Source organism: Leptotrichia massiliensis, assembly GCF_900104625.1.
Classification (GTDB): Bacteria; Fusobacteriota; Fusobacteriia; order Fusobacteriales; family Leptotrichiaceae; genus Leptotrichia; species Leptotrichia massiliensis.
The window spans coordinates 855950-913620 of the sequence record NZ_FNVZ01000005.1 but is presented as its reverse complement, the minus strand read 5'-3'; the positions used below and the strand labels follow the sequence as shown (position 1 = coordinate 913620).

At 28.3% G+C, this 57671-nt stretch carries 63 protein-coding genes (2 of these 63 running past the window's edge); 26 read left to right on the top strand and 37 right to left on the bottom strand.

The window, feature by feature from the left end:
* The 4 genes from hisH to hisF form a co-directional block, all read left to right on the top strand.
* Nucleotides 1-190, top strand: the final stretch of a protein-coding gene (hisH, locus tag BQ5344_RS08405) for an imidazole glycerol phosphate synthase subunit HisH (protein WP_071124953.1). It extends 440 nt beyond the left edge of the window; 190 of the gene's 630 nt are visible here — the last part of the coding sequence; its start codon lies beyond the left edge, outside the window; its stop codon occupies nucleotides 188-190.
* Between the two features lie 82 nt (nucleotides 191-272).
* On the top strand, nucleotides 273-1127 hold the full coding sequence (locus BQ5344_RS08400) for a hypothetical protein (protein WP_071124952.1): 855 nt from the start codon (nucleotides 273-275) through the stop codon (nucleotides 1125-1127).
* 180 nt (nucleotides 1128-1307) lie between these two features.
* Nucleotides 1308-2024, top strand: coding sequence for a 1-(5-phosphoribosyl)-5-[(5-phosphoribosylamino)methylideneamino]imidazole-4-carboxamide isomerase (gene hisA / locus BQ5344_RS08395; RefSeq protein WP_083378231.1), 717 nt, complete (start codon nucleotides 1308-1310; stop codon nucleotides 2022-2024).
* Nucleotides 2025-2094: 70 nt separating this feature from the next.
* Entirely contained in the window at nucleotides 2095-2850 is a 756-nt protein-coding gene (hisF, locus tag BQ5344_RS08390) for an imidazole glycerol phosphate synthase subunit HisF (protein WP_071124951.1), read from the top strand.
* Nucleotides 2851-2910: 60 nt separating this feature from the next.
* Here the strand turns inward: hisF and BQ5344_RS08385 are convergent, their stop codons facing one another.
* A complete protein-coding gene (locus BQ5344_RS08385; protein WP_071124950.1) occupies nucleotides 2911-3243 on the bottom strand; it encodes a type II toxin-antitoxin system RelE/ParE family toxin in 333 nt (110 codons plus the stop codon).
* The gene (locus BQ5344_RS08380; protein WP_015769455.1) at nucleotides 3233-3490 is read right to left on the bottom strand and encodes a type II toxin-antitoxin system Phd/YefM family antitoxin; all 258 of its coding nucleotides are present in this window, start codon (nucleotides 3488-3490) and stop codon (nucleotides 3233-3235) included. Before BQ5344_RS08380 ends, BQ5344_RS08385 begins: the two co-directional genes overlap by 11 nt.
* A 128-nt stretch (nucleotides 3491-3618) precedes the next feature.
* Between BQ5344_RS08380 and BQ5344_RS12475 the strand changes: the two genes are divergently transcribed.
* From BQ5344_RS12475 to BQ5344_RS08320, 13 genes are all read left to right on the top strand, one after another.
* On the top strand, nucleotides 3619-3774 hold the full coding sequence (locus BQ5344_RS12475) for a nucleotidyltransferase domain-containing protein (RefSeq protein ID WP_235846164.1): 156 nt from the start codon (nucleotides 3619-3621) through the stop codon (nucleotides 3772-3774).
* 230 nt (nucleotides 3775-4004) lie between these two features.
* Nucleotides 4005-4658: a bifunctional phosphoribosyl-AMP cyclohydrolase/phosphoribosyl-ATP diphosphatase HisIE gene (hisIE, locus tag BQ5344_RS08375; protein ID WP_071124949.1), complete on the top strand. Its 654-nt coding sequence runs from the start codon at nucleotides 4005-4007 to the stop codon at nucleotides 4656-4658.
* Nucleotides 4659-4688: 30 nt separating this feature from the next.
* A complete protein-coding gene (locus tag BQ5344_RS08370; RefSeq protein ID WP_071124948.1) occupies nucleotides 4689-5111 on the top strand; it encodes a hypothetical protein in 423 nt (140 codons plus the stop codon).
* 42 nt (nucleotides 5112-5153) lie between these two features.
* On the top strand, nucleotides 5154-6005 hold the full coding sequence (hisJ, locus tag BQ5344_RS08365) for a histidinol-phosphatase HisJ (RefSeq protein ID WP_071124947.1): 852 nt from the start codon (nucleotides 5154-5156) through the stop codon (nucleotides 6003-6005).
* Between the two features lie 59 nt (nucleotides 6006-6064).
* Nucleotides 6065-6379 (top strand): hypothetical protein, encoded by a 315-nt coding sequence (locus BQ5344_RS08360; RefSeq protein WP_071124946.1) that lies wholly within the window; start codon nucleotides 6065-6067, stop codon nucleotides 6377-6379.
* A gap of 11 nt (nucleotides 6380-6390) precedes the next feature.
* Nucleotides 6391-7026: a M15 family metallopeptidase gene (locus BQ5344_RS08355; RefSeq protein ID WP_071124945.1), complete on the top strand. Its 636-nt coding sequence runs from the start codon at nucleotides 6391-6393 to the stop codon at nucleotides 7024-7026.
* 24 nt (nucleotides 7027-7050) lie between these two features.
* Nucleotides 7051-8577 carry an NAD(P)H-hydrate dehydratase gene (locus BQ5344_RS08350; RefSeq protein WP_235846137.1) on the top strand — a complete coding sequence of 509 codons (1527 nt, stop codon included), beginning with the start codon at nucleotides 7051-7053 and terminating at the stop codon, nucleotides 8575-8577.
* 150 nt (nucleotides 8578-8727) lie between these two features.
* A complete protein-coding gene (locus BQ5344_RS08345) occupies nucleotides 8728-9225 on the top strand; it encodes a bactofilin family protein (RefSeq protein WP_071124943.1) in 498 nt (165 codons plus the stop codon).
* Between the two features lie 183 nt (nucleotides 9226-9408).
* Nucleotides 9409-10410 (top strand): bifunctional riboflavin kinase/FAD synthetase, encoded by a 1002-nt coding sequence (locus tag BQ5344_RS08340; RefSeq protein ID WP_071124942.1) that lies wholly within the window; start codon nucleotides 9409-9411, stop codon nucleotides 10408-10410.
* 7 nt (nucleotides 10411-10417) lie between these two features.
* Entirely contained in the window at nucleotides 10418-11134 is a 717-nt protein-coding gene (locus BQ5344_RS08335; protein WP_071124941.1) for a segregation and condensation protein A, read from the top strand.
* A 21-nt stretch (nucleotides 11135-11155) separates the two neighbouring features.
* Nucleotides 11156-12670, top strand: coding sequence for a murein biosynthesis integral membrane protein MurJ (gene murJ, locus BQ5344_RS08330; protein ID WP_071124940.1), 1515 nt, complete (start codon nucleotides 11156-11158; stop codon nucleotides 12668-12670).
* Between the two features lie 2 nt (nucleotides 12671-12672).
* Complete coding sequence (locus BQ5344_RS08325) at nucleotides 12673-13038, top strand: PBECR3 domain-containing polyvalent protein (RefSeq protein WP_071124939.1); 366 nt, start codon at nucleotides 12673-12675, stop codon at nucleotides 13036-13038.
* Nucleotides 13039-13620: 582 nt separating this feature from the next.
* Nucleotides 13621-13971 carry a hypothetical protein gene (locus BQ5344_RS08320; protein WP_071124938.1) on the top strand — a complete coding sequence of 117 codons (351 nt, stop codon included), beginning with the start codon at nucleotides 13621-13623 and terminating at the stop codon, nucleotides 13969-13971.
* A 200-nt stretch (nucleotides 13972-14171) separates the two neighbouring features.
* Here BQ5344_RS08320 and BQ5344_RS08315 read toward each other — a convergent pair whose 3' ends face one another.
* Nucleotides 14172-15356 carry a tyrosine-type recombinase/integrase gene (locus tag BQ5344_RS08315; protein WP_235846136.1) on the bottom strand — a complete coding sequence of 395 codons (1185 nt, stop codon included), beginning with the start codon at nucleotides 15354-15356 and terminating at the stop codon, nucleotides 14172-14174.
* Between the two features lie 97 nt (nucleotides 15357-15453).
* Here BQ5344_RS08315 and BQ5344_RS12470 point away from each other — a divergent pair, with 97 nt between their 5' ends.
* From BQ5344_RS12470 to BQ5344_RS12465, 3 genes are all read left to right on the top strand, one after another.
* Nucleotides 15454-15684, top strand: a complete 231-nt coding sequence (locus tag BQ5344_RS12470) for a hypothetical protein (protein ID WP_071124936.1) — start codon at nucleotides 15454-15456, stop codon at nucleotides 15682-15684.
* A 4-nt stretch (nucleotides 15685-15688) separates the two neighbouring features.
* Entirely contained in the window at nucleotides 15689-15814 is a 126-nt protein-coding gene (locus tag BQ5344_RS12530; RefSeq protein ID WP_268872976.1) for a hypothetical protein, read from the top strand.
* Nucleotides 15815-15891: 77 nt separating this feature from the next.
* The gene (locus tag BQ5344_RS12465; RefSeq protein ID WP_071124935.1) at nucleotides 15892-16236 is read left to right on the top strand and encodes a hypothetical protein; all 345 of its coding nucleotides are present in this window, start codon (nucleotides 15892-15894) and stop codon (nucleotides 16234-16236) included.
* Between the two features lie 389 nt (nucleotides 16237-16625).
* Here the strand turns inward: BQ5344_RS12465 and BQ5344_RS08300 are convergent, their stop codons facing one another.
* From BQ5344_RS08300 to vapD, 7 genes are all read right to left on the bottom strand, one after another.
* Complete coding sequence (locus BQ5344_RS08300; protein ID WP_071124934.1) at nucleotides 16626-19901, bottom strand: DUF3427 domain-containing protein; 3276 nt, start codon at nucleotides 19899-19901, stop codon at nucleotides 16626-16628.
* Between the two features lie 63 nt (nucleotides 19902-19964).
* Nucleotides 19965-20603 carry a 3'-5' exonuclease gene (locus tag BQ5344_RS08295; RefSeq protein WP_021744950.1) on the bottom strand — a complete coding sequence of 213 codons (639 nt, stop codon included), beginning with the start codon at nucleotides 20601-20603 and terminating at the stop codon, nucleotides 19965-19967.
* 42 nt (nucleotides 20604-20645) lie between these two features.
* Entirely contained in the window at nucleotides 20646-22442 is a 1797-nt protein-coding gene (gene lepA, locus BQ5344_RS08290; RefSeq protein WP_021768582.1) for a translation elongation factor 4, read from the bottom strand.
* Nucleotides 22443-22792: 350 nt separating this feature from the next.
* On the bottom strand, nucleotides 22793-23458 hold the full coding sequence (locus BQ5344_RS08285; RefSeq protein WP_071124933.1) for a YdcF family protein: 666 nt from the start codon (nucleotides 23456-23458) through the stop codon (nucleotides 22793-22795).
* Between the two features lie 18 nt (nucleotides 23459-23476).
* Nucleotides 23477-24028, bottom strand: a complete 552-nt coding sequence (locus BQ5344_RS08280; protein WP_071124932.1) for a hypothetical protein — start codon at nucleotides 24026-24028, stop codon at nucleotides 23477-23479.
* Nucleotides 24028-24939 (bottom strand): MFS transporter, encoded by a 912-nt coding sequence (locus BQ5344_RS08275; protein WP_071124931.1) that lies wholly within the window; start codon nucleotides 24937-24939, stop codon nucleotides 24028-24030. The genes BQ5344_RS08280 and BQ5344_RS08275 overlap by 1 nt, the downstream gene beginning before the upstream one ends.
* 22 nt (nucleotides 24940-24961) lie before the next feature.
* Nucleotides 24962-25246 (bottom strand): endoribonuclease VapD, encoded by a 285-nt coding sequence (vapD, locus tag BQ5344_RS08270; protein WP_071124930.1) that lies wholly within the window; start codon nucleotides 25244-25246, stop codon nucleotides 24962-24964.
* Between the two features lie 147 nt (nucleotides 25247-25393).
* Here vapD and BQ5344_RS08265 point away from each other — a divergent pair, with 147 nt between their 5' ends.
* Both BQ5344_RS08265 and BQ5344_RS08260 read left to right on the top strand, forming a co-directional pair.
* Entirely contained in the window at nucleotides 25394-25648 is a 255-nt protein-coding gene (locus BQ5344_RS08265) for a type II toxin-antitoxin system Phd/YefM family antitoxin (protein WP_071124929.1), read from the top strand.
* Nucleotides 25638-25895, top strand: a complete 258-nt coding sequence (locus BQ5344_RS08260; protein WP_328586175.1) for a Txe/YoeB family addiction module toxin — start codon at nucleotides 25638-25640, stop codon at nucleotides 25893-25895. The genes BQ5344_RS08265 and BQ5344_RS08260 overlap by 11 nt, the downstream gene beginning before the upstream one ends.
* Nucleotides 25896-26013: 118 nt before the next feature.
* Here the strand turns inward: BQ5344_RS08260 and BQ5344_RS08255 are convergent, their stop codons facing one another.
* The 4 genes from BQ5344_RS08255 to BQ5344_RS08240 all read right to left on the bottom strand — a co-directional run bounded on the left by BQ5344_RS08255 (nucleotide 26014) and on the right by BQ5344_RS08240 (nucleotide 31748).
* Entirely contained in the window at nucleotides 26014-27909 is a 1896-nt protein-coding gene (locus BQ5344_RS08255) for an ABC transporter ATP-binding protein (RefSeq protein ID WP_071124927.1), read from the bottom strand.
* Nucleotides 27909-29648: an ABC transporter ATP-binding protein gene (locus BQ5344_RS08250; RefSeq protein WP_071124926.1), complete on the bottom strand. Its 1740-nt coding sequence runs from the start codon at nucleotides 29646-29648 to the stop codon at nucleotides 27909-27911. Before BQ5344_RS08250 ends, BQ5344_RS08255 begins: the two co-directional genes overlap by 1 nt.
* Nucleotides 29649-29777: 129 nt before the next feature.
* Nucleotides 29778-30515, bottom strand: a complete 738-nt coding sequence (locus BQ5344_RS08245; protein WP_071124925.1) for an esterase family protein — start codon at nucleotides 30513-30515, stop codon at nucleotides 29778-29780.
* Nucleotides 30516-30542: 27 nt separating this feature from the next.
* Nucleotides 30543-31748, bottom strand: a complete 1206-nt coding sequence (locus BQ5344_RS08240) for an ATP-grasp domain-containing protein (protein ID WP_071124924.1) — start codon at nucleotides 31746-31748, stop codon at nucleotides 30543-30545.
* A gap of 248 nt (nucleotides 31749-31996) precedes the next feature.
* On the opposite strand from BQ5344_RS08240, the gene BQ5344_RS08235 reads away from it, so the two are divergent.
* On the top strand, nucleotides 31997-32575 hold the full coding sequence (locus BQ5344_RS08235; protein WP_071124923.1) for a DUF5362 family protein: 579 nt from the start codon (nucleotides 31997-31999) through the stop codon (nucleotides 32573-32575).
* Between the two features lie 98 nt (nucleotides 32576-32673).
* Here the strand turns inward: BQ5344_RS08235 and BQ5344_RS08230 are convergent, their stop codons facing one another.
* From BQ5344_RS08230 to BQ5344_RS08220, 3 genes are all read right to left on the bottom strand, one after another.
* Nucleotides 32674-33591 (bottom strand): cell division protein FtsZ, encoded by a 918-nt coding sequence (locus BQ5344_RS08230; RefSeq protein ID WP_071124922.1) that lies wholly within the window; start codon nucleotides 33589-33591, stop codon nucleotides 32674-32676.
* Between the two features lie 347 nt (nucleotides 33592-33938).
* Complete coding sequence (locus BQ5344_RS08225; protein WP_071124921.1) at nucleotides 33939-34895, bottom strand: hypothetical protein; 957 nt, start codon at nucleotides 34893-34895, stop codon at nucleotides 33939-33941.
* 146 nt (nucleotides 34896-35041) lie between these two features.
* On the bottom strand, nucleotides 35042-35800 hold the full coding sequence (locus BQ5344_RS08220; RefSeq protein WP_071124920.1) for a tRNA threonylcarbamoyladenosine dehydratase: 759 nt from the start codon (nucleotides 35798-35800) through the stop codon (nucleotides 35042-35044).
* A gap of 269 nt (nucleotides 35801-36069) precedes the next feature.
* On the opposite strand from BQ5344_RS08220, the gene htpX reads away from it, so the two are divergent.
* Together htpX and BQ5344_RS08210 are read left to right on the top strand one after the other, a co-directional pair.
* Entirely contained in the window at nucleotides 36070-36942 is an 873-nt protein-coding gene (gene htpX / locus BQ5344_RS08215) for a zinc metalloprotease HtpX (protein WP_071124919.1), read from the top strand.
* 103 nt (nucleotides 36943-37045) lie between these two features.
* On the top strand, nucleotides 37046-37432 hold the full coding sequence (locus BQ5344_RS08210; protein ID WP_071124918.1) for a hypothetical protein: 387 nt from the start codon (nucleotides 37046-37048) through the stop codon (nucleotides 37430-37432).
* 157 nt (nucleotides 37433-37589) lie between these two features.
* Here the strand turns inward: BQ5344_RS08210 and BQ5344_RS08205 are convergent, their stop codons facing one another.
* The 4 genes from BQ5344_RS08205 to BQ5344_RS08190 form a co-directional block, all read right to left on the bottom strand.
* Nucleotides 37590-37802, bottom strand: coding sequence for a DUF1858 domain-containing protein (locus tag BQ5344_RS08205; RefSeq protein WP_006804197.1), 213 nt, complete (start codon nucleotides 37800-37802; stop codon nucleotides 37590-37592).
* Between the two features lie 232 nt (nucleotides 37803-38034).
* The gene (locus BQ5344_RS08200) at nucleotides 38035-38670 is read right to left on the bottom strand and encodes a superoxide dismutase (protein ID WP_021769587.1); all 636 of its coding nucleotides are present in this window, start codon (nucleotides 38668-38670) and stop codon (nucleotides 38035-38037) included.
* 144 nt (nucleotides 38671-38814) lie between these two features.
* The gene (locus BQ5344_RS08195; RefSeq protein ID WP_021769808.1) at nucleotides 38815-39492 is read right to left on the bottom strand and encodes a response regulator transcription factor; all 678 of its coding nucleotides are present in this window, start codon (nucleotides 39490-39492) and stop codon (nucleotides 38815-38817) included.
* A gap of 64 nt (nucleotides 39493-39556) precedes the next feature.
* Nucleotides 39557-40372 carry an Mrp/NBP35 family ATP-binding protein gene (locus BQ5344_RS08190; protein ID WP_071124917.1) on the bottom strand — a complete coding sequence of 272 codons (816 nt, stop codon included), beginning with the start codon at nucleotides 40370-40372 and terminating at the stop codon, nucleotides 39557-39559.
* A gap of 320 nt (nucleotides 40373-40692) precedes the next feature.
* Here BQ5344_RS08190 and BQ5344_RS08185 point away from each other — a divergent pair, with 320 nt between their 5' ends.
* Complete coding sequence (locus tag BQ5344_RS08185) at nucleotides 40693-41265, top strand: YiiX/YebB-like N1pC/P60 family cysteine hydrolase (RefSeq protein WP_071124916.1); 573 nt, start codon at nucleotides 40693-40695, stop codon at nucleotides 41263-41265.
* A gap of 59 nt (nucleotides 41266-41324) precedes the next feature.
* Here the strand turns inward: BQ5344_RS08185 and metA are convergent, their stop codons facing one another.
* From metA to BQ5344_RS08105, 16 genes are all read right to left on the bottom strand, one after another.
* Nucleotides 41325-42263 carry a homoserine O-acetyltransferase MetA gene (gene metA / locus BQ5344_RS08180; protein ID WP_071124915.1) on the bottom strand — a complete coding sequence of 313 codons (939 nt, stop codon included), beginning with the start codon at nucleotides 42261-42263 and terminating at the stop codon, nucleotides 41325-41327.
* Between the two features lie 53 nt (nucleotides 42264-42316).
* Nucleotides 42317-42667 carry a hypothetical protein gene (locus tag BQ5344_RS08175; protein WP_071124914.1) on the bottom strand — a complete coding sequence of 117 codons (351 nt, stop codon included), beginning with the start codon at nucleotides 42665-42667 and terminating at the stop codon, nucleotides 42317-42319.
* A 28-nt stretch (nucleotides 42668-42695) separates the two neighbouring features.
* Entirely contained in the window at nucleotides 42696-43823 is a 1128-nt protein-coding gene (dnaN, locus tag BQ5344_RS08170) for a DNA polymerase III subunit beta (RefSeq protein WP_021768551.1), read from the bottom strand.
* A 15-nt stretch (nucleotides 43824-43838) separates the two neighbouring features.
* The gene (locus tag BQ5344_RS08165; protein WP_071124913.1) at nucleotides 43839-44660 is read right to left on the bottom strand and encodes a sigma-70 family RNA polymerase sigma factor; all 822 of its coding nucleotides are present in this window, start codon (nucleotides 44658-44660) and stop codon (nucleotides 43839-43841) included.
* Between the two features lie 45 nt (nucleotides 44661-44705).
* On the bottom strand, nucleotides 44706-45728 hold the full coding sequence (locus BQ5344_RS08160) for an NAD(P)H-dependent glycerol-3-phosphate dehydrogenase (protein ID WP_071124912.1): 1023 nt from the start codon (nucleotides 45726-45728) through the stop codon (nucleotides 44706-44708).
* A 17-nt stretch (nucleotides 45729-45745) separates the two neighbouring features.
* Nucleotides 45746-46369 (bottom strand): glycerol-3-phosphate 1-O-acyltransferase PlsY, encoded by a 624-nt coding sequence (gene plsY / locus BQ5344_RS08155; protein ID WP_071124911.1) that lies wholly within the window; start codon nucleotides 46367-46369, stop codon nucleotides 45746-45748.
* Nucleotides 46370-46405: 36 nt separating this feature from the next.
* On the bottom strand, nucleotides 46406-47851 hold the full coding sequence (locus BQ5344_RS08150) for an MATE family efflux transporter (protein WP_071124910.1): 1446 nt from the start codon (nucleotides 47849-47851) through the stop codon (nucleotides 46406-46408).
* A 20-nt stretch (nucleotides 47852-47871) separates the two neighbouring features.
* Nucleotides 47872-49080: a lipid-A-disaccharide synthase gene (locus BQ5344_RS08145; protein ID WP_083378230.1), complete on the bottom strand. Its 1209-nt coding sequence runs from the start codon at nucleotides 49078-49080 to the stop codon at nucleotides 47872-47874.
* Nucleotides 49081-49276: 196 nt separating this feature from the next.
* Nucleotides 49277-50086, bottom strand: a complete 810-nt coding sequence (locus BQ5344_RS08140) for an LpxI family protein (protein WP_083378229.1) — start codon at nucleotides 50084-50086, stop codon at nucleotides 49277-49279.
* 92 nt (nucleotides 50087-50178) lie between these two features.
* Entirely contained in the window at nucleotides 50179-50955 is a 777-nt protein-coding gene (gene lpxA / locus BQ5344_RS08135; protein ID WP_021768544.1) for an acyl-ACP--UDP-N-acetylglucosamine O-acyltransferase, read from the bottom strand.
* Between the two features lie 163 nt (nucleotides 50956-51118).
* Nucleotides 51119-51553 (bottom strand): 3-hydroxyacyl-ACP dehydratase FabZ, encoded by a 435-nt coding sequence (fabZ, locus tag BQ5344_RS08130; RefSeq protein ID WP_071124909.1) that lies wholly within the window; start codon nucleotides 51551-51553, stop codon nucleotides 51119-51121.
* Nucleotides 51554-51663: 110 nt separating this feature from the next.
* Nucleotides 51664-52512 carry a UDP-3-O-acyl-N-acetylglucosamine deacetylase gene (lpxC, locus tag BQ5344_RS08125; protein WP_071124908.1) on the bottom strand — a complete coding sequence of 283 codons (849 nt, stop codon included), beginning with the start codon at nucleotides 52510-52512 and terminating at the stop codon, nucleotides 51664-51666.
* A gap of 461 nt (nucleotides 52513-52973) precedes the next feature.
* Nucleotides 52974-55115, bottom strand: coding sequence for a M13 family metallopeptidase (locus tag BQ5344_RS08120; protein ID WP_071124907.1), 2142 nt, complete (start codon nucleotides 55113-55115; stop codon nucleotides 52974-52976).
* A gap of 315 nt (nucleotides 55116-55430) precedes the next feature.
* A complete protein-coding gene (locus BQ5344_RS08115) occupies nucleotides 55431-56258 on the bottom strand; it encodes a MetQ/NlpA family ABC transporter substrate-binding protein (RefSeq protein ID WP_021768096.1) in 828 nt (275 codons plus the stop codon).
* Nucleotides 56259-56307: 49 nt separating this feature from the next.
* A complete protein-coding gene (locus tag BQ5344_RS08110; protein ID WP_021768097.1) occupies nucleotides 56308-56991 on the bottom strand; it encodes a methionine ABC transporter permease in 684 nt (227 codons plus the stop codon).
* On the bottom strand, nucleotides 56991-57671 hold the 3' portion of the coding sequence (locus tag BQ5344_RS08105; RefSeq protein ID WP_071124906.1) for a methionine ABC transporter ATP-binding protein. Its footprint extends 393 nt past the window's final position; only the last 681 of its 1074 coding nucleotides appear in the window; its start codon lies beyond the right edge, outside the window; it ends in the stop codon at nucleotides 56991-56993. Before BQ5344_RS08105 ends, BQ5344_RS08110 begins: the two co-directional genes overlap by 1 nt.

The following is a 57671-nucleotide window of genomic DNA, read 5'->3' as shown; positions in this document are numbered from 1 at the left end:
ATATGTTTATTATGTTCATTCATATTTTGCAAAAACAGATATGAAAAATATTGTCGCATATTCAGAGTATGGGACAAAAATACCTGGAATTGTAAAAAATGAAAATATCTATGGAATGCAGTTTCATCCTGAAAAAAGCGGTGATACTGGATTGAAGTTATTAAAAAACTGGGGAGAATTGATAAAATAAAAGTAACATTACGATTATTTTACTTAGTTTATTGATTTTTTGGGTTTTGATAACTTATTTTTTAATTGAGAAAGAGGTATTTATGAAAAAAATGATATTATTGATAAGTCTTCTTGCAGCAGTGAATATGAATGCTAAAAGCCGAAGTGAAATGATAAGACAGGATTTGTCAAAATTAGGAGTTTCTCAGGAAACAATAGTAAAAACAATAGAACTGGATAAAGAAATACCTAATGTAGTAAGTGAACCTGATAGGGAAAAAGTAAAAAAACTAGCATTAGAAATTGAAGAATTGCTGAAAAAGAATGAGAAGAATTTTGTATTATCAGAAAATTTGATAAATATTTATAATGCACTTGGAAAAAATGAGGCTGAAAAATTAAATAATTTGAAGCGGTATGAAAAATATAATCCTTATGAAGTGTCAAAATTATTTTTTTCAAACATGTATTATTCTAACAAAGGAGATACAGTAGCGTTTGATAAAAATTATGAAAAACTTAAAAGGGAATACCCTGATTATTTAATCACTAGAATTGCTGTAACATATACGATAGGAAGAGATGCAATCTGGAATGTTATGAAAAACGATGAAAAAGCCGCACTTACAAGTTTAAATTCCATTATGAAGATGTGCGATGATAAAACAAAAACGGAAGAATCACATATTTCTGATGAGCAGGCGTGGGCATACAAATTGACGATGGGATGGTTTGCGATAAGTTTTTATTTAAATGAGAATCGTACGCAAGATGCAATTGATTTTTATTATGAAAATTTTGAAGGAAAAAATAAGCCAAGTGAAGAAATATTGTATTACAATAGGTATCAAAACTGGTATATAAAATCGGAGCTGGCAAAGGCGAATAAAACTGATTTTTACAATAATAAGAAAATATTTCAAAAAAATCTGGATAAAATAAGAATGCTTGATTAACATTTTGAGAGTTTTTATCAAAGTTAGAATTTGAGTATGGTTGTTGGAGCAGATATTCCAAACATGTGGATTTTTACTTTGTATTTTGTAATGACCTAACTTTTTTGAAAAATTTTGCAGTACATAAAAAAATAGAGTTATAAAATAAAAAAGTATATAATATTTGAAGGAGATTAAATTATGATAGAGATTTTTCCAGCGATAGATTTACATAACGGACAAGCAGTAAGATTGAAACAGGGAGATTATAATCAAGTGGAAGTGTTTTTTAAAAATCCTGTTGAAGTTTTGGATTTTTTTAATAAAAATAATTCAAAAAATCTTCATATTGTAGATTTGGATGGGGCAAAAGATGGAAATACTAAAAACTATGAAGTTATAAAAGAACTGGTTGAAAAAAGTGATTTTTTTGTTCAAGTTGGCGGTGGAATCCGTGATGAAGAGAGAATAAAAAAATACATTGAGTTAGGTGTAAATAGAGTTATTTTGGGAACAATTGCTGTTGAAAATGAAGAGTTTTTAAGAGAAATGGTAAAAAAATATGGAGATAAAATTGCAGTTTCTGTGGATGCGAAAAATGAAAAAGTAGCTGTAAAGGGATGGACAGAAACCGTTGAATTAAATTCAGTTGAGTTTTGCAAAAAGTTATCGGACATTGGAGTAAAAACAATAATTTATACTGACATTTCAAAAGATGGAATGTTAAATGGCACAAATCTTGAAATTTATAAAAAATTGTCCAAAATAGTAAAATCAGATATTATAGCTTCTGGTGGAATTACATTTTTAGATGAAATAAAAGAACTTAATGAAAATGGAGTTTATGGAGCTATTGTTGGAAAGGCGATTTATTCTGGAAATCTTGATTTAAAAGAAGTATTGGAAGTTAGCAAATAATATTTTAAAAATTGTTTAAATGAAATTGAAAATGTAAATATTGCATATTAAAAGAAAGTGGGTGGTAAAAATGCTTGCAAAGAGAATTGTTCCCTGTTTGGACGTAAGAAATGGGAAAGTAGTAAAAGGAGTTAATTTTACTGGGATAAAAGAAGTTGATAATCCCGTTGAGTTAGCAAAGTTTTATAATAAATCTGGTGCAGATGAACTTGTTTTTTATGATATTACGGCAACTGTTGAGGAAAGAGGGCTTTTTACTGATATTTTAAAGGAAGTGGCAAGTCAGATATTTATTCCGCTTACTGTTGGCGGTGGGATAAACACACTAGATGATTTTGACAGAGTACTAAAAGCGGGAGCAGATAAAGTAAGTGTCAATTCAGGTGCGATAAAAAATCCAAAATTAATTGAAGAAGCTGCAAAAAAATATGGAGATCAGTGTGTAGTTTTGTCTGTCGATGTAAAAAGAGTAGACGGCAAATTTAAAGTTTTTGCAAAAGGCGGCAGAGAAAATACTGGAATCGATGCAATTGAATGGTTTGCGCAGGGGCAGGAAAATGGAGCTGGAGAAGTTGTTGTGAACAGTATCGATACGGATGGCGTTAAAACTGGCTTTGATTTGGAATTATTGTCAATTTTGGCTGAAAAATTGTCAATTCCAATAATTGCGTCAGGTGGAGCTGGTAATATGGAACATTTTAAGGAATTATTTAAAATACCAGGAATTGATGCGGGACTCGCAGCTTCGATTTTTCATTTTAAGGAAGTGGAAATTATGGAGCTGAAAAGGTATCTGAGGGATAATGGAGTGGAAATGAGGATTTGACGTAATTGATATTTAATTTTAAAATAAAAAAGAGAGATAAGATAATCTCTTAATCTCTCATTAGTTTTCATTTTTTAAAATAGAATCTATATCTCTATGGCTAAAAACAATACGTAAAATAATTATACTTTTTAAATTATCATTTACAGAATAATATAAAACGTAGTTGCTAATCAATTTTTTTCTAATAATAATAGATTCAGATAAAAATTTATTTATAACTTTTGGACAACTGTTTGGAAATAATTGAATATTACTAACATCTTCTTGAAATTTATTAATAAAAGAAAATGCAGCTGTTGGATTGCCTAAATCTATTTTGATGCAATAAAGAATTTGTTCTAAATCATTTTTAGCACTTTTAGTAAATTGATAAGAATATTTAGATTCCATATTTACCTCTTAATTCATTAATAGTATTTTTGCCGTCTAAAATATTGTTATTTTGAACATCTTTTATTCCATCAAGCAGAAGTTTTGCTTCTTCAATTTCACGCATAGTTCGTTCATAATATTCAATATCCATTACTACTAGGCGTCCATAACCATTTTTAGTTATAAATACAGGTCCTTGTTCTTCGGAACAGTATTTTTCAATTTCAACAGTATTTTTTAAATCACGAATAGGGATAATTTTCATAAGTAAACACACTCCTTTATGTATTATTTATATCTATATTATACCATAAATTATGTCACAATAAAACTAAATCTTGAATTTTTAGAAAGTGAATATAAGAAAAGAAGAGATTTAAAAAAAAATATTCGATTTTAAAATTAGGTCTTTTTGGAAGTTTTTCAAAAAATATTAATACAAATGATAGCGATATTGATATTCTTGTAAAAATGGAATTTAAGAAGGGGATGTATCAGAATTTTTGTAGTTTACATAAAAAATTAGAAGAAATTTTTCAAAAAAAGTAGATTTAGTTGATGAAAGTATGTTTCAATATAAATTTAAAAATCCGAAAGTTCAGAAATACAAAGTTGATATAAAGGAAGAAATTTTGGGGAGTGTAATTTATGTATAAAAAAAGAAGAAACTTCAGTGGGGAACAAGTTTAGAAATGCTTTATGAAGTTTCTGTTTTTGAAATGGAAAATTTGTTAAAGTATATTTACATATTAAGAGAAAAATTAGAAAAGAGGTAAAAAATGAATATAGAACAAATAAAATTTGACGAAAAAGGGCTTGTTCCAGCAATAATACAAGATTATTATACAAAAGAAGTCCTGACTCTTGCGTATATGAATAAAGAAAGTCTAGAAATAACTTTGAGAGATAAAAAAACTTGTTTTTATAGCAGAAGCAGACAGGAATTATGGTTAAAAGGAGAAACTTCGGGAAATTATCAGAATGTTGTTTCGGTAAAATATGATTGTGATTCCGATTCTTTGCTTCTGGAAGTAAAAAAGGAAGGCCCTGCTTGCCATACTGGCTCTGAAAGCTGTTTTTTCAATTCCTTATTTGAAGCAGAAAATAACAGTAATTTTAGTCCTGAGAAACTTTATAATTTAATAAAAGATAGAAAGGTCAATCCTGAGGAAAAATCATATACAAGTTATCTTTTTGAAAAAGGGCTTGATAAAATTCTGAAAAAAGTTGGCGAGGAATGTACAGAAGTTATTATTGGTGCTAAAAATAATGATAATGATGAACTAAAATATGAAATTGCAGATTTGTATTATCACACTTTGGTTTTAATGATTGAACAAGGGCTTACTATTCAAGACGTGAAAAATGAACTTGCTAAAAGACATGTTGTCGATTATAAAGTTAAACAGGAAAAAATGGGTGGAGAAAAGTAAAAAAATATTTGTTTAAAAAGGATATTTAATATGGAAAATAAAAATCATTTAAAAGAAATCATAGATTTTGACAAAAGTGAAAAAAAAACTGAAAAAAGTTTAATTTTTAATGATGAATTTTTTAAAGAGTGTGGAATAGTGAAGTATCATTTTCTTTTTGAAGAATATGATATTTTATATTTTAAATTTGGAACATGTTGTAAAAATTGGAGGGGTGATATTTTCTTTATTGAAAAATTAAATTTTTCCGATAAATATCAGTATCAGTGGCATTCAGCTTTCAAATTTGTATTAAATGATATAGACGGATATGAAAATATGCTAACACTTTCAAAATACGACAAAAAAATTCGTTTAGTATTTGATACTCATACAAGAGCAGAGTTTCAATATATTACAATTGCGTATAGTTTTGATGAATTAATAGATGGACTTTATTTAAGTGATAATTAAGTCACTTAATACAGAACATCACAATATAAGGAGCTGATAAAAATGCAAACTAAAAAAACAATTTTCCCATCAAATCTTCATGCTCACACGTTCTACTGCGACGGTAAAAACAATGCTGAAGATTATATATTAACAGCAATAGAGAAAGGATTTACAAGTGTTGGGCTTTCAGGACATTCTTTTACAGCATTTGATACAGAACCGTGCATGACCGAACAAGGAACGCAGGAATATTTGAAGGAATTAAAAGAACTAAAAGAAAAATACAAAAATAAAATGCAGGTTTATATTGGAATCGAAGCTGATTTTTATACTGGGTATAACAAGGAAACTGATAAGGAAATGGGACTTGATTTTAGGATTGGATCTGTTCATTATGTGAAAGATAGAGAAAAAGATGAGTATTATTGTGTTGACAATACGCCTGAAGTTTTGGAATATGGGATAAAAAATTATGCGGATGGAGATGAAAGAGCGGTTATTGAAGCATATTTTGATAATATTGTGGAAATGATACATACTCAAAAGCCTGATATTATTGGGCATTTGGATTTAGTACGAAAATTTAACAAAGATTTGAAATATTTTGATGAAAATGCTGACTGGTACAAAAAGAAAGTAGAATATGTACTGGATGAAATAGCAAAAACTGATGCGATTATTGAAATTAATACTGGTGGAATGTCAAGAGGATGGACACAAACTCCTTATCCGAGTGTTCCAATACTGGAAAGAATATTAGCCAAAAATATTCCAATTACAATTTCTTCTGATGCACACGAAACTAAAAATATTGATTTTTATTTTGAAGAAAGTCTTGAAATTGCCAGAAAAGTTGGGTTTAAGAGTGTGAAGATTTTGGATGGTGGAGAGTTTAAGGATTTTGAGATTTAATGAAAATATAGAGTGAAATATTGTCAATAAATTTTAAAATACTTATGGAGAAAAGTAAGATGAAAGAAACTTATTTTATTTACCGAGATAAAAAAGCATTAGAAAGACAAAGTGACGGAGTTGAATTTTGTAAAATACCTGAATTTTATGATAATAAAATTTATTTTTATTGTGCAGAATATATGATCTTTTGGACTTCGGTTGAAGATATTGGAGATTTGAGTAGAGCAAAAGAGTTTAAATTAAAGAATAAAATAATTCCAGCCACTTTGAAAGAAATTTGTAGTAATGGATTAGTTGATTATATTAATTTTATTAAGCAATATGATATTCAAAATAAAAAAATTTTAGGTGTTACGTATATTAATTTATAAGGAGGTTATATATGATAATTTTGAAAAAATTAAGGAATAAAACAAACTATTTAGCTATTCTAGCTATTTCAATATGTATTGCAGCAACTTTAAGTACAGCAAATGATATTTATGAAAATCTATATTCTTTTAGATCTAAACGAAAGGTTGAGAATCCTGATCCAGATTCTGAATTGAAACAAAAGGTTAAGGATAGAATAAGAGACGTTTCCACAAGATCAGAAGCTGAATCAAGACTGGTTTGGATCGAACTGCCTGTCTGGCGGCTAAAGGATGGAAAAAAGGTTTCTGACACAGAGAAAATTCAAGTTTTGGATGTTTTGGCAGATGAGGTAAAGGAGATTTTTCATGAGATACATAAAGGCAAGGAAAAATTTCCGATAAAAAGGTTAATTGGATATTCATGGCGTGGAAGTTTTAAAAGCCTTCACAGTACAGGGCGGGCAATAGACTTGAATCCCGAAGAAAATCCACAGGTAAACAGTAACGGAAAAGCTATTGTCGGAAAAAGCTGGGAACCAAACAGCAATCCATATTCTATAAAACCTGACGGAGATGTAGTGAGAGCCTTTACAAAAAGAGGATGGGTCTGGGGAGCAAACTTTAGAACACGAGATTATATGCACTTCGGCTTTGATGAAATGTAAAAAGTTTAAATAAAAAAAGAGGCGATGAAAATGTTGTTAGGTGGAAATGAAACTACGAAAAAAATTGACAGTTTTGCGATAAATGAATTAAAAATACCGAGTATTGTGCTTATGGAAAATGCCGCGATTTCGTTTGTGAAACATATTGATGGAAATGAGAATAATTTTCTTATTATTTGTGGAAAGGGCAATAATGGTGGAGATGGTTATGCGATTGCACGCCAGTTATTTTCAAAGGGGAAAAATGTCAAAATTTTTTGTATTAGTAATGAAGATATGAGTAATGATTGCATGATAAATTATAAAATTTGCAAGAATATGGGAATTAAAATATTTTATGAAATAGAAGAATTGGATAAGTTGCTTTTGGACTGTAATGTTGTTATTGAAGGGATTTTTGGAACAGGATTAAATTCAGAAATAAAAGGAATCTATCGGGAAATTATCGAAAAAATCAATACAGCAAGTAACAATAAGGCTATTTATTCAATTGATATTCCCTCTGGGATTAATGGCGATACTGGTGAAATTATGCGAATTTCAGTCAAAGCTGATATTACAATTTCATTTGTTACTTACAAAAAAGGATTTTTAAATTCAAAAATAAAAGATTACTTAGGAAAAGTTATTATTGAAAATATTGGATTGAATGAAACTAATATCAATCATTTGGTCAAAGAATATTATTTAACACCTGACATGGTAAAAAGTTTTCATATAAAAAGAAATCAGGATTCACATAAGGGCGATTTTGGAAAAGTATTGATTTTTGCTGGAAGCAGTGGATTTTATGGTGCAGGAAATATAGTTGCAAAATCATGTGTGAGAACTGGAGCAGGACTTACTACTGTAATTACTGATAAAAATAACTTTTCATTAAATATGTTTGTACCTGAAGCAATGAGCTTTCCTATAAATTTTGAAAATGTAGAAGAAAATTTTGAAAAACTGGAAAATGAAATTTTAAACTCCGATGTAATTACAATTGGGCCAGGAATTGGAAAAAGTCAACAAGCATTTTCAATTTTTGAAAAATTAATCAACATTGAGAAAAACAATAAAGGAAATACAATAAAACTGATATTAGACGCAGATGCCTTAAATTTGCTGGCAGAAAACAGGGAACTTTTTGAAAAAATAAGAAATAGAAGCGTTTTGACACCACATTTGGTTGAATTTTCACGACTGATAGGATTTTCGCCAGAAGTAATTAATAAAAATAAATTTGAAATAGCAAAAGAGTTTTCAAAAAAATACGGCATAATTTTGTTATTAAAAGGTAAAAATACCATTATTACAAATGGAGAAGAACTTTTTGCAAACAGTACAGGAAATTCACACATGGCAAACGGTGGAATGGGAGATTGCCTAACAGGAATAATATGTTCACTTGTAGGACAAAAATATGATTTAATGAAATCTGCTAGTATTGGAGCGTATTTGCATGGTAAAATTGCAGATGAATTGGTAAGAAGGCAGTATACTGTGAATGCAACAGATGTGATTGATAATATTTCTAAATATATGAATGAAATTTTTTTATTTAGATAATTAAATTTTAGAATTTTTTTAATTAACAACAAAATATTAAAAAAATATTTGAAAAAACAAAGAAAATGTAGTACAATATTATTATGATAATTTATTTATAATTTTACAATAAAAAAAATAATAAAATAAAAAAGGAAGAAAGGAATAAAAATGGCAATATTTTCTAGTAATAAATCAAAAGATAAAAGAGAAGGTGTGGATCTTAGCAGTCAATTTTCTGCAAACAACGAAGAAAACGTGCATGGAGTAAGTACAATTTCAATGGAAACAACAATAACAGGAACTATTGAATCAAACTCTCTATTTAAGATGGACGGTGTCTTAAACGGAGATATTAAAGGGAACAAACTTGTTCATATTGGAAAAACAGGAATAGTAAAAGGAAATGTTACAGCTGAAAATGTAATTGTAGACGGAGAAGTCTCAGGAGAAATTGCAGCTACTAAAGTTGAAATAGGAAGTACCGGAAAGGCTTATGCTACAATAACTTCAGCTTTATTTGTAATTCAGGAAGGCGGTGTATTTGAAGGAAGAAAGAAAATGAAAGTTGCTCTTATAAAGGAAGAATCTAAAAATACATCTACATCAAGTTCTCCAGCTTCAATAGAAAAAAAAGAAGAAAAATCAGAAGAAAAGAAAGAAAAATAGAAAAATTAATAAATGAACAAAGTTATAGCCATTAACTCAAAATTGATATATGAGTTTTTGGCTTTTTTTAATTTTTTACTTATATAATACATAAATTTAAAAATTATAGGTTGAGTATAAAGTGAAATTGTGATAAAATCTAGTAAGTAAGATGATAAAATAAAAAAGGAACGAGATTTAATAATGAAATTTATTACAGAAAATTTATCTGATATAAAGGATATTGTGGAATATAATGATGATTTAGAGTCTATTGATTATGATAAAAATCTTAAAGAAATAAAACGGAATAAAAATATTCTGATTTTGGGGAATTTCGATGGCGTTCACATCGGACATCAGATAATTTTACAAAAAGCTGTGAAGCAAGCTAAAGAAAAAAATTTAAAGACAATAGTTTACACTTTTCGTGAATATCCCAAAAATCAGCAGACTAAAATAACGACTTGCTCGGAAAAGGCGTATTTGTTAAATGAAAATGGAATTGATTATCTCTATTTGGAGCAGTTTGAAAAAGTTAGGAATTATACACCTGAAGAGTTTGTAGAAAAAGTCCTTGTGGATATTTTAAATGCGACTGAAGTTTACTGTGGTTTTAATTTTACTTTTGGAAAAGAAAAATCTGGTAATATTAATACACTTGAAAAACTTTTAACAGAAAAAAATATAAAATTGAATGTACAAGAACCAGTTTTGGATGAAAATGGAGAAATTATAAGCAGTACAAGAGTTAGAAATTATATTAAAGAAGGAAATTTTGAGAAAGTTAGAAAACTTCTTGGGCATAATTTTATTATTCTTGGGGAAGTAATTTATGGAAAACAGCTTGGACGTGTGATTGGTTTTCCTACGGCAAATTTACGATTTGAAAATAAAATTTATCCTGAATTCGGAGTTTATGGTGTAAAAATATGCATCCAAGATGATGAAAAAGTTTATAATGGAGTTATGAACATTGGCAGAAATCCTACGGTTGATGTGGGTGTACTAAGTGTTGAAACTAATATTTTTGATTTTAATGAAGATATTTACGGAAAAGTTATTTTTATTGAAATTTTAGAAAATATACGGCACGAAAAAAAATTTGAATCAGTGGATGAGTTGAAAGAGCAGATAAGTAAGGACGTAAATTACTGGAAAAATAAAATTTCATACTGGCGTAAGAAATATCAAAAAGAAAAATAGGTAAAATATGGAAAATACAATACAAGTAAAAATTGAAAATTTTGAAGGACCTCTTGATTTACTTATTCATTTAATCGAAAAAAAGAAAATGGATGTAAACGCAATAAATATTTCACAAATAATAGATGATTATTTGAGTTACATTCACGCACAAAAAGAGCTAAACTTAAAAATAAAAATCGAATTTTTAGTAATGGCAACAGATCTCATCGAGATTAAAGCCTATTCAGTGTTAAATAGAGGTAAAAAACTTGAAAAAATTGAAAATTTAGAGAAAAAAATAATAGAATACCAACTATTTAAGGAAATTTCAGAATTATTTTCAAAACATGAAAATGAATATAATATTCCATACGCAAGAACAGGGACGGAAAGTATGGGATCAGAAATGATAGAATACGATATTTCCAGTCTGAGTTTGGATAATCTATTTAAAAGTCTAAAAAATTTAATTACTTCTAAATTAAATGATAGAAATAAATTTGAAGAAAAAATGATTGTAAATTTGGAGGAAGATGATTATTCAGCTGAAGATGCTTATACTGAAGTTTCTCAGATTATCCAAATTAATAATCAGATAGAATTTAATCATCTGCTAAAAAATAAATTTTCTAAATCTAGAATAGTAACTTTATTTCTCTGCATTTTAGATATGTTTAAAAATGGAGAAATTGATCTAATTGTTGAAGAGAACAATTTTTTTATTAAATCTATGAAAAATTAAGAAAGGAAATTAATTAAATTAATGTTTAAATCTAGTTTTATAGTAATGATTATAAATATGCTAAGCCGTATTTTAGGACTTGTTCGTGAAATGATTATTGGAAGTGTATTTGGCGCAACAGGAATGACAGACGCATATTTTAGTGCCACAAAAATCCCAAACTTCTTTACAACATTATTTGGGGAAGGATCTCTGGGTACAGTTTTTATCCCAATTTATAATCGTGGAATCGAAGAACAAGGAAAAGAGAGGACGGATGAATTTGTCTTTTCAGTATTGAATTTAATAGTTGCATTTACATCAACAATGTCAATATTAATGATTTTGTTTTCAAGACAAATTTTAAAAATAACAACAAAGTTTACAGATTCAGAAAGGTTTGAAACAGCCAACATTCTTCTAAAAATAGTTGCTTTTTATTTTTTGTTTATTGCACTTTCTGGAGTAGTATCGTCATTATTGAATAATTATAAAAAGTTTGCAGTTGCAGCTTCAATGGGAATTGTGTTTAATTTGACAATTATCATTGGAACGCTTTTTTTGAAAAATAAAATGGGTATTTACGGCTTAGGAGTTGCATATTTACTATCTGGTGTTTTCCAACTGACTATGATGTTACCACAATTTTTTCAGATAGTAAGAACATACAAATTTACTTTTAATTTAAAAGACGAGTATGTAGTAGAAATGTTTAAATTAATGATTCCAACACTAATTGGCATTTTTGGCTATCAAATAAACGAAATTATAGACAACCGTTATGCAACAATGTTACCAAAAGGAACTGTTAGTGCTTTAAATTATGCCAGCCGTCTATACTTGTTACCAATTGGAGTTTTTGCCATCTCATTATCAGTAGTAATATTTCCTACATTGTCAAAAGCTGTGATAAAGAACAATATGAAAACAGTACGAAGAGTAGTTCATCAAGGTTTATACATGTTAGCATTTTTAATAGTTCCATCTTCAGTTGTATTATTTGGTTATGCACAGGAAATTGTAGCATTGATTTACAAAAGAGGACATTTTACAACAAAAAGTGTAGTTATAACATCCGAAACATTACAATTTTACGCAATTGGGCTATTATTTTTCTCAACAATACATCTTTTAACAAGAAGTCATTATGTATTTAAAGATAGAACTTTGCCTGTAATTTCTTCATTTACAGCAATTGGTATTAATATTATTTTAGATGAGTTATTATATAAACAGTACCTGCACGTTGGACTGACATTCGCAACATCATTTGCTGCAATGGTAAATTTCTTAATCCTATATACTTCGCTTGCAAAAAGATACGTAAAATTACAAACTTTCAAGTATCTTGTAATACTTATTGTTACATTTGCAATTTCAGGATTTTCTTTTTATATTTCCAAAATGGTAAAATTAAATTTGCTTGGAAAATTTGACATCGCAATAAATTTAATTGCATTTGCTGTAATTTACCTGTTAATCTGGCTCATTTTAATTTCAATTTTCAGAAAAGATTTGATTGAAAAAATGCTAAAAAGATTTTTAAACAGAGGTTAAATATGATACAGGAAAAAACTAGATACACAAAGACAGGTAAACGAATAGAAGTCTACGAATTTAAAGCTAAACTGCATCAAAAAGTAGTAATGAGCAAAAATCAGTTTGAAGAACATATTTTTCCAAAACATCCTGAAATCTCGCTGGAAATAATAAAAGAAGTATTAGAAAATCCAGATTTTGTAACAAAGCAGTCAAAATCTCGAAAAGAGCATTTTTATCAAAAAAAATTTGGAAAATTCAATTATTTTGTAGTAATTTCCCAACATAAAAATGTAAAAAATTTAAGATTTGTATTAACGGCCTTCATGGCAAAAGATACAAAGTTTTTGAAAGAAAAAAATATACATTACAGATATAAAAAATAAAAGCCAAATTCAAAATTATTATTTTACTAAATAGGTAAATAATAACAATAATAATTTATAACTTTATATTAAGATTATTAATTAAAAAATTGAATACAATGTAAAAAAAAAATCATCGCAATAGAAAGCGTATAAGAGCCTAAAATTAAGTTAGCCATACTTTTATTGTCGATGATTTTTTATTGCTTAAAATCGTTTATTTTGATTTTTTATATTTTCTATTTATGTAGAACATAAATCAAATTTTTGTAATTATATATTATAAAATAATTATTATACATGATTTTGAAATTTTAAAAAGTTCTATAAAAGTTCTATTTTATTATTAATTTTTTAAAATATTTTTACTATAAAATACTATATTTTATTTTATATTTATAGTATAGCACCTAAATTTTAATAATTCAACTATTAATTAAAATTTTAAAATTTTTATAAAAATGAAATACAAATATATTATTATATCTAATTTTTCATTTATTCTATTCTTTTTTCAAAATATAAGTGTTCTAATTATATTAGACAAAAAGCACTACTGAAAGCATAAAAAATAATAAATTATATAGAAAGGAAAAATTTAAAATGAAGAGGACAATATTTCTATTATTAATTTTATTTTGCTCATTTAATATAGTAGGAACAGAACGAGTTATATCAGGATATTGTGAAGGAAGAGGAAAAATTTTGAAAAAAGACTATGATTCTGACTCTTTAACAATTTTAGCGACATATAAATCATGCCGTATTAATAGCACAAAATACAATAATATCAAAGTTCACAGAACTTATTACAAATATAATAAAAATACTAAAATTCCTACAAAAGAAGTTTTTTCAAGTAAAAATAATTACTGTGCAGATGTAAATCATGATACAGGCAATTTATTAATTTATAATACTAATGTTGAAGGCGAATGTGAAATGCTACATTAAATTAGCTATTAGCTGAGCAGACAGGATAGGAGGAATTTTAGAAAAGTCTTTTTTATCATAGTGATGCTCTGAAGGTGAATAAAATAAAAAAATCTTTATGTAAAAATAGGAGTTATATTAAATATCTTTTAGATAACTAATTTATTAAAATAGATTAATAAATATAACTCCTAATTTTTATTATTTATAATTTGAAAAAATTATTTATTTAATTTTTCCATTAATTGAGTATTTGCATCCTTATACAAATGAGAATATGTATTTATCGTAGTTTGCAAATTATCGTGTCCCAGTCGCTTGCTGATAGCAGTAATGTCGGCTTGGATAAATAATAAGTACGAAGCGTGAGAATGCCTAAAGTCGTGAAGGCGTATTTTTGACAAATTTGCTTGTAAACTGTATTTCTCTAGAATGTATCTAAGCTGAGAACTTTTTAAATTAAAAATTCTAGCACTATTTATATTTTTTTTATTTTGATTAATTTTTGAAGTTTCAGAAAAATATAATTGTAAATCCGAAATAAGAGTTTCTGGTAATAAAACTTTTCTTATCGACCCCAAAGTTTTCGGAGTAGTGATATAATCCTTTTTATTTATATGCGAAAGGGTTTTATTTATGTCAATAATTTTTTTTTGCAAATTAATATCATTTTCAGAAAGAGCCAAAAGTTCACCAATCCTAAGCCCAGTCCAAAACAAAATCTTAAACACAATAATAGAATCAGAATATTTCCCATTTTTCTCTTTATTTTTCAGTTCTAAAACTTCAATAAACTTTTCAAAATCGTTCACTGACCAAATTTTCATTTCCGAACGATTTTTCTTACTTCCAAAAGTCCCCATATTTTTGCAAGGATTTTCATTTAGGTTTTGATATTTTGTAGCCCAGTTAAACATACTCTTTAATGCCGCATAAATAGTAGACTTAGAATTTTCACTAAACAGTTGCCCATTTCCGTGTTCTTTTTCCAGCATTTCATTTTGCCATTCCCGAATCATAAAAGGAGTAATTTTATTCACTTCAATTTCACCAAAAAACGGTAAAATATGCAAACGAAAAAACGTTTTTACAGTATTAACCGCAGTAGGCTTATGTCTTTTACTATAATCTTCAAAATAAAGTTCATATAATGATTGAAAGGACATATTCATAGACTTGGCAATCTTTTTCTTAAATTCGTATTCGTATTCCTGAGCCTCTTTTTTCTTCTTAAATCCAGTCTTTTTATACTTCTTATTTTCCCCCTTATAATCCTTAGCATAAAACATCGCATACCAAGTCTTTCTATCCGCATTGTAATAAACTGGCACTTCAAAGTTCTCCTTACTTTTATGATTTTCAATATAATTATACCATATTTTTAAAATAAAAACAGTAAGTTTCATCTGTTTGTCGTTAAAATAATCTGTTATATTTTGATTTTTTTATTTATTATGGTATAATTAATTTAAAGCTAACGCTAAAATGAAAGCGAGTGTAACAATGAAATTACTAAAAATATTTAAGGATTCTAAAAAACAGAAAACATCTAAAAATGTAATTGATGATGAGCAATTAAAAATAAATTTTATTTATCCTGAAGATGAAGAAATAGCAAAAATTGTTGAAAATGAAGTTTTGGCACATAAAAATCTTAAACAAATTCTGAAAATAAAAAAGGAGTTAGAAGAATATTTTAAACGAAAACATAAAACCAGGTCCTTTCGAATATGATTTGGTGGGACATGACTGCACTGGAACATATTACTATGAAAATATCTGGTTTATAGATTTGCTTGCAACAATTTATGAATATACAGATTATGAATATACAGACGAAAAGAGATCTAGAAGAAGTAAATAATAAAAAAATACAAGAATTTATAAATTTTGAAATTTCAAGACATAAAAACGAATATGAAAAAGAAGAAATTGTAGAACTTGAAAACATACTATAATATAGACAACGAATCCGAAGAAGAAGATACAAACATTATTAAAAACAAAATCATTAATTTTATTGGAAATAGCAAAACATTTTCATACCAAAGCAAAAATATTTGGATTATAGAACTGATAATAAAAATTTTAGAAAATTATTCCCAAGATTTGGCCAAATATAGAGCATTATTTTGTATGGAACTTTTAAATCAATTATATCTTTTTGAAATTGAAGATTTAAACGAGTTAAATAAAACTGAGTTTGAAATGATACGAAAAAAATTATATCAGTATTACAGATTTTATGATAAATTAAGGATGGAACGAAAGAAAAAGTTTTTGTAAGGATATTGAAAATTTTTTAAAAAAGCCCTAGTTTCTACAACAGGAAGTGTTATTGGTAATCAGCTAACATAATCAAAAGTAATATGAAATATAAATGAGAAGAGCAGAAGCGTTTCGTATAAGCTTACAAATGAAAGAAACGACAACATCTCAAAAACACATAGCATTTACTATAATAGTACATTAATTTTACCAAAAAATATACATAACATACATTATCGGACTAATATATTTATTTTAAAATTTAAAATAAAATAATATTTTAATAATTAAATTAATACGTCCGATAAAATACTTTATATTAATTATTGTGATTATTGTCCAATTCCAATCATTATCATTTCATTTAATATCATCATCATAATATATATATCATACGTATCTTCTTTTTAACTTAAATTATACAATTCATAAATTAACTCTTGTGGTATTTTCTCATCTAACTTCCATAAAATTCTCATTGGTTTATCTCCATAGCTTTTATAATAATTGGCTTTTCCTAGATAAATAAATGGGTTTGTTTTATTATTATTCATGAATGCATATTTCCTTATAAATATGTGGACATTATACCCTAATTCACTATGATTAGTAAACATTTTACCAACACTTGAGTTATGGGCTGTTTTAGGTTGACTTATCCATTGAATTAAGTTGTCTGCAAATAAAGAATTATCGTATTTTAAGTTTTCTTGTAAAATATGAGTTTTGTCAATTGTTGCAAAAAGGCAAATATCCTTGTCTGTATTTGCATAGCCTGCTCTCCAGCTTCCTTTTGGTACTTTGGAATCCAACAAAATTTGGAGTTCTATTCTTTTATATTTTTTATATGGAATCAGAATATTCTCATTGAATATCGATAAATTATTACTTTTCTTAAATTCTGACAATCCTAAATATAGTAATTCTTTTAGACGAATCTTGAAATTATAATTTGAATTTTGAGAATTATCTAAATTTATAAGTTTTAAGTTTATTTCATTGTTATTATCAATTTTATTTATATTTTGAAATATTTTTTTGTAAGTTTCAGAAATTTTGAATAAATCATTATTTTTGGAGTTTTGTTCTAAAATTTTATCTTCAACTAATTCTCTAAAAATACGGTTTATTACGTACTCTTTTTCAAAATCGTTTTTGATATTGAAATAATTTTTATATTCATTAATAATAATTTTTGAAGTTATAAAATCATTGTTTATCAAATAATTTATAATTAAATACGTAAATGGCTCTACAAGCGTCAATTTTTTTTCTAAATATGCCAAAAATTCAATTTCTTCTGAATTTAAAGATATTTTATTTTGTTTTAAAATTTCAGGATTTTCAAATTGCAACTGTGCATTATAAAATGAGCCTAATTTTAAGGATAATTCTTGAAATAATTCGATATTTGTATCAAAATCACTTACTTTTAAAATTTCATTTTCAGATTTGCCAATTTCTTCTTTATAATCTAAATATAAGTCTTTTAAAATATTTTTAGAACTAAAGTTGATTTTTTCAATTTTTTCAATAATACGATTTTGACAAACTCTATCTAGCTCTACGTAGCATGATTTTGGAATATTTGAAAATTGATTTTTTATTTCGTTTATAATTTTTTCTTTTTTAGTAAATAAAGTATCCTTGTTGTCAACTTCGTTTGAAAAATAATTTATTAGCAAGTAATCTTTCTTATGATTTCCAATAAAATCAATAATTGTAACAAAATCTTTATTTTCAGCCTTTCTTAATCCTCTTCCAATTTGCTGTATAAAAATTGTTGAGGACATTGTAGGACGTAAAAATAGCAGTAAATTAATTGTTGGAATGTCAATTCCTTCGTTTAAAATATCTACTACACATAAAATTTCAATTTTTTTATTTTTAAATTCGTCTAAAATTTCTGCTCTATCATTTGAGCTTGTATTTGCTGTGATTACAGCGGATTTATAGCCTTTGTTTGTAAATTCTTCTTTCATAAAAAAAGCATGTTCTATATTTTGGCAAAATGCGACAACACTTAATTTATCACCATCAAAACCAAACTTATTGATTTTTTCAACAATATAATCGGTACGTGTGTTCAGTAATAAATTTTCTAATAATACTTTTTCATTATATTTTCCGTTTTTGTAAGGAATGTTATCATAATTAATCATGTAATCATTTACACCAAAATAATGAAAAGGCACAATCAAATCCTCTTCCAAAGCCTCTTTTATTCCAATTTCATCCACAACATTATAGTCACAAAGTGACAGAATATCCTTACCATCCATACGTTTCGGAGTTGCTGTCAAGCCTAGCAAAAATTTACTCTGAAAATACGATAGTGTATTTAAATAACTGTCTGACATTGAATGATGAAATTCGTCAACTATGATATAATCAAAAAAATCAAGTTTAAATTCATTGTAACAATTTCTTAATGATTGAATAGAAGCAAAAATCATGCTTTTATTAGTTTCTTTTAAGCCACCGTAAATTCTTCCAAATTCATTTTTATCAATTTTAAGAATTCTCGAAAAGACATTCATTGCATTTTCCAGCAATTCTTCACGATGAGCAATAAATAAAAACTTTATATTTGAAACTTTGGACTTTCCATCATTTATTTCAAATAATTTATTTTTATTGTTAGAATTAATTTCAACAAAAAACTGTTTTATATCCATTGCAGCAAGGTAAGTTTTTCCCGTACCAGTTGCAGAAATTACAAGGCCCTTTTTATTTCCGTTTTCTCTTGTTTCCTTCAACTTTTCCAAAACTCTTTTTTGCATGCTGTTTGGAATAAATTCATCTTTTTGTGTTATTTTTGTTTTTCTATAATCAAATGTATTTTGTGTACTTATAGAGTTTTTATATTTTTCATATTCATCAATAAAATCTTCTGTCAATTCTATTGCTTCATTGCTGTGCCACAATTTTTCAAATTGGTTTAATGATTTTTCATAAATATTAAAAAAACTGCTGTCTGTCAGTTTCACATTCCATTCTTCAGCCGAATACAAAGCACTTTGGCTAATATTAGATGATCCGATTATAACACTATGATATTTTTCCTTTTCAAACAAATATGCTTTTGTGTGAAAACTCTCGCTTGAATTACTGTAAATCCTTACTTTTATATTTCTATACGACAAAAGTTTTCGCAATGCCTTTGAGTCTGTAATATTCAAGTAAACAGATGTTATAATTTCCCCTTGAATTCCTTGTTTTTCCAGTTCATCTAAAGTGCTTATTAATAGCTGTATACCTGAGTATTTTATAAAACTTACTATAAAATAGAATTTTTTACAGTTTAATAATTCTTGTTTTAAATAAATAAAAAAATTACGAAATTTTATTTTTTCGTTTATAATTAATTCATTTATGTTTCCGATTATATCGCTATTTTTTCGTTTTAGCGGTAACTCAAAATGAAAATCAGTATTTTGAATTTTTATTTTTTCTGATTCATCTGTAAATACTTGATTTAATAAATACAACTGCTTTTCGGTAAATTCAATAACTTTTTGATAATCATTTTTCCCAATAAAATCAGAAATTTTTTCTGAAAAAGTTTCCAAAATTTCAAATTCCAAATTTTCCTTGTATTCAGTTATTTCTAAAAAATTACTATTTTTTTCTTCTGTATTTATTAAATTATTTGGCTCAGATTTTTTGACTAAAATACTCATTTTCACTCCATTTATTTTAATTTAATTCTATTTTTTGACTTTACGTAAATATTTTTTCAGAAATTATTCTTTTTCTAGAAATTCTAAGATCCGCTTATTTCCAGTCTTATGCTTCATCATCTTAAAGAAAATTCTAAACATTATAAGAACATCGTAATAACTGCCGTGCAGCTGGCTTTCTTCAAACGGGATATTATAATAATTGGCACATTCCATAAGTTTTGGCCATTTGTAATTTCCGTAGGAAGAACCATTTACTTTAACGATGTCTATATTTGTTAGCATTGTATCAAATTGATTTTGCAGAGGAAAATCTACGAAACTTCTGTCAAATTTTATGTTATGGGCGACAAAATGGCTTGTATCCTGGCAGAATAAAAAGAAATTATCCATATCTTCCTTAAAAGTCAAAGGATATTCAATTCCTGTATTTTGAATAATATTTTTTCTTTCACTTAAAATTACATCGTCTGTCAAGCCATTTACGCTTACTGCACCTTCGTTTAACTCTTCACCTTCATTTCTGAAATAAAATCTGTTAAATTCAGACACTTTTTTCCATTTATTTCTCTCTTCTCCAGAGTTTTCAGAATTATAATTCACTTTTATTGCAGACATTGACAAAACTGAACTTCCCTGAAATCCATTTGTTTCCACATCAAAAAATATTATATTCTTATTTAGTTTTTTTTCTTTGTTCACTTTTTTCTCTTTTCCTTATATTTTTACACAAGATATAAAAAATTAATCATTTAATTTTAATACTGATAAAAACGCCTCTTGCGGTATTTCTACATTTCCGATTGCCTTCATACGTTTTTTACCTTCTTTTTGTTTTTCTAATAATTTTTTCTTACGTGTAATATCTCCACCATAACATTTTGCAAGCACGTTCTTTCTAAGTGCCTTAATTGTTTCCCTTGCAATTATTTTTGTACCCAATGCAGCCTGTAATGGTATTTCAAACTGCTGTCTTGGAATTACATCTTTTAATTTTTCAACGATTGCACGCCCTCTGTAATAGGCATTATCTTTATGAGCAATGAATGAAAAGGCATCTACTGGATTTCCACTTACCAAAATATCCACTTTTACCAAGTCTGATTCCTTGTATCCAATCATTTCATATTCAAATGAAGCATACCCTTTTGTACGTGATTTCAATTTATCATAAAAATCAATTACTATTTCTGCAAGTGGCAAATCATAACTTATCATTGTACGAGTTTCATCAAGGTAATTCATGTTAAGGAAAGTTCCTCTTTTTTCCTGACAAAGCTCCATTACGTTTCCAACATAATCCTTTGGAACAATAATTGTACCTTTTACATAAGGCTCTTCGATATACTTTTTCCCTTCTGGAAATTCCGCAGGGTTGTCAATTACAATCATTTCCCCTTGTTCAGGTGTTACATTATATTTAACCGATGGTGCTGTTGAAATCAAGTCAATGTTAAATTCACGACGCAATCTTTCTACAACTATTTCCATGTGCAAAAGTCCTAAGAATCCACATCTAAATCCAAATCCCAATGCAAGCGAAGTCTCTGGGGCATAAGATAACGAAGCATCATTCAACTGTAATTTTTCCAATGCTTCCCTTAAATCTTCATAATCATCTGTTGAAACTGGATAAATTCCCGCAAAAACCATGCTTAATGCAGGACGGTATCCTTCAAGAGCTGTATCTGTCGGATTTTTCACATGCGTAATTGTATCCCCAACTTGTGTATCCTTGATGGATTTTATTCCCGTAATAATATATCCAACTGAGCCAACTGTCAATTCATCAACTTCCTTCATTTTAGGCGAAAAAATCCCAACTTCCAATACGTCAAATTCCTTTTCGGTAGACATAATCTTAATTCTGTCCCCTTTTGCAATTTTCCCTTCAATTATTCTAATATATGTTATAACTCCTCTAAAATCATCATAATGCGAGTCAAAAATTAACGCCTTCAAAGGATTGTTAATTTCTCCTTTAGGTGCAGGAATATGCTCAATAATTGATTCCAGCAAATCTTCAATTCCAAATCCAGTTTTTCCAGAAACAAGAACAGCATCATCTGCTGGAAGCCCAATAACTTCCTCTATTTCCAGCTTAACCTTATCAGGATCTGCTGAAGGCAAGTCAATTTTATTTATTACAGGCAATATTTCCAAATCGTTTTCCAAAGCCAAATACACATTTGCCAATGTCTGTGCTTCAATTCCCTGTGCAGCGTCAACTACAAGCAAGGCCCCGTCACAAGCTGCAAGCGATCTTGATACTTCGTAAATAAAGTCAACGTGACCTGGCGTATCAATTAAATTTAACTCATAAGTCTCCCCGTTTCGAGCCTTATACTTCAACGTAACTGCCTGTGCCTTAATCGTTATCCCTTTTTCCCTTTCTAAATCCATGCTATCCAGCAGCTGATCCACCATTTCCCTTTGCGTTACAGTTCCTGTCTGCTCCAAAAGCCTGTCCGCAATAGTAGATTTTCCGTGATCAATATGTGCAATTATCGAAAAATTTCTTTTATTTTTTTGATCCAACATTTATATTGTTTCCTCCGTTTACTCGTTTATTATCTTCTTTGTTTTATTTTTAAAATGAGTAACTATTCTATCCGAACCTAGTTACTCAGCAATATGTATATTATATAATAATTTTGCATTTTTTCATAGTCTTTGTGAAAAATATTTTATCAAAATTCAGTTATTTTTTACATTATATTCCAATTTCTCGCAAAATTATAGTAAAACTACTTTAAAACTGAACTTCAAGACCATGACTATTTTACTCAAACCGTGAGTTTATATAATTTTTAATAGTTTAATTTTAAATAGGTTCTCGTACATTTTAAAATTAGAAATAAAATTATATTTGTATCATTTAAATTATAAATTTATTTAGCTTTTAACTGATTCCCAGATTGAAAAATAAAATAATTTACATTTGACAAAAATTCTCTAAAATATGATTTTGGTATGGAAATAAGTGGCGTTTTCGCTGGAAGTCCATAAATTTCATAATTTTCATTATCAAATCCAACTTTTCTAGCAATATTTTTAGAACGAAAAATATGATAATCATTCGTTACAATCAATATTTTTATTTTTTGATTTTTTTCATTATTATTTAGAACATTTTTACTATTTTCAATATTTTTTATCTTCTCAAGACTAAACCTAAAATTTTCAACAGTATTCTTAGATTTGTCCTCCAAAATAATTCTATCCTCACTAATTCCATTTTTCAAAAGTTCCCTTTTTATCGCCAATCCTTCAGCAACACCTTCATTTTTACCTTGTCCACCAGTTGCAATAACCTTAACTTCTGGATTTTTCTTTAAATACTCTGTTGCAGCCTTTATCCTTTCCATAAGTGATTTAGTCGGATTTTCTCCTTTTACTCTTGCTCCCAGTATTATTACATAATCTACTTTTTTATTTTCATTTACGGCTTTTCTATCATTTATATATTCTTTTATTATAAAATATTGCACAAAGCAAAATAAAAAAACAAATAAGACAATAGAAATTTTTATTGATATTATAATTGTATTCTTCATATTTTATATTTCCTTGAATTAGAGTATTTCTATTTTATTTGAACCGTTTTTCATTCGGTATTTTATGTTTTTATTATCTGGAATATTAGTTATTCTATTATTTCTCATTATATTATGAATTATAGATGTATAAGAAAGATCTGTTTGAAGAAATTCATTAGCTTTAAGAAAATAATAAGCACTATGTGTCCAAATACTATTATCATCTACACTAAAATCAGCTCCTATATCTGCTATTTTAGAACTTCTATTTATTTTCTTTAGCGCAGGAAACTTTTCTAACAATGTACTCTTTGTTTCGATAAAAACATACATATGAACATATATTTCTTTAGCCATATTTCTTGGTATTTGCTTAAACTCTTTCCCTTTTTTTTGTTCTTTTCGTTTCATTTCATATAAAATTTTTAGTTTTGTAGAAATATCTTCCAAAACCCCTAATGAAAAATAAAAACATAGTGTCAACATATCTCTAGAATCCATATTGATTCTTATTCTATTTCTTTCTAATTCGATTTCTATCTCAATTATAAAAGTTAAACCATTAAATTTATATTCAATTTTTTCCACTATTTATCATTCCCATCATAATCGCTTTCTCCTTTTATCAGACTCGCTGGTAAGTATAAAAACAATTCTAACATATTATTTGTTTCTCTTAAATCTTTCAATTTGTGTACTTTCTTAATATTTTTATTCTCAAGTTCATATTCACTTAATATAGAATCTGCGCTTTTGTCAGTTACCATATACAAATAAATTTTTTCATTGCTTTTATTCATTAACATTAAATATTCACTTACTTTTTCCGCTAATCTATCCATACTTTCATAATTTATGTATGTGCTTAAAGAAATCATTATTATATTTTTATTTTCATTATCAGGAATAAAACCAAAATTGAAGGGAAAATAATCAGATTTTGGATAAATTACCTCCTTTTGATTATATTTATAATAAATTCTTTTAACCATTGGCATTTTATGAATTATTTCAAACATTTCATTTTCGTTTTTTATATTTGATATTTCTGTACTGTAAACTATCGATTTAGGTTCACAGTAATGCTGATTATAAAATTCGGAAAAAAAGTAACAACTAAAAAAGCATAGTATCACTTTTATTAATCTTTTTAAACTTTTTTGTTTCAAATATCTTGTGATTGAAAACAAAATTAATTGAAATGCTGAAAAAATAACATACACATATATGATAACTATATTCCAAAATTTATTCATATCATTAAATCCAGAATATTTCATTCCAAAAATAGAAATACCAATTATCATCGTTACCCAATAAATATTAAATTTTTTTGTCTTTAAAGTGATAATTAATGATAAAACAACACAAATTACCAAATTTGACAATATCATTATTCTGGTTACATACCCTGAATAACCACTTGAAAATATAATTATAGTTCGAAAAAGAAACAGTAAATATACAATATAGATCCCATTTTTAAATTTATCTTTCAAATTTTTCTCCATTTTTATTATATCATTCTTTCACGATAGCTGTAAAATCACTCCAGTCCTCAACTTTAAAAGCTCTAGTATCTCTTACAGAATTTTTAAACCATTCGATAGATTTTAGTTTTGTTATGGCTTTATAAACTTCAGCTAAAGTGTCTTTTTGAGTACTATTCACATATAAATTGTCTTGTGTCCATTCAAAACCCAGTATCTCCAATTCCTGTCGAATTTCATCGTAAGCCCTGTTATATGAATCCCCATAATTTTTTTTCAAATCATCAATTTTTAAATCAAATGCAATTGCATACATCTGTATCCCTCCTTTTTTAAATATTTTACAACAATATTTTAGTACATTTTACCATAATTGTCAATTTTTTGTTTTTATTTTTTTATTGACATTTTGTACAAAAAGAACTATAATAAATTGTACAAAAACTATAAAGGAGTGATAAATATGTTAGCTGTAAGTTTTTCAACAATGAGAAATAATTTAAAAAGTTATTGTGATAAAGCAGTGAAAGAAAATGAAGATGTAATTGTAACAAGAAAAAATGAAGAAAATGTAGTTTTAATAAATCTTGAAAAATATAATCAATTTTTGAAAGCAGTCCAAAATGCTGAATATCTTGCAAAAATAGATAGAGGGTTTTCTCAGATGAAAAGTGGGCAAGGGCAAGTTCATGATTTAATCGAGGTCGATGATGAATAAATTATGGACTGATGATGGCTGGGCAGATTATTTATATTGGCAATCTCAAGATAAAAAAACTTTAAAAAGGATTAATGAACTCATAAAAGATATTGAAAGAAATGGAGCATTGAATGGAATAGGAAAACCTGAAGCTTTGAAATATAGAAAAGGATTTAGTCGAAGAATTGACGAAACTAACAGGCTTGTCTATGCCATTGATGAAAATGGGGTTTTATGGATAATTTCTTGTAGAGGACATTATTAAAATTGTTTTTTGTTGATTAAAAAGAGTGGATAATACCACTCTTTTATTTTAAGTATTTTAATAGATACTTTAGTTTCATGAATATTGCTTTATTAACACAATTAAAAAATTAAATAATTTACTGATTTTCAAATCCGCCTGTATAAAGCTGATAATAAGTTCCTTTTTGTGCAATCAGTTCATCGTGATTTCCACGTTCGATAATTTTTCCTTGATCAAGTACCATTATCACATCGGAATTTTTGATAGTTGAAAGTCTATGGGCGATTACAAAGACTGTTCTTCCCACCATCAACTTATCCATTCCTTCCTGCACGATTTTTTCTGTTCTTGTATCAATGCTTGAAGTTGCTTCATCCAGAATTAAGACTGGTGGATCGGCGATTGCTGCTCTTGCTATTGACAATAATTGCCGTTGCCCTTGTGAAAGGCTGGAGCCGTCACCACTTAAGTAAGTGTCATAGCCTTGTGGCAAGTGTTTTATAAAATGGTCAGCGTTGGCAAGTTTTGCAGCTGCATACACTTCTTCATCTGTTGCATCAAGTTTTCCATATCTAATGTTGTCGGCAACTGTTCCAGAGAACAAGTGTGTGTCCTGTAATACAATTCCAAGCGATTCTCTTAAATCCTGTTTTTTTATTTTTTCAATATTAATTCCATCATATCGTATTTTTCCGGAGTTAATATCGTAAAATCTGTTAATTAAGTTTGTAATTGTAGTTTTCCCAGCTCCTGTTGCACCAACGAAGGCAATTTTTTCTCCTGGCTTTGCATAAAGATTGATATTATGAAGTATTGTCTTTTCTTCATTATATCCAAATGTTACATCTTCAAAAACAACATCTCCCATTAGTCTTTCATAAGAAATCGTTCCATCAGAATGCGGATATTTCCAAGCCCATGCACCTGTGTGCTTCTCAGTTTCTGTAATATTTCCATTTTCATCAATATTTGCATTTACAAGAGTTACATATCCGTTATCTTGTTCAGGTGTCTGATCTAATAGGTTAAATACTCTTTGAGCTCCAGCCGATGCCAATATTACTGATGTTAATTGCTGTGCAATTTGTGAAACAGGCTGGTTTATTACTTTTATAAACTGCAAGAACGATACAAGTCCACCGATTGTAAAGCCTGCAATATTATTAAACACAATTATTGAGCCAAGAACTGCTGTAAGTACAAAGTTTATATTTCCAAGATTCCCTACAGCAGGACCTAGAATGTTTGCAAATTTCATCGCATTGTTCGCCCTGTTAAATAATGCCGTATTTAGCTTATTAAAACGTTCATCAGCCTTTTTCTCATACGAAAATACTTTTACAACTTTCAGTCCTTCTATCATTTCTTCGACATATCCATTTACAATACCAATATTTTTTTGCTGTGCAGTATAGTTTTTTGAACTTTTTGAAGAAATAGTTTTTGTTGTAACAATCATAATAATAATCATTATTACTACGAAAAGTGCTAGTGGAATATTTAATATAAACATTGAAATAAGAACACTTACAATTGTAATAATTGAAGATATTACCTGTGACAAGCTTTCAACCATCATATTTCGTAAAGCATCAATATCGCTTGAATAGACACTCATTATATCTCCATGCGCATTTGTATCAAAATATTTTATGGGAAGCGATTCCATGTGTATAAACACATCATCCCTTAATCTTTTCAATGTCCCCTGTGCAACGTAAATCATAAATATCTCATAAATATACGTACAAATTACAGCTCCACCATATACGACTGCCATTTTTAAAATTAGGCTCACAAGCTCATTAATAAAATTGGGATTATTTTTTCCAATGTTAGGAATAATGATTCCATCAATCAATTGTTTTGAATACATTGTCCCAATAACCATTCCAAATGAACTCAGACAAATAAATACAATAACAAATAACGTCTGTATTTTATAATGCTTAAACATATATCCAAGTAATCGAATTAATCCTTTTAGCTGATTTCGTGATTGCGAATTTTCAGTTTTTTTATTTTTACTCATTACTTATCACTCCCTTCTGTCTGGGATTCATAAACTTCACGGTATACCTTGCTTGTTTTAAGCAGTTCATCGTGTGTCCCTGCTGCTGTTATAATTCCGTCTTCCAAAACTAATATTTTATCAGAATCTTTTATTGATGATACTCTTTGACCAATAATAATTTTTGTAATGTGTGGCAATTCATTTTTGAATGCTTCCCTTATTAATTTGTCCGTCTTTGTATCAACTGCGCTTGTTGAATCATCTAAAATCAATATTTTGGGAGATTTCAGCAAGGCTCTGGCTATACACAGCCTTTGTCTTTGCCCTCCAGACACATTCGCTCCGCCACGTTCAATACGAGTATCATATTTTTTAGGAAATTTCTGAATAAACTCATCAGCTTGTGCCAATTTACAGGCATGTTCCATTTCCTCATCAGTTGCATTTTCATTTCCCCAACGTAAATTATCCTTTATAGTTCCTGAAAAAAGCACATTTTTTTGAAGAACCATCGCTACATTGTCCCTAAGCGTCTTTATATCATAATCCTTTACGTTCACTCCACCAACCAAAAGTTCTCCATCCAGAACATCATACAATCTTGGAATCAACTGAACAAGAGCCGATTTCGCACTTCCAGTTCCCCCAATAATTCCAATAGTTTCTCCAGACTTTATTTCCAGATTTATTTTTGTCAAATTCAGAACATCAGGATTGTTGCTGTAACTGAAATCCACGTTTTTAAACACTATTGAACCATCTTTTACCTCTGTTATCCCATTTTCAGGATTTTTAATACTTGGCTCCTCATCCAGCACCATAACAATTCTATCTCCAGATGCTCTTGAAAACACAATATTTACAAGCATCATTGCAAGCATAAGAAGGCTCATAAGAATATTGGTTGTATAAGCAAAAAGACTTGTAAGTTGCCCAGTCGTCAGCTCATTTACAACAATCATCTTTGCTCCAAACCATGAAAGCAGTAAAATACACCCAAATACCGTTATTTGCATTACAGGAGACACAAATATTATAATCTTTTCCCCTTTTAAAAGCATATTTTTCAAACTTTCAGTAGCCTTCTTAAATTTATTAGTTTCATATTTTTCACGGATATACGCTTTTACAACCCGAATACCGTTTATATTCTCTTGGAGGCTGGAATTTATGTCATCATATTTTTTAATTGCAGCTGTAAAAATTGGATGTACCTTAAAAATAACAAAGGCTAAAAAACTTCCTAAAAACAAAACTGCAACAATAAATATCATCGACAACTTTGGACTTATCATAAACGACATAAATATCGCAACGCACATCATAAGCGGGGCCCTTACAAATCCTCTAATTAACATCTGAAATGAATTCTGAATGTTATTAACATCTGTTGTAAATCTTGTAATCAGTCCAGCTGTAGAAAATTTATCAATATTAGTGAATGAAAAGGACTGTATCTTAGAAAATAAATCCTTTCTCAAGTTTTTAGCAAATCCAGCTGAAGCATAAGAAGCGTATTTACTGGCCTGTATTCCGCATAACAACGACAACATAGCCACTCCAAATGTTGCAAGTCCCATTATAACAATGAACTTCATATCTCCTTTACCGTCATTTCCATTCAGTCCGCTATCAATAATTACAGCCATAAGCGTTGGAATAAGCATTTCAAAAATAACTTCTATTCCAATAAATATTGGCGAAATTAAGGCACTTTTTTTATACTCCCCAAGACGGGAAAATAGTTTTTTTAACATATAAATAAACACCTCTCTTTTCTTAATTATAAAAATTTAAAAGCACGAAACTTATTAAAGAAAGAAATACTTATCTTCATTAATAAATTTCAGTGCTTTTTATTTGTTAGTATAATTAAACAAAATTACCTAGATATCTAAATGTTCCATAAAATATCTTATTTGCAATCTCCACCAGTCCCAGTCATGAGCTACATCGTAACCCCAGAAATCATTCCATGCTGGAACTTCTTTTTCATAAAGAATATCTGCAAGTTCTCTGTTGCTCGGAAGAAGTTCTCCTTCCCAAGCTCCTTGTCCAATGCACACTATGATGTTTTTTTGTCTGTAAATATCTAAATAAGGATGATTCCAAGGCATATTTCTTAAAAAGTCAACAACAGAGTTATTATAAACAAGATCATCTTTGTAATCTCCAAAAAACATTGCCGCATCAAACATTCCGCTTAAGGAAATCAATGTGTCAAATAAGTCGGGCCTTCTAAAAAATGCTATTCCCGCATGAGCTCCTCCCATGCTGCATCCTGTAACAATAATATCATTTCTCCAAGAAATATCCCATATTCTTGGAACAAATTCATTTGTAATATAATTAAAATATTTCTCTTGCATTTCTATTCTATGTCTTGGATCTCCGTGAATGTCTGACCAGCTCTCAGTATCAACACTGCCAACACAGAATAATTGCAGTCTTCCTTGCTCGATGTAATCTGACAGAACATTTACCATTCCAAATTCTTCATACTGATTGCAAGTTCCATCTTGTGAAGGAAAAACTAAAACAGGCTTTCCTGAATGTCCATATCTTATGAATTCCATTTCTCTTCCTAAATTATGGCTGTACTCTTTTTTGTATTCTATTTGCATTCTTTCTCCTTGTAATTTTATTTATTTTTATTCTTCAACTTTCTGGTGTACAAAGCTTATAAATTCTTCCATTTCTTCTTTTGCAACAAATTTTGCAGTGTACATATAATTTCCCATAGCTCCTGCAAAAATATCCGGCATTCTTTCATCCATTACAATTGCATTTCCATATTTTTGTTTAATTTCATCATGTGAATGTACATAATTTTTATTATCACGACGGCTTGCATAAACACAGTAGTTTTTTTCTATATCTTCATTTAATTGAGCCTTTTCAATTTTATCAAAAGCAATCATATCTGCCCAGATCTGATAAACATCAGTATTATTAGCGTAATTATACATATCAGGAGTATATCCGCCTGCAGGACGCATATTTGATTCCAATCCTACATAATCCCCTTTTTTACCCAAACCTTTTTTATTTTTATTTAGTCTGAAAAATTCAAGATGTATAAATCTGCTTTTTACTCCAAAGCCCTTTACAGCACGTCTTCCCGCATCCAATAATTTTTCAGGCATTTCTTTTTCTACATAATAAAATACATCCAGCCCTTTATTTACAATATCCATAACAGCAGGTTCAACTATCCCTGTTTCAAAAACAGGATTCCCATTGGAATCAATAATCGCATCGTAAGAAACTAAATCTCCATCAACGTATTCTTCCATAATATACTTTACATTTTGATTACAAGTTTCAAAAAAGTTCTTCAATTCTTTTTCATTCTTAATTTTATGAGTATCGCTTGCTCCAACCCCGTTATCAGGTTTAGCAACTACTGGATATCCAACTTTATCAATAAATTTTTTCGCTTTTGTAAGTGTTGTTACTAATGAAAAATCAGCAAATGGTATTTCAGCTTTTTTATATGCTTTTTTCATTTTTGATTTTTCTTTTATATTTGCTATTTTATCAGCTTTTATCCCAGTTGTTATATTAAAATCTGAACGAAGTTTGGCATCTTGTACAAGCCAATGTTCATTATTTGACTCAAGCCAGTCAATTTTTCCGTATTTATGTGTAAAAAAAGCTACCGCCTTCAAAACTTCATCATAATTTTCAAGATTAGAAACTTTATAATATTCTGTCAAGCTATCCTTCAATTTTTGATCCAATTGATCATATTCCATATCTGCAATTCCTAATACATTTACTCCATTTTGCTTTAATCTATCACAAAATTCACAGTTAGTTTTTGGAAATTGTGGTGAAATGTAAACAAAATTCATAATATCTCATCTCCTTCTACGGTTAAAGTGTTTTATTATCACTATTTCTGTAATTCATTTTTTTAGTAATTATATATCATTATAGCATAATTTTTTGAAAAATGTAAATACCATTATTTTCATACCATCTTATCATTTTTAATTTTCTATTAAAAACTAATGCTATTTTTTTATTTCGGATTTTGAAAAATAATAAATTTATGTTATAATAATTTAAATAAAATCAAGATATGAAAATGGAGGTCATTATGGATTTTGACAACAATAAAGATGAAAACGAGTTTTTTAAAGAAGATAAGCAAAAAGAAAATTTGCAAAATGAGCATCATTTTAATAATTTAGAAAAACTTAGTGAAATTAGAAATGAAGTAACAAATAATTTTAATGAAAAGAAAGATAGTCTTAATAATTTTCAAAATTTTACTAACAATGTAACAGAGTCTATCACTTTAACACTGGACCCTTTAACAATAAAAAATATGAAATTTATTGCAACAGTATTGAAAATTTTTTCAATTTTGGGAATGATTTTTGGTGTACTTCAATTACTTATGTTCTTTATTATAATTCCACTTGCTACTGGTGTTTTTACTATTCTAATCTCATTAAAAATCTCTAAATCGGCTAGTTTTTTGGAAGAAGCTGTCCTTGTCAATGATGAAAATAAATTAAAGTTATATTTTAATGAGCAATCCAAAGCTTTAAAATTATACATTATTTTCATAATTGTCAGCATTGTTCTTTCTGTTGTAATTTGTATTTTTATGTTTTCACTTGCTTTAACAGGTATTTTGAATCATTCTAACTATTATTATAATTCATATTAAATCTAAAATTTCATATAACCAAAAAAATCCCTAAAAAATGAAAATAGGGATTTTTATTATTTAATAATTTATCTTAAAATTTAATGTAAAAACATTACTTAAACACTAGAAATTACTACTGTTTTTATTTTTCTAATTACCTCATAGCCCTCATTAATCATAACTCCCCATATAAGATTAACATGCTTATCCTTTATAATATTTGAAATTCTCTCTGTTATCTGTCCAATATCAATAAGTGATACATTTTTTCCAGTAGTAAAATTTATCAAAACTTTTTTTGCATTTTCCAATTTCCCCTCAAACAGATTATTTTCCATCAGTTGTTCCATTATCTTATCAACTGCATTATCTCCCTTGCCTTCTCCAACACTAATAATAGTATCTTTTGAATTCTGCAGAACAGCCTTTATATCTAATAAATCAATATTCATAAACCCAACTTCTGTAAGAATATTTGCAATACTTTCAATACCTTCCTTTATAATTTCGTTGACTTTAGCATAAGCTTCTTCAAGCGGTTTTTTTCTATCTATGTGATTATATAATTTTTCGTTAGGAATTACAATTAAGCTATCTGTAATTTGCTCAATTTTCTTCATTCCCGCATTTGCAATTTTCAAAGTTTCAAATCCTTCCAGATAAAATGGACGAGCAACAATACTAATAGTAAAAATACCCAATTTTTTTGCAACTTCAAGAATAATAGGTATTATTCCACTTCCAGTAGCTCCACCAACTCCCGCAACTAAAAATAAAATATCAGTCCCCTTTAATAGTTCCCGAAATTGATTTTCACACTGGAATGCCACTCTTTCAGCCTGTTCCCTAGTACATTCCTTAACTCCAGTATCCAAAAAAATCTTTTTCTCCGCTCTACTAAAATTAGAATTTCTGCTATCCGTATCTATCGTTATATACTCAATTTTCCGGACATTTGAAATTATCATAAAATTAACAAAATTTATCCCCGTCCCGCCAATTCCAATAACTTTTATACTCATTTTATCCTTCATACCAATCCCACTCTTGCAAATACAAATTATTGCAAATCTCCCTTCTATTAAAAATATTTAATTTTGAAATTAACTTTTTATTTATAGGTATATTTTAGCAGATTAGAGGGGGTATTTCAAGAATGAAATTTAATAAAATATTTTTTATTTAAAATCTAAAACCACAACTCAATTCCTGACATTTCAAAATTTATTAAATTTAAAATTCTAATATTCTATTTTATTTTTAATTATTCAAATATTTTTGCTTTTAAGATTAGACCAGGATCCTATAATATTGAAAAAATTTAAACCATAATTTAAATAAAACAAAAAAAGGAATACCTAAAAGATACTCCTTTTATAAATTACTTACTTCCTTTTCCACCAATCTTCTCAAAAACAATCGACTTTGTTGCTACATAAAGCAAAATTGCTATTAACAGAGGCAATACAATTGATGTCAATAAAATTATTCCAATAATAACTGGCGTATTTTCAACCAAGTCTTTTGATATAACATTTATTTCTTTTGAGAAATTATCAATTTTGACTTTTGCACTGTCAATTTGTCCTGGAATGTTAAAAATACTTTTAGACTGATCTAATGAAAGCATCTCATCCTTCACTTTATTTAGTCTTCCTAAATCTTGATTCAGTTCAACAATTGCAGGTTCTTTATATTCTTTTTCAAAATAGCTTGATATTGTGGAATTTACAAATATCGCACTTGGTAGAACTATGTAAATATAAAGCAATATAAAAAACGAATATTTAGAAATCTTTCTAAAAATTCTTGTAACTTTGTTTTTATAAATAGTATATGGAAAAATTGTAATTAATGAAATAAACGTCAAGATTGTAGCCAATTTTACCTTAAAAATTTCATAATAAATCGTTTCCAGCTTCAGTATAACAACGCTCGCAAGTGACACTTTCCATAAAATATTTATCATATCGTAAATAGGCTGAATAATATCTCCAATCTCAATTTCCATTCCAACAATCATACTGACATTAACAGTACTTCCTTCAATAATATCCGTAGTTCCTTTCAAAAGCGACAATGTTAAAAACATCTTTTTAGACTCTTCATAAGTTTTTTCCAAATACGGCATTGTTAAATTTTTAAAAAAGTTAAAAATCGTATGTTCAAAGATTTTATCCATTATTCCAAAAATACATAAAATCAGTCCAATTACAATTAATATTTTAACTAAAATATTCTTTTTGTCTAAATCCCACTTTGGAGAATCATTTTTCTGATTTTTCTCCAGATTTTTACCTTCGTTTACTGTCAAAACAGCATCATTTTTTTCTGCCAATTAATCTCACTCCTTTTTTATTTTAATTGTTTTCAAACATTTATTGATAAACACAAACTTGTTTGATAATTTATTTTAGAAATTATAACGTTAAAATTAATTCATCAAATAATTTTAATAATTAAGATATTTAACATTACCTATATTTAATCCCACTCCAATAACTTTCTCACTACATAGGAAGCTAGTACAAGCCCAGCCGTTCCTGGTACAAATGAATTGCTTCCAGGCGTAGTCTTTCTCGGAATTTTATTATTTTCTCTAAATTCAGTTGGTAATTCTTCCTTAAATAATTCTGATTTATTTGGTTGTACAGGTATTTCTTTTGAAAATGCAACTGGAACATTTGTAATCCCTTTCTTTTTTAAAATACTTCTGATAGTTCTTGCCATCGGACAAACAGATGTATTTTTTATTTTTGCAATTTCTATCATTTCAGGGTGCATCTTGTTGCCAAATCCCATTGAAGAAATAATATTTATGTTATTTTTCGCACAATACTCAATCAGATTAATCTTGCTTCCAATGACATCAATAGCATCCACGACAAAATCATATTTATTATTTCCCAAAACTTCATCCACATCATCATGAACTAATCTTTTTACAAGTTCAACCTTACAATCTGGATTAATGTCCAAAATTCTGTCTTTCATAACATCAATCTTAGACTTCCCAATCGTACTTCTAAGCGAATGCAGCTGTCTATTAATATTTGACTCCGAAATCTCATCAAAATCAACCATAGTAATTTGCCCAACTCCAGACCTTGCCAAAGCCTCCACGGTGTAAGATCCAACGCCACCAACTCCAAATACAATAACACGAGAATTCTTTAATTTTTCAATTCCATCTTCTCCAACCATCATAGAAAATCTGGCAAAGGTCTGATTCTTATCGTTCATTTTTTTTATCTCCCCTTTCAATATAGAGTTTTCTATTCTCTATCTAAAATTTCGCTCATATTATATCATAAATATTTAAAATGTAAATAGTGAGAGTATAAATTTTTATTATAAAGTTTTATTTGGTACTTTTAATTTATTTAATACTAAATCATATTAGAAAACAGTATTGAATAAAAAGTTATAAAATAAATATAGTTATTGAAAAAAACATCAATTTATAATATAATACCTTTAACACAAATTAAAAGAAAGGAAAAAAGATAGCTATGTTTATAAATACTATGAAAACAGGTTTATTAATGTTTGGATTAGTTTTTCTCTTTGTAGCAATTGGTGGTGCATTAGGAAGTCAAAAGGGAGCAGTAATTGGACTTTTGATTGCTGGGGGAATGAGTTTTTATAGCTACTGGTTCAGTGATAAAATGGTTATAAAAGCGTATAATGGGCAAGAAGTTACTTCCCGAACTAATCCAAGATTATATCAGTTAATACAAAGGCTGGCAAATAACGCAAATCTGCCAATACCAAAAATTTACATAATTCCCGAACGTCAACCAAACGCATTTGCAACTGGGAGAAATCCTCAAAATGCTGCTGTGGCATGTACTGCGGGATTGCTTGAACTGATGGATGATAATGAGCTGGCTGGAGTTATGGCTCATGAATTGGGACATATAAAACATCGTGATATTCTAGTAAGTACAGTTGCAGCCACTTTTGCTGGAGCGATTGCCAATATTGCACGATTTTTACCTTATGTATCAAGTGGAGATAATCGAAATGGAGAACGACGAAGAAATAATGTTGGAACTGCAATGCTGCTTTCATTTTTAGCTCCAATAGCAGCTTCAATAATTCAAATGTCTATCTCACGAAAAAGAGAATATATGGCAGACAGGGCCGGAGCAGAATATTCAGGAAATCCCTTATATTTACGTAACGCATTACAAAAATTAGAAAGTTACAGCCATAATATCGCAATGAACAGACAAGATCCTGCAACAGCACATATGTTTATTATAAATCCATTTTCAGGATTGGGAAATTTTAATTTAAAAAGCCTATTTAGTACACATCCGTCTACTGATGATAGAATTAGAGAACTAGAAAAAATGGCAAGAGAGCAACATTTGTTGTAATTTTAAATTTTAATTTTATTAAAATATTTCTTTTTTGTTTTTGTTGAGAATTTATTTTAAATATGATAAAATGTATAAAATCTATGAAATATGGAGAATTGATATGATTAACACATTTGCATTTTTAACACTGTTATTACTTTTTGTAAGAATTTATTCATTTGTGTCACTTTTATTTTTAAGTGGTAAACAAGTACAATTTGCAGAAAGAATAACTGTACTGATACTATTATTTGAAGTTCTGATTATATTTTTATATACTTTTTTTGCTTCATTTAGATATTTATTACCGCCAGTTTTAATGCTGTTAAAAACTCCAAAATTTTTAATTTTTAATAACTTTTCAGTAGTGTTTTTATGTTATTCACTTTTAAATCTGGCATTAAGTTTTACATTTGGAAGCCAAAGTATCTTTAAATTTATAAATAGGTTTTTTGTTGGAATAATTTTATTAACAAATATTATTTATGGATTTTTATTAATAGTTTAAATTTTAAGTAACTAAAAAGTGTACTAAATAGAAATTATCTAAACAGTACACTTTTTTCTTTTTTACAATTTTTATTTTCCATAAATATTATACAATTCACTAAAAATTAAACTAATAAAAATTAATTAAATTTGAATAATAAATATAATTTATGTAACTATCCTTCTTGTTTTTCAAGAATCATATTTACTTCCTCAAGAATCATGTCTGGATTTAATCCGTGAACAGCAATTCCTTCTCCCAATGTTTCAGCACTTGAAATAATACACCCAACACATCCAAGTCCATATCTCATAAGCACTTGTGCTATAATTGGATATTTTTCAACTGCTTCCATAATATTCATATCTTTTGTCACTTTTTCTGCCATAATTTTCCTCCATTAATTATCATTTTATAATGTAAGTATATCAAATTAAATTATACTAGTCAACTTTAAATACCAAATATTTTTCAATTCAAAATTAAATAACTTTATGTAAAGTTGCTTTAATAGTTTTAAATAAAAAAGATTGAATTAAAATAAATTTAATAATTACTTTTATATAAATAATAATTAATTTTATCCAATTCAATCTAAATCTATTTTAATTTACCTTATATTATTTTGCAGCTTCATATTTTTTAGATACTTCATCCCAGTTTATAACATTGAAAAATGCTGAAATATAATCTGGTCGTCTATTTTGATAATTTAGATAATATGCATGTTCCCATACATCTATTCCTAAAATTGGAGTCCCTTGTGAACATCCGCAAGGTGTTACTCCTGGCATTAATGGATTATCTTGGTTTGCAGTTGAAGTAACTTTCAATTTCCCATCTTTATTTACAACAAGCCAAGCCCATCCTGAACCAAATCTAGTTGCTGCAGCTTTTGCAAATTCTTCTTTAAATGCATCAAAGCTTCCGAATGTTTCGTTTATTTTCTCAGCTAATTCTCCTGTAGGCTCTCCACCTGCGTTAGGACCCATTATTTCAAAATATAAGTTATGGTTATAAAAACCTCCACCATTGTTTCTAACAGCTCCACGAATTTGTTCTGGTAATACTTCCAAATTTGCCAAAATTTCTTCTATTGGTTTTTCTAAAAATTGTGGTGCATTGTTTTTTAATGCATCATTCAAGTTATTTGTATAAGCTGCGTGGTGTTTTCCATAATGGATTTCCATAGTTTTTGCATCAATATTTGGTTCTAATGCATCAAAATTATAAGATAATTCTATCTGTTTAAACATTTTTTATCACTCCTAAATTAAATTGTATTATATTTTATCATATTATTTTTATAAAATCAATAAAAATTTATATTTTTTATGAATTTGTTCTTATTACAATTATGAATTAATTAAAATATTCACTATTGCTTGTAAAAAATTATATTATTCTTTTATAATATATCCGACACTTCTTACAGTTTTTATTATTTTTTGATCAAATCCTTTATCTATTTTAGATCTCAAAAAATTAACATACACATCTACAATATTACTTTCTGAAACAAAATCTATATCCCAAATTTTTTCAGAAATCATAGTTCTTGTAAGTACTCTATTTTTATTTCTTAAAAAATATTCAAGCAATAAGAATTCTTTATTTGTCAATTCTATTTCTTTTCCATCACGTTTAACTTCTCTATTTGCAGGATTTAATGTCAAATCATAAGCTGTCAAAATTCCCATTTCATCTTCAGTTAAACGTTTGTTTAAGATTCTTACTATTGCTCTGAATTTAGCAGAAAGTTCTTCCAGTCTAAAGTCATTATATATGTAGTCATCGATTCCTTTTAATAATGCCTCTGTCTTAGCATATCTATCGTCTTGTTCAATTGCCATTAAGATATAGCTTTGCCTTTTATATCTTATTATTCTTTCTATTGCTAGTGGAAAATCTTCGATTGAGCTGATGTCTAAAAAAGAAATGTCAAGAGATTCTGTTTTTAATGCGTCTAGCATTTGTTCTTCGTTTTCTGCCAGTATTACATTAAAACTTAATTCTTTTAATAACTGACCTACTACCATTCTAGTTTTTTCATTTTTATTAAATACTAATACTTTCATTTTTTTGTTGTATAATAAATATATTAATGTCTATAATACATTTAAAATACTTCTCCTTTCACATTTATTTACTTTCGCTTTTGTTTTCTAAATTTTCAATTACTTTAGTAATTATGTCATTCATCCGTCTTGATGCTACAGAATCATTTGAAATAAATGGTAACCCGTTATCACTAGATTCTACAATATTTTCATCTAATGGTATTGAGCCTAGAAAGTCAGTTTTTTTCTCTTGGGCCATATTTTTGGCACCGTCTTTTTTAAAAATATTCACTTCCTTTTGACAGTCAGGGCAAATAAAACCACTCATATTTTCGATTATACCAAGCAGATTTAGATTTATCAGTTTAGCAAAATTTATTGCTCTTGTAGAATCCAGTATAGAAACCTTCTGTGGTGTTGTAACAATGATCGCTTTTGAATCTGTTCCTATATTTTGTGCAATACCTAACGTTTCATCACCTGTTCCTGGCGGTAAATCAACTATTAAAAAGTCAATTTCTCCCCAGCGAATTCCTTCCAGCATTTCCATTATTGCTGTAATTTTTTGCGGACCTTTCCAGACGACTGGTGAATTATCTGGAACAAAAAAACTTAATGATGATATATGTAAATTTTTTGTTATTTCCAATGGTTCAGAAATCTTTGAAAGTTTCACACCTTCTTTTCCAAACATAATCGGAACATTAGGACCGTGCAAATCAGCATCAAGAATACCAACCTTATATCCTCGTAATGATAATCCATAAGCTAAATTAACAGATGTAGTTGTTTTCCCAACTCCACCTTTTCCACTCATCACTACAATTTTATGCTTAATTTTGGACATATTGGAATCAATTCTTTGTTTTCGTTCAGCTAAAGCTGGATTAGTCTGCATTCATTCCTCCTTACTCTAAAAATATTTTAATTTTATTTAACTTCCCTACTTTAATTAAAACATAAACTTAGAAAAATTACAAGCTATTTTTTACATTTTTTTGAAAAAAACTTAATTTATTTGTTAATATAAATAAATTATAAATAAAAATTTTTTTTATTAAAAAATAAACTGGACTAATTGCTATCTTTTTTATATAATATATTAAAACTGCTTTTAAAATATAAAGATTTTCAACTATATTTTTTTAACTATATGAGTTTTTAAATTCTATTTTCAAGTAGTTTTATCACAAGTTTAATTAAGAAAGGAAATTTTATATGAATATTTATTTAAAATCAAATCTGAAAAGATTATTATTATTTTTAATATTAACTTTTGCCCTCGTATGTAAAACAAAACCAGAAGAGAAATATCTTTGGTATTCACCAAGAGAAGTTATTTCAAATGCAGATAAATTAGAGCCAGGGGATATTCTTATTTTATCCAAAAGACCGACTTTACGTTCAATGTGGGGACACGCTGCAGTTCTTAACGAAAATAAAAAAATAGTAGAATTTCCATCCTATTCTGCTGGTTATAGTGAAAGCCCATTATATGCGTGGCAAAACATTAATAGAAAAGTGGCTATTTTTAGATTAAAAGGAATTGATAAAAAATTTAAAACAGCTCTATTTAAAGAAATTGATGATACAATAACAAAACCTTATGGATTAACGTTTCATAAAAATTTTGACAAAAGATTATATTGTTCACAATTTGTTTATCTTGTATTTAAAAAGGCTGGTGAAAAAGTTGGACGTGAAATAAATCTTGATTCCAATGGTGGCGGATGGGTTATGCCCTTTGATATAATGGATTCTCCATTATTAGAAAATATTTCTCTTTATTAATAATTCTTATTTTAAAAAGCTCTCATTCGAGAGCTTTTTCTATTTTGATATTTTTAAAACTAAATTTGAAAATTAGAAATTTCTTCTAACTTTGTCAAATCATACGGCGTACCTTGATAAACATGATGATTTACCCAGTTGGAAAACAGTAAATTTGCATGAGCACGCCATACAAAAAGTGGTTCTTTGGTTACATCATCATTCGGATAATAGTTAAATGGTACTTTTATATTTTTCCCTAATTTCACATCCCGCTCATATTCCTTAGCAAGTGTCATTCTATCGTATTCCAAATGTCCCATAATAAAAATATTTCTCTTATCCTGAGTACGAACTATACTAACCCCTGCCTCTTTAGAATTTGCAATAATTTCAAGATCCGATATTTTCTCTATATCTTCTGCAAGTACTTCTGTATGTCTTGACTGTGGCATATTAAACACTTCATCAAACCCACGCAGTAACATAGTATGGCAAATATCAATTTTTAATGGGTAAATTCCAAAAAGTTTTTCTTTTAATGGATATTTTTTTATTCCATAATGATAATAAAGAGCTGCCTGTGCTCCCCAGCAGATACACATCGTTGAGTAAACGTGAGTTTTGCTCCATTCCATTACTTCTGCTAATTCTTTCCAGTATATAACCTCTTCAAAAGATAGGTTTTCCACTGGTGCTCCTGTTATAATTAAACCATCAAAATAATCATTCTTTATATCATTAAAAGTCTTATAAAAATTAGACATATGTTCTTCCGAAACATTTTTTGACATATATGAAGTCATTTTTAAGAAAGTAATTTCCATTTGAAGCGGAGTATTACTAAGTAATCTTAGTAATTGAGTTTCTGTTTCAATTTTTGTAGGCATTAAATTTATTATTATAAATTTTAAAGGACGAATATCTTGCGACAATGCCCTATTTTCATCCATTACAAAGATGTTCTCCTTTGCTAAAATATCTACAGCCGGTAAGTTATTTGGTATTTTTATAGGCATCGCATATTCTCCTTTCTGTTATTTTATCTAAAAATTGAGTTATAAAATGCTTATTAATACATAGAAATATGCATAGGAATTATAATCAGAAGTAATAATACTAAATTCATCATTACCATTACTAATGTAAAGATGTTTCTCTTAGATTGTCTTTTATTGTCATCTGTTTCATTATTATTTATTTTAACTAATATGAAATATGAACAAACCATTAATCCTGCTTTTAAATAAGTGTATATTACTATCAAAACTGAAAAAAATAATGCAGTAATAATAAAATGATCCAAAAAATAAGAGTCAACTATACTTCTAATAATAACATATAATAAAGTTATAATTTCTGGTAACCATGAAAATATTAACCATCTAATTGTTTCCGATTGGTTTAAGCTTTTTTTCTTCATTAATTAAAGTCTCCTTTCGCAAAAGTAATTAACTTTCCCTAAGTGCCAATGGCATTGTGAAGTATAGGGATTTATCATTATCCTCATCTCTTACAATTACTGAACTCTTGTTATTTAGTAATTCCAGCACAGTTACTTTTCCTTCAATTGTAGAAATATAATCAAGTAAAAATCTTACATTCAATGAAATTTTCAAATCTGCACCTTCTTGAATTGTAACAATTTCTTCTTTTATTTGTGCATTTTCACTAGTTCCAGTAAGTAACAGCTTGTTATTAGCAAAATTAAATATACCACCATTTTTAGCTTCTTTGTTATCTCTGACAAATATAGCTGTTCTCCTTAGTACAGATAAGAAATCTTTTGTATTTAACAATATTTTTTTATTATGCTGTGAATTATTTAAAATTGACTTATAATCTGGAAATTGTAAATCAATTGTACGAGTTAAAATTTCTACATTCGAAAATTGAAAGAATACTTTTGAACCATCTGACTTTACAGTAATATTTTCTTCATCAATAAGTTTCATAATTTTTATTAATCCGTCAATTGTCTTTAATGGGATACTTAGACTAAGATTTTCTTTTCCTTGTTGAGTTTCATCCAAATCCTCTTCAATATATGTCAATCTGTATGTATCAGATGAAACAAGTTTTAATTTATCTTCTTCGATTTCCAGTCTGATACAGTTCACAGCTAGATTTTCTGGATTTGGGGAAGCTGAAATTTTTACATTTTCAATATTATTTAATAATTTTTCCTTTTCAAAAACATATTCCACTCCATTTTCCAATTTTGACTGAACTGGAAAATTACTAGCATCATATAATGAAAACTCTGTATTTGTTGAACTTGCCTGAATTACTAATTTCCCATTTTCCTCAATCAATGTAATTTTTTCATCAGAAATTTGTTTTAAAAATTCTTCAATTAATTTGTGTTTTATAACAATTTTTCCTTCATCTTCAACTTGTGCCGATATTTCTGTATTTATAGACAGCTCCAAGTCTGTTCCTCGTAAAATTGCCTTTCCTTCGTTTGTTTCAATATAAATTCCAGAAAGGACTTCTCTTATTTTGTTTTCAGTTACTGCATTTTCCACTATAGTTATAGCTTTTAATAACGACTTTCTATCTACAATTATATGTAACATATATTCACCTCTCCTTTACAATATATCTTTATATTCTTCCAAATGTTCTTTTAATTTTGTTATTGCCTTTTTTTCTATCTGTCTGACTCTTTCACGAGTAATTCCCATCTGCTCACCGATTTCCTTTAATGTATGGATTTTATTGTCATACAGTCCGTAACGATATTCGAGAATCGCTCTTTCACGTTCATTCAGAACTCTTTCAAGCAAGTCTTTCATTTCAACTAGCTGATCTTCTTTTATTATTTTATCTTCCACATCATCATTTTTTCCAATGATGTCTTCCAAATAAATATTATCTCCAATTGTTTCATTCAAAGACATTATATCCTGAAATTCTCCTAAAAGTAAAATAACTTTACTTTCTTTCAGATCAACTTCCTTTGCAATATACTCTGTTGATGGAGCTTCCCCATGAATGGCAGTATAATCTTTTATAACTTTATTCACTTTTGACAATTGTTCGTATTTATAAGAAGGTATTCTTATATCACGTCCTATATTAATGATGGCTTTTTTTATTGACTGCTTTATCCACCATACTGCATACGTACTAAACCTATGTCCTTTTTCATAATCAAATTTATTTATAGCTTTTATTAATCCAATATTACCCTCACTAATCAAATCAATCAAAGGAAGCCCGTTTCCAAGAGACTTTTTAGCTGTACTTATTACCAATCTTAAATTTGATAAAATCAATAATTGCCTTGCCTGCTCATCATCATCTTCCCTAATCCGTTTTAACAGTTCATATTCTTCCTCCTTTGAGAGTAGATCAAATTTTTGAATATCACTTAAATATAACGACATCAAGTTTAAGTTGTTATCTTCCATTACCTCACTCCAATTTTATTTTTTATATAATTTTTTAACTTATTTTTAACTTAAAAATTCTGACTTTAAATCTCTGCTCATAAATGTAGATTCCAGTTCTGAAACTGGTTTTCCATTGTAAATCACTTCATAAAGTGCTGTAAAAATAGGTGCTTTCAGATTATTTTCCTTTATAATTTTATAAAGGGCCTTTATTGTTTCTGCACCTTCTGACACCATATTCATATGTGAAACTATATCTTCAATTTTTTCACCTTGTCCCAGCTTTTCCCCCACAAATCTATTTCTACTGTGTTTACTCGTACAAGTTACAATAATATCTCCAAGCCCTGATAACCCCATAAATGTTTTAGGATTGGCATTGTAATATTTTGCGATCTCAAACATTTCATTAATTCCTCGAGTTATAAGAGCAGCCTTTGTATTATCTCCATAACCCATTCCATCGGCAATTCCCGCTACAATTGCAAGACAGTTCTTTAATGCTCCCGCAAGCTCAGCTCCCATCAGGTCTGTTCCTGTATAAACTCTGAAATAAAGATTACTAAATGTAGTTTGTACCGTTTTGGCCGCTTCTTCATTTTCAGATACCGAAAGTATGGCAGATGGCAATTTTTGAGCCACTTCTTCAGCGTGTGTCGGTCCTGCCAGCAGAACATAATTATATGGCTTGTTTCCAAACTCTTCAGCCACTATTTCAGAAATTCTCTTTTTAGTAGCAATTTCTAGCCCTTTTGCAACATTTACCAATATTATATTATAATTTAAAAAATTTTTCAATCTTTTTAAAATTACTCTTAAAAATTGTGTAGGAGTTGCTAATAAAAGAATATCAATTTTACCATATTTTTCAGGATTTTCAAGAACATCTGCATAATCATCCACAACATTAAGATTATCAGGTAATTTTATATTGGGTAAAAATTTTGGATTTTCCTTTGTATCACGAATTACTTTTCTCACTTCTTCATTATGCTCCCATAAATAGACTTTATGTCCATTTTCTACTAATAATTTTGAAAGACAAGTGCCCCAGCTTCCGCCACCAATAACCAATATATTTTTCATCATCATCCCTTCCTTTCCTATTCTTTATTCTTTAAACTGAATTTAGATTCTGTTCCATTTTTTAATCTTTCAATATTGCTTCTATGTTTTACTACAATCAAGATTGCTATTAAAATTCCTAAAATAACATATATCGTTTGCTGATACAAAAAATATATAAAAATTGGAAGTGATATAGCCGCCAAAACCGAAGATAACGAAACATATCTTGAAACGGCAAAAACTACAAAAAATACAATTGCCGCAAACAATATAGCCTTTGGAACTAAAATTAAAAATACTCCAAGTGTCGTTGCAACAGCCTTTCCCCCTTTAAAATTCATAAACATAGAAAATACATGACCTAAAATTGCACAGATTCCAACTAATACATAATCCAAATTTGAAATTTTTGTCAAATTCTCAAAAAAATCAGCTTTTAGCAAAATTGCCATTAATGTCGGAACTAATCCTTTAGAAACATCTAAAATTAATGTCAAAATACCTAATTTTGCACCTAAAACCCGAGCCGCATTTGTAGAGCCAGTATTTCTGCTTCCATGCTCACGAATATCTATCCCTTTAAAAACTTTTCCTATCCAAAGTGCATTTGGCACACTTCCTAGAATATAGGAAATAACCATTAATAAAATTGTAATCATTTTTATTCCTCTTTTATATAATAAATTTATCTTTTTTTATTTCTTTTGTTCATCTATCTCCTCATTATATTCCAATAAGTTATTCTCACTTTCAATCATTTTATCAAAAAATCTTTTTTCCTTATATAAGAATGCTAAAAGTATTATGAAAAACAGTAAATCAGTAAAAGGCTGTGCAAGCCACACTCCATCCAGTTTCCAAATATTTGAAAAAGTTATCATAACTATTAGAAATATAACAACTTGCCGTAATAGATTTAATATAACCGAATATTTTGAACGTCCCGTTGCTTGAAAATAATTTGGTACAGTTATTCCAAAAGATGAAATTATTACAAGCGAAAAATATACTCTAATTGCTTTTACACCTTCTCTTAGAGCTTCAGGCGTACTTTTTTCGTTAAAAAATAAAATCAGTTCTTTTGGTAAAAGCATTACAATTATCCAAAATGTAAAAGATAAAGCAACTCCAGCATTTATAGCAGTCATCAAAGATTTTTTAACTCTCCTGAAATTTCTCGCACCATAATTAAATCCAATTATAGGCTGAACAGCCTGAGAAACAGCATAGACACTCATTGTCATAATTGGTAAATATGAATTTATAATTGTCATAACTGCTACGCCATAAGTTCCGCCATAAGTGTCTACAATTTTATTTGTTACAAGTCCTACTCCTGAACTTGCAGCTTGTAATAAAAACGGCGACATTCCTATTGAAAAAATATCTTTTACTATTTTTGAATCCAATTTCATTTTTGAAAATCTTATTGTAATAACGCTTTCTTCTTCCAGCTTAAAGCCAAACATATCTATTCTAAATGGTAATTTCCCTGTAGTTAAAAACCATAACACAAATATTGCAGAGAGAACATTTCCAATTAATGTTGCATAAGCAGTACCCTCAATTCCAGTATGCATAATCATTACAGCCACATAATCCAAAGCAATATTTACAACTGCACCAATCAGCATTGAAAACATAGCAACTCGCGGTGCTCCAGCCGCATTTAAAACATTTGTCAATCCAAATGAATAAAATAAGGGCAAGATTGCTAGTAATATTATTTCCAGATAAGCTCTTGCATATGGCAAGGTCTCGTTATTAGCACCTGAATATCGTAAAACTGTGTTAATATTCAATATTAAAAGTACATACAGCGAAAGTCCTAAAATAGTAAATAATGTTACTGCATTTCCCAATATTTTCTTAGCTTCTCCCTTTTTTCCCTGTCCAAGCCGAATTGAAATAATAGTTCCAGCTCCAACTCCAATAAACATTGAAAAGGCGATAATCAGCATAACAATATAAAAAGCAATTCCCGCACCAGCAAGTGCCTTTTCGCTAATTTTTCCAACAAAGAACCTGTCAACGATATTATATAAAACAACTGCCGCAGATCCGATAAGCGTTGGTATGAAATATTTTACAAATAATTTCAAAATAGAACCTTTTAACAGTTCTTCACGTTTTTTTTCCATATTTTTTCCCTTTTGTAAAGTTAATCTCTATTTTCTAACAAATAATTAGCAATTTTTCCCAAAACTCCAAAATTACCTAGTTTCTCTCTTTCTTTTTTCAATTCTGAAACAATAGTTTCTTTATTTTTTTCCATAATTTTCATTTCTTCAAGTAACTTTTCCACGGAAAAATCTTCCTGCAGCAGTTCTTTAAAAATCTCTTTATTTGCATTTAGATTAGTAAGCGTTATATATTTTATTTTGACTATCTTTCTTGCAATAAAAGCATTGATTTTAGATGTTTTATAAACTACAATCACAGGCAGTCCCATAAGCGATATTTCAAAAGTTACTGTTCCTGAAGTCGCTATTGCATATTTGCAATCTTTACGAATATTTTTTATTTCATCAAAAGTTATTTCCAAATTTGGAATTTTATGAACACCAATTTTGTGTTTTTCCTCAAAATCACATATATATTTTATATGATCTCTACTTGCCAGCTTCATTAAAAATTTCTCATTTTTAACTTTTTCATTTCTAAGCAGTTCCATAACTACTGGCAAAAATTTTTCAATTTCTTGCCGTCTACTCCCAGGAAGCAACAATATTTTTTTTCCTAGCTTGTCAGAAAAATCATATTTATCAACAAATGGATTTCCAAAATACTGTACTTTGAGCCCTTTTGGTCCATTCTTTTTCAAAGTATTATCATAATATGCCTTTTCAAATGGAAAAATTACAATAACATCGTCAAATTTTTTTAATTTATCAATCCGTTTTTTCCCCCAAGCCCATACTTTAGGCGGAATATAATAAATCATTCTCAAATTCTGCAGTTCTTTTTCCAAAATTTTCTTTTTTAATAATTCAAAAAATTTTAAATTAAATCCGCCAAAATCAACAAAAATAACAGTTTCTATTCCATTTTTCTTGATAAATTCTAAATATTCATGGGCTTTTTTGTTAAAATAGCCATACTTTTTCAAAGCCTCTACAAATCCCATAACATCATTATTCTTAATATGGTTTACTGTCTTAACTCCAGCCTCTATCGATTTATCCCCAACCACACCAAAAAACTCAACATTTTTATCTTTTTTTCGCATTTCTTCCACAATGTATGAAGCGTGTAAATCTCCAGACATTTCACCACAGGAAATAAAGATTTTTTTCTTTTTTTGAGATTTTACTATTGATAAATCATTATTTTTTTCTTTTATTATATGATTTTCATTATTATTTTTCATTTTTTAGCCTTTTTTATATTCTTTAATTTACTTACTTAAAACTGCTTTATAAATTATTCAAATATCTATCTTATATATTTTGTAGATAAAAATAGAGATATTTGAGTATATTTTAATAATAAAAACTAAACAAAATATCATTATTTATAACAATTTTTGAGTTTAATTTTAAAAAATAGTTTTACTAAAAAAACTTTTAAACCTTGATTCCTTTTATAAAAATTTTATTTTTGTTTGCAAATTTTATAACTTCCTCTTTATCAATGAACAGCATTTTATCAGCTTCAATTACAATCCCACGTCCATTAATTTCCACAACTTTTTTTATCGTTTCCAGACCAATCGTTGGAATATCTATACGATAATCCTGATTACGTCTTGCCATTTTTACTACAATGCAGTTTTTCCCAGCCAGTTCTCCACCACGCAAAATTGCCTTATCAGTACCTTCCACACCTTCCAATGCGATAACAGATTCATCTTTTACAACAACAGTCTGCCCTGCATCAATGTCGGTAAGCATTCGTGCCGCCTCAATTCCAATTTCTATTGTTTTTTCCTCATTTTTACTTGGTAAAACTTTTGTATATGTTTCATTTCCTGCAATATATTCGTCCATCAGATAATTTTGTGGCAAAACTTCAATATTTTCTGATTCAATGTAATTAATTATTGCCTTTAAAATATTTTTATCTTTTTTATTTTTTGTAGACAATAATATCTTAGTTGCCGTCAAATCAAATTTTAAATTTGAAAAAATCAGATTTTTTTCGACTTTCCCAAGCATTATTAAGTGAGTTATTCTATTTTTCTTAAAATGTGAGATTATTTTCCCAACTTGAGCAACACTATATTTTACAGAATTTTTATGCTCTTTTATGCTTTCTTCCACACTTTCAAATAGATAAACCGAAAACGGCTCAATCCCCTTTAAAATACATTGATTCAAAAATAATTCAGGTAATTTCCCATTTCCTGCAATCAAACCTACTTTTTCCATTATCATTTTTTCCTCTTAAAAAAATATCTATATTAAAAAATTAACTCAAAATAAAATATCAATTATTTTGAGAAATTTTACATTTTAAGTTTTGATTTTTATCTTGTTATACCTCTTTTACTTTTTCGTATAAAATTAACAAGATTTTGTGCTTCTTCATACTGTCCATAATCACGTTCAACAATTTGAAGTGCTTCTTCCAGTTTCAACTTTTTCTTAAATATAATTTTATACAATTCTCTTAGCCTTTTTATCTGCTCTTCTGAAAAACCTCTACGTTGAAGCCCTACAATGTTAATATAAACAGCTCTCGCCTTATTCCCTTCAGACAGCATATAAGGAACAACATCTTGATTTACAGCCGAACATCCACCTATCATAGCGTGCCGTCCAACTCTTGTAAACTGATGTACAGCAGTAAGTCCACCTACCACCGCATAATCTTCCACTTCCACATGTCCAGCAAAAGTAGCAGCATTTGCCAGTACGCAGTTATCTCCAATTATGCAATCGTGAGCAATGTGAACATAAGCCATTACAAGTGTATTATTTCCAATTCTTGTCTCATATTTATCAGTAGTTCCACGGTGAATTGTGACAAATTCACGAATTTTATTGTTATTTCCAATAACAACTCTAGTTTTTTCTCCAGCAAACTTCAAATCTTGTGGATCTTTACCTATCGAAGCAAAAGAAAAAATATAATTATTCTCACCAATAATCGTTTCTCCTTCAATTACAACATGTGATTCTACAACAGTTCCATTTCCAATTATTACTTCTGGTCCTATAATCGAGTAAGGACCTATCTTTACATTTTCTCCAAGTTTAGCATTTGGATCAACAATCGCCGTTGGATGTATATTTAAACTCATAATTATCATACCTCATTCTTTTATTTTGAATTACTTAAAATTTGAATTTTAAAGTTAAATAGAACTACTAAAAAATCGAACTTATAAACTTTTATGCTACTCAAATAACAGTTTTATTTCATTTTAAAAAGTCCAATTTTAAAGTAGTTTGAGTATTATCTAATTATAAATCCTGTACTGAAAATTTTAAGTCAGCTTCACTTACGACTGTACCGTCAACAACACATCTTCCACGTGCGACTATTACGTTACTTTTTACCTTTATTTTCTCTACTTCTAATCTTAATTGGTCTCCTGGAACAACACCTCTTCTAAATTTACATTTGTCAATTGACATAAATAAAGGTATTTTACCTGGTTCCAACATTAACAATCCTACAGCTTGTGCCAACGCTTCTATTTGTAAAACTCCTGGCATTACTGGTTTTCCAGGAAAATGCCCTTGGAAAAATTCTTCGTTCATTGTAACATTTTTTATTGCTACCAAAGAGTCAGTACCATTTTTTTCGATAACTTTATCTACTAGCAAAAACGGATATCTATGTGGCAATATTTTCATAATATCCTCTACACTCATAATTGTTTCATTTGCTGCCATATTTTTTATTCCTCCTGAATTTATATTTTTATTTATTTCAACTATTCTCAAAATTTTATACCTACATTATATTTGATTTTTATCCAAATTACAAGCAATTTTTATATTTTTTATAAATATTTTTTCGCAATCATCTCAGTTAATCTTGAATTTACATAGTGTCCAGCCTTTATTGCGATAATGTGGGCCTTTATAGGCATTCCCAAAACATATAAATCTCCAATTATATCAAGAATTTTATGTCTTACAAATTCATCAGGATATCTCAACCCTTCTGGATTTAATGGACCATCCGATCCCACTACCACAGCATTTTCCAAACTTCCTCCCAACGCTAAATTATTCTTTTTAAGAAAGTCTATTTCGTAATCAAATGCAAAAGTTCTACATTTTGCAATATTTTCCATATAATTTTCTAAATTTACTTCGAGCTCATAATACTGTGATTTCAAAAAACTATGATTAAAATCAATCGTATAAGATATTTTAAACCCATCATAAGGCAATGCCATCACATATTTCCCTGCCTTTTCATCTGAAAATATAACAGGTTCCGTAATTATAACAGGTTCTATTTCCTCATTTAACTCTACAATTCCAGCCTCTAGCAATTTTTCAACAAATCCAGCCGAACTTCCATCCAAAATAGGTAATTCATTCCCTGAAATTTCAACTAAAATATCAGTCACTCCTGTAATTGAAAGTGATGATAAAAAATGTTCAATCGTATAAACTTTCACATCATCTTCATTCCTAATGTTTGTTCCTCTCTCCAAATCAAATAAATTTCTATAATCAACCTTTATAACATTATTTTTCCCGCTCACATCTATTCTTTTAAAAATAATTCCTCTTTCATCATTATTTTCGCTAGGTTTCAAAGTTAATTTTATCTCTTCTCCTTTATGAAGCCCAATTCCCGATATTTCAACTGTGTTTTTAATAGTTTTTCTTTTCACGTCCTAATTCCCTCCATTTTCTAAAATTTTAGTCTCAATTCTGTTTTTATTTATAAAATTTTTTTCTTTTTCTATAAATATTATATCATAAATTTAAATATTTTTCCTTTTATTATTTTGTGAATTAGTCAATAATTTATTGCTTTGTATTACTCGATATTAATTTTTATAACTAATTTTTTGATTGATATCTTTTGATTTTACATTAAAATTATAAATTATTATTACGTCCGATAATGTTTATAGATGAACTCTTGATTTGACTTTTAATTAATATTAAAAATAAAAAACTTGACATTTTATAAAAATAGTGTATAATTGTATTAGATAAATAGATTTTCTTCTTTGGAAGAATTAAGCTACCATCTTTGTTTTGGTAGCTTTTTTATATAATAAAAAATCAAAATAAAAAACCATCTCAATATTAATTAAGATAGTTTTTGTTTTATTATTTAATTATTTTACCAGATTTTTATCCTATCTTCTGGGGCTTTGTACATTTTATCTCCTGGTTTTGTTTCAAATACTTTATGGAAAGCATCGACATTTATTAAAGTTCCATTTACCCTAAATATATTTGGTGAATGTGAATCTGTTTTTGCCAAGTTTTTTAAATATTCTGGAGTAGATTTTTGTCGCCACATTCTTGCAAAACTTAAGAAGAATAATTTGTTTGTTGTATCAGCATAGGCTTTTGTAGAATTTGGATGATCTTTTAAATATAACTGTAATGCATCATAAGCAATATTTAGACCACCTAAATCAGCAATATTTTCTGTTAATGTAAATTTCCCATTAACATTTACTCCATCGCCAACTGAATAAGTTGAAAACTGTCTTTCTAATTTTTTAGTTGCTGCATCAAATTTTAACTTATCTTCTTCTGTCCACCAGTTTTTTACATTTCCATCTCCATCATATTCAGCTCCTGATACATCGAATGCATGTGTAAGCTCGTGTCCGATTATAGTTCCTATTGCTCCAAAGTTACTTGCCATTTCTGATTTGCTATAATCATAAAATGGAAATTGTAAAATTCCAGCTGGAAAGACTATTTCATTTCCTGTTGGAGAATAATATGCATTTATTGTATGTGGATCCATATGCCATTCTTTCTTGTCTACTGGTTTTCCAACCTTTTTCAATTCTTCTCCATATTCCCATTCACTTATTTTTTTCAATTGTTCATAAAGTGTATCATTACTTGAAATTGTCATTTTGCTGTAATCTTTCCATTTGTCAGGATATCCGATTTTCACATTAACTTTTGCTAATTTTTCAAGTGCTTTTTTCTTAGTTGCTGCACTCATCCAATCCAGTTTTTCAATTCTATTTTTCATTGCTTTTTTAATATAATCAACCATTTGTTGTGTATTTTTTTTAGCTTCTGGCGAGAAGTTTCTTTGAACATAAATTTTTCCTATTATTTCACCTAAACTTCCATTTGTAAAGTTTAATGCTCTTTTTTCAAGCGTTTCTCTTTCTTTTTGTCCATTTAAATATTTTCCAAAAAACTCAAAACTTCTTTTCCCCATGTCATCTGTTAAGATACCCGCAGCAGAGCTTATTAAATTATATTTCATATAATCTTTAATTATGTCAATATTAGCATCATTTACAAAGTTATCCAAATTTTTATAATAATTCAATTCACTTATGATAACTTTATCAGTTTTCACATTTAATTCTTTCAAGTATTGTGCTAAATCTACATTTTTAGATAATGTACCTAAGTCACTAACTTTTATTGGATTATTATATTTTTTTACATCGTGACGTTCTTCATTTGTCAATAATGTATTCGCAATCTGTTTTTCAAAAGCAACTATCTTTTTGGCTTTTTCAAGAGCATCTTTTTCATCAGCATATTTTAATATATCGCTTACATATTTTGTATATTCTTCCAATATTGCTCTATTTTCCTTTGTATCTTTTTGAAAATAATCTCTTGATAGTCCAATTCCAGCACTTCCTAAATAAATTGCATTATTTTTAGAATCATTTAAATCAGTTCCTACACCCCATCCATAAAATTCAGAACCACCAGTTTTTGTAACTTCAATATTGTATTTCTTCAAATCTTCAATATTCTGTATAGCATCTATTCTATCCAAATCTTTTTTTATTGGATTTAATCCATCTTCATTTCTTTTTTTCATATCAGAATAGCTGTCATAAAGGGTTATAACCTTCTTTTCATCTGCACTCAATGATGATTTATTTTTTAATTCATTTATTAGGTTACGTAAAAAATCTTGATTTTTCTCATTTAATTCATAAAAGGAACCCCATGCTGGCTTCGTACTAGGAATCTGTGTTTTTTTTGTCCATTCCTCATTCACATAGTCATAAAAATCATCTTTTGCTTTAATTGTTGGACTGAGTTCATCAAATAACTTTTTATCGTTATCCTTTAACAATTTTGCCTGCTGCTTTTCATAAAAATCCCAGAATCCCATTTGTTTAGGTGCAGGCTGTACTGGTTTTGCTTCTTTTTGTGATGTTCTTTTTACTGAAAGATCCTCATATCCATAATTTTCATTTTCTGCATAAATTAAATTAATACTAGCTAAAAATAACGAAACTGTAAGTAATTTTTTCATTTTTCTTCATCTCTTTAAATATTTTGAAAATTAAATAAACATTGAAACTAATTTTCAAATTACAATATTTAAAAATGTTTTCTCCTCTCTTTTTTATAAAATATCTAAATCTTTATAAACTCAAAATTTTGAGTTAAATAAAAATAACTTTTTAAATTAGGCAAAATTTATAAAAATTTTTCTCTTTTCAATTGCCTTTCTAAAAAGCATTACATCTATTATACATTTTTTTTAAATTAATTTCAAGAAGTTTACAAAAAAATAGCTCTAAAAGTTAATTTAAAGCTATTTTTCCATATAATTTTTTTTACAAATTTAGAACGCAGGAATTACTCTACCTTCATATTTTTCTTCAATATGTTTTTTAATTTTTTCACTTTGTAATGCTTTTACCAATTTTTTAACTCTTTCATCATTTTCATTTCCTTTTAGAACTGTAACAATGTTTACATAAGGCGAATCTTTACCCTCTATCAGGATAATTTCATTTTTTGTAACTCCAGCATCAATTGCAAAGTTTGAATTTATGATTGCTCCTGCAACTTCGCTTAATCTTGGTGCAATTTGCTCATTTGATAATGTTTCAATTTTAATATTTTTTGGATTTTCAGCAATGTCTGCTGGCGTAGAATCTAATTTTGTGTTGTCTTTTAATTTTATGATACCAGCTTTGTCAAGTAAAATCAATGCACGACCTCCATTTGTTGGATCGTTAGGAATTATCAAAGTGTCCCCATTTTTTAATTCATTAGGATTTTTTATTTTTTTAGAATATAAAGCCATTGGCTCCAAGTGAATATTCCCAACTGCTGATAATTCAATATTATTTTTCTTACCGAAATCTTCCATGTATGGAACATGTTGGAAAAAGTTTGCATCTATACTTTTGTCTGCAAGTGCTTTATTTGGCTGAACATAATCATTAAATTCAACTACTTCTAAATCAATTCCTTCCTTTTTCAAGTCTTCTTTTACCAAATTCAATAATTCAGCATGCGGAATAGGAGTTGCTCCCACGATTAATTTTTCAGTTTTTCCAGCTGCTCCACCTTGGCTGTCAGCTGCTCCTTTAGTTTCATTTTTGTTTCCACAAGCTACTAAAAATAATGCCGTTGCTAATAACAATGATAATATTTTTTTCATAAATACCTCCAAAAATTTTTTATTTATAATTTATTTTACAACCTTTTTATTAAACTCTTTTTCTCTTATTCATCAACATTTTTACAATGCTGTTTCCAATAAACTGTACGATTTGTACAAGCACAATTATAACAATTGTCGCCTGCCACATCACTTCGGGCTTAGATCTTTGGTAACCGTCAATTACAGCGGCATTTCCAAGTCCACCACCACCGATTGTTCCAGCCATTGCAGAATATCCAATTAAACTAATCAATGTCAATGTCATTCCATGAACAAGTGCAGGCAAGGCTTCTGGAATCATTACTTTAAAAATAATTTCAGATGCAGTCGCTCCCATTGATTTTGAAGCTTCAATAAGCCCATCATTTACTTCCTTTAAGGCCCCTTCAATAATTCTTGCCACAAATGGTGCAGAACCTAGCGAAAGTGGAACAATGAAAGCAACACTTCCATAAGATTTGTGAACAAGCATCCGTGAAAGCGGTATTAATAAAACCATTAAAATTATAAATGGAATTGATCTTGTAATGTTTACAATAATCATATCTAGTATCTTATGAATAGTTTTATTTGGTTTAACTCCCTTTTCATCAGATGTAACAAGTAAAATTCCAATTGGAAGTCCGATAATTAATGATATAACTGTGGAAATAAATACCATGTATATTGTTTCCCAAAGAGGTATAGCCATATTTTGAAATTGTAAAAACTTGATCCAGTCAAATCTCATTATACCACCTCCGAATCTATTTTATTTTCTTTCAGCCATTCAATAATGTCTTTGGATTTTTCTTCGTTTGCCGAAATTTCTACCAGTAAATTTCCTACAATAATATCGCCCACTTTGTCAATAAATCCACCTAAAATATTAACTTCAACGTCGTATTTACGAATTATTTGGGTGATATATGATTCGTTTACCTGTTCTTCATTATACTTCAATCTTAATCGTAATTTTCCTGTATTTTCTTCACGATTTTTTATTTCTTCCTCTGTCCTAAATTCTTCGTGTGAAATATTTTGTACAAATTCTTTTGCTAATTCTGTCTTAGGATTCAAGAAAATTTCCTTTGTTTCCCCTTTTTCAATAATTTCTCCATCCGACATGATTGCAGCCTTATTACAAATTTTCTTTATAACTTCCATCTGATGCGTTATTAAAATTATTGTTATTCCAAACTTCTGATTTATATCTTTCAAAAGTTCTAAAATAGAATTAGTTGTTCTAGGATCAAGTGCCGATGTTGCCTCATCTGACAGAAGTAATTGCGGATTGTTCGCCAATGCTCTTGCTATTGCGACACGCTGTTTCTGCCCTCCTGAAAGCTGTTCAGGATAATTCAGCTTTTTATCAGAAAGCCCTACGATTTCCAGCAATTCGTCTACTCTTTTATTAATATCCCTTTTTTT

Excerpts from the sequence above, each read along its gene's own strand:
- BQ5344_RS08400 (WP_071124952.1), top strand. The coding sequence starts at position 273 with ATGAAAAAAATGATATTATTGATAAGTCTTCTTGCAGCAGTGAATATG.
- hisA (WP_083378231.1), top strand. The coding sequence starts at position 1,308 with ATGATAGAGATTTTTCCAGCGATAGATTTACATAACGGACAAGCAGTA.
- hisF (WP_071124951.1), top strand. The coding sequence starts at position 2,095 with ATGCTTGCAAAGAGAATTGTTCCCTGTTTGGACGTAAGAAATGGGAAA.
- BQ5344_RS08385 (WP_071124950.1), bottom strand. The coding sequence starts at position 3,243 with ATGGAATCTAAATATTCTTATCAATTTACTAAAAGTGCTAAAAATGAT.
- BQ5344_RS08380 (WP_015769455.1), bottom strand. The coding sequence starts at position 3,490 with ATGAAAATTATCCCTATTCGTGATTTAAAAAATACTGTTGAAATTGAA.
- hisIE (WP_071124949.1), top strand. The coding sequence starts at position 4,005 with ATGAATATAGAACAAATAAAATTTGACGAAAAAGGGCTTGTTCCAGCA.
- BQ5344_RS08370 (WP_071124948.1), top strand. The coding sequence starts at position 4,689 with ATGGAAAATAAAAATCATTTAAAAGAAATCATAGATTTTGACAAAAGT.
- hisJ (WP_071124947.1), top strand. The coding sequence starts at position 5,154 with ATGCAAACTAAAAAAACAATTTTCCCATCAAATCTTCATGCTCACACG.
- BQ5344_RS08360 (WP_071124946.1), top strand. The coding sequence starts at position 6,065 with ATGAAAGAAACTTATTTTATTTACCGAGATAAAAAAGCATTAGAAAGA.
- BQ5344_RS08355 (WP_071124945.1), top strand. The coding sequence starts at position 6,391 with ATGATAATTTTGAAAAAATTAAGGAATAAAACAAACTATTTAGCTATT.
- BQ5344_RS08350 (WP_235846137.1), top strand. The coding sequence starts at position 7,051 with ATGAAAATGTTGTTAGGTGGAAATGAAACTACGAAAAAAATTGACAGT.
- BQ5344_RS08345 (WP_071124943.1), top strand. The coding sequence starts at position 8,728 with ATGGCAATATTTTCTAGTAATAAATCAAAAGATAAAAGAGAAGGTGTG.
- BQ5344_RS08340 (WP_071124942.1), top strand. The coding sequence starts at position 9,409 with ATGAAATTTATTACAGAAAATTTATCTGATATAAAGGATATTGTGGAA.
- BQ5344_RS08335 (WP_071124941.1), top strand. The coding sequence starts at position 10,418 with ATGGAAAATACAATACAAGTAAAAATTGAAAATTTTGAAGGACCTCTT.
- murJ (WP_071124940.1), top strand. The coding sequence starts at position 11,156 with ATGTTTAAATCTAGTTTTATAGTAATGATTATAAATATGCTAAGCCGT.
- BQ5344_RS08325 (WP_071124939.1), top strand. The coding sequence starts at position 12,673 with ATGATACAGGAAAAAACTAGATACACAAAGACAGGTAAACGAATAGAA.
- BQ5344_RS08320 (WP_071124938.1), top strand. The coding sequence starts at position 13,621 with ATGAAGAGGACAATATTTCTATTATTAATTTTATTTTGCTCATTTAAT.
- BQ5344_RS08315 (WP_235846136.1), bottom strand. The coding sequence starts at position 15,356 with ATGAAACTTACTGTTTTTATTTTAAAAATATGGTATAATTATATTGAA.
- BQ5344_RS12470 (WP_071124936.1), top strand. The coding sequence starts at position 15,454 with ATGAAATTACTAAAAATATTTAAGGATTCTAAAAAACAGAAAACATCT.
- BQ5344_RS08300 (WP_071124934.1), bottom strand. The coding sequence starts at position 19,901 with ATGAGTATTTTAGTCAAAAAATCTGAGCCAAATAATTTAATAAATACA.
- lepA (WP_021768582.1), bottom strand. The coding sequence starts at position 22,442 with ATGTTGGATCAAAAAAATAAAAGAAATTTTTCGATAATTGCACATATT.
- BQ5344_RS08285 (WP_071124933.1), bottom strand. The coding sequence starts at position 23,458 with ATGAAGAATACAATTATAATATCAATAAAAATTTCTATTGTCTTATTT.
- vapD (WP_071124930.1), bottom strand. The coding sequence starts at position 25,246 with ATGTATGCAATTGCATTTGATTTAAAAATTGATGATTTGAAAAAAAAT.
- BQ5344_RS08265 (WP_071124929.1), top strand. The coding sequence starts at position 25,394 with ATGTTAGCTGTAAGTTTTTCAACAATGAGAAATAATTTAAAAAGTTAT.
- BQ5344_RS08260 (WP_328586175.1), top strand. The coding sequence starts at position 25,638 with ATGATGAATAAATTATGGACTGATGATGGCTGGGCAGATTATTTATAT.
- BQ5344_RS08255 (WP_071124927.1), bottom strand. The coding sequence starts at position 27,909 with ATGAGTAAAAATAAAAAAACTGAAAATTCGCAATCACGAAATCAGCTA.
- BQ5344_RS08250 (WP_071124926.1), bottom strand. The coding sequence starts at position 29,648 with ATGTTAAAAAAACTATTTTCCCGTCTTGGGGAGTATAAAAAAAGTGCC.
- BQ5344_RS08245 (WP_071124925.1), bottom strand. The coding sequence starts at position 30,515 with ATGCAAATAGAATACAAAAAAGAGTACAGCCATAATTTAGGAAGAGAA.
- BQ5344_RS08240 (WP_071124924.1), bottom strand. The coding sequence starts at position 31,748 with ATGAATTTTGTTTACATTTCACCACAATTTCCAAAAACTAACTGTGAA.
- BQ5344_RS08235 (WP_071124923.1), top strand. The coding sequence starts at position 31,997 with ATGGATTTTGACAACAATAAAGATGAAAACGAGTTTTTTAAAGAAGAT.
- BQ5344_RS08230 (WP_071124922.1), bottom strand. The coding sequence starts at position 33,591 with ATGAAGGATAAAATGAGTATAAAAGTTATTGGAATTGGCGGGACGGGG.
- BQ5344_RS08220 (WP_071124920.1), bottom strand. The coding sequence starts at position 35,800 with ATGAACGATAAGAATCAGACCTTTGCCAGATTTTCTATGATGGTTGGA.
- htpX (WP_071124919.1), top strand. The coding sequence starts at position 36,070 with ATGTTTATAAATACTATGAAAACAGGTTTATTAATGTTTGGATTAGTT.
- BQ5344_RS08210 (WP_071124918.1), top strand. The coding sequence starts at position 37,046 with ATGATTAACACATTTGCATTTTTAACACTGTTATTACTTTTTGTAAGA.
- BQ5344_RS08205 (WP_006804197.1), bottom strand. The coding sequence starts at position 37,802 with ATGGCAGAAAAAGTGACAAAAGATATGAATATTATGGAAGCAGTTGAA.
- BQ5344_RS08200 (WP_021769587.1), bottom strand. The coding sequence starts at position 38,670 with ATGTTTAAACAGATAGAATTATCTTATAATTTTGATGCATTAGAACCA.
- BQ5344_RS08195 (WP_021769808.1), bottom strand. The coding sequence starts at position 39,492 with ATGAAAGTATTAGTATTTAATAAAAATGAAAAAACTAGAATGGTAGTA.
- BQ5344_RS08190 (WP_071124917.1), bottom strand. The coding sequence starts at position 40,372 with ATGCAGACTAATCCAGCTTTAGCTGAACGAAAACAAAGAATTGATTCC.
- BQ5344_RS08185 (WP_071124916.1), top strand. The coding sequence starts at position 40,693 with ATGAATATTTATTTAAAATCAAATCTGAAAAGATTATTATTATTTTTA.
- metA (WP_071124915.1), bottom strand. The coding sequence starts at position 42,263 with ATGCCTATAAAAATACCAAATAACTTACCGGCTGTAGATATTTTAGCA.
- BQ5344_RS08175 (WP_071124914.1), bottom strand. The coding sequence starts at position 42,667 with ATGAAGAAAAAAAGCTTAAACCAATCGGAAACAATTAGATGGTTAATA.
- dnaN (WP_021768551.1), bottom strand. The coding sequence starts at position 43,823 with ATGTTACATATAATTGTAGATAGAAAGTCGTTATTAAAAGCTATAACT.
- BQ5344_RS08165 (WP_071124913.1), bottom strand. The coding sequence starts at position 44,660 with ATGGAAGATAACAACTTAAACTTGATGTCGTTATATTTAAGTGATATT.
- BQ5344_RS08160 (WP_071124912.1), bottom strand. The coding sequence starts at position 45,728 with ATGAAAAATATATTGGTTATTGGTGGCGGAAGCTGGGGCACTTGTCTT.
- plsY (WP_071124911.1), bottom strand. The coding sequence starts at position 46,369 with ATGATTACAATTTTATTAATGGTTATTTCCTATATTCTAGGAAGTGTG.
- BQ5344_RS08150 (WP_071124910.1), bottom strand. The coding sequence starts at position 47,851 with ATGGAAAAAAAACGTGAAGAACTGTTAAAAGGTTCTATTTTGAAATTA.
- BQ5344_RS08145 (WP_083378230.1), bottom strand. The coding sequence starts at position 49,080 with ATGAAAAATAATAATGAAAATCATATAATAAAAGAAAAAAATAATGAT.
- BQ5344_RS08140 (WP_083378229.1), bottom strand. The coding sequence starts at position 50,086 with ATGATAATGGAAAAAGTAGGTTTGATTGCAGGAAATGGGAAATTACCT.
- lpxA (WP_021768544.1), bottom strand. The coding sequence starts at position 50,955 with ATGAGTTTAAATATACATCCAACGGCGATTGTTGATCCAAATGCTAAA.
- fabZ (WP_071124909.1), bottom strand. The coding sequence starts at position 51,553 with ATGGCAGCAAATGAAACAATTATGAGTGTAGAGGATATTATGAAAATA.
- BQ5344_RS08120 (WP_071124907.1), bottom strand. The coding sequence starts at position 55,115 with ATGAAAAAATTACTTACAGTTTCGTTATTTTTAGCTAGTATTAATTTA.
- BQ5344_RS08115 (WP_021768096.1), bottom strand. The coding sequence starts at position 56,258 with ATGAAAAAAATATTATCATTGTTATTAGCAACGGCATTATTTTTAGTA.
- BQ5344_RS08110 (WP_021768097.1), bottom strand. The coding sequence starts at position 56,991 with ATGAGATTTGACTGGATCAAGTTTTTACAATTTCAAAATATGGCTATA.